At 63.2% G+C, this 56,333-nt stretch carries 53 protein-coding genes and 4 pseudogenes (1 of these 57 only partly in view); 26 read left to right on the top strand and 31 right to left on the bottom strand.

The genetic code is table 11. From position 1 onward, the window contains the following. Positions 1-474 precede the first annotated feature (474 nt). Positions 475-654, bottom strand: coding sequence for a hypothetical protein (locus tag AWB70_RS11040; RefSeq protein ID WP_053570260.1), 180 nt, complete (start codon positions 652-654; stop codon positions 475-477). 168 nt (positions 655-822) lie between these two features. Here AWB70_RS11040 and AWB70_RS11045 point away from each other — a divergent pair, with 168 nt between their 5' ends. The 6 genes from AWB70_RS11045 to AWB70_RS38995 all read left to right on the top strand — a co-directional run bounded on the left by AWB70_RS11045 (position 823) and on the right by AWB70_RS38995 (position 6,695). After that, positions 823-2,157 (top strand): LLM class flavin-dependent oxidoreductase, encoded by a 1,335-nt coding sequence (locus AWB70_RS11045; RefSeq protein WP_053570259.1) that lies wholly within the window; start codon positions 823-825, stop codon positions 2,155-2,157. Further along, positions 2,154-3,551 (top strand): LLM class flavin-dependent oxidoreductase, encoded by a 1,398-nt coding sequence (locus tag AWB70_RS11050; protein ID WP_053570258.1) that lies wholly within the window; start codon positions 2,154-2,156, stop codon positions 3,549-3,551. The genes AWB70_RS11045 and AWB70_RS11050 overlap by 4 nt, the downstream gene beginning before the upstream one ends. Before the next feature lie 54 nt (positions 3,552-3,605). Beyond that, the gene (locus AWB70_RS11055) at positions 3,606-4,418 is read left to right on the top strand and encodes a MetQ/NlpA family ABC transporter substrate-binding protein (RefSeq protein ID WP_053570257.1); all 813 of its coding nucleotides are present in this window, start codon (positions 3,606-3,608) and stop codon (positions 4,416-4,418) included. A gap of 29 nt (positions 4,419-4,447) precedes the next feature. Then, positions 4,448-5,227, top strand: coding sequence for a methionine ABC transporter ATP-binding protein (locus AWB70_RS11060; RefSeq protein ID WP_053570256.1), 780 nt, complete (start codon positions 4,448-4,450; stop codon positions 5,225-5,227). Next, positions 5,220-5,903, top strand: a complete 684-nt coding sequence (locus AWB70_RS11065) for a methionine ABC transporter permease (RefSeq protein ID WP_200826405.1) — start codon at positions 5,220-5,222, stop codon at positions 5,901-5,903. The genes AWB70_RS11060 and AWB70_RS11065 overlap by 8 nt, the downstream gene beginning before the upstream one ends. 477 nt (positions 5,904-6,380) lie before the next feature. Then, a complete protein-coding gene (locus AWB70_RS38995) occupies positions 6,381-6,695 on the top strand; it encodes a hypothetical protein (protein ID WP_200826406.1) in 315 nt (104 codons plus the stop codon). 96 nt (positions 6,696-6,791) lie between these two features. Here the strand turns inward: AWB70_RS38995 and AWB70_RS11080 are convergent, their stop codons facing one another. After that, complete coding sequence (locus AWB70_RS11080; protein WP_075644280.1) at positions 6,792-8,150, bottom strand: LLM class flavin-dependent oxidoreductase; 1,359 nt, start codon at positions 8,148-8,150, stop codon at positions 6,792-6,794. 194 nt (positions 8,151-8,344) lie between these two features. Then, on the bottom strand, positions 8,345-8,689 hold the full coding sequence (locus AWB70_RS11085; RefSeq protein WP_053570253.1) for a hypothetical protein: 345 nt from the start codon (positions 8,687-8,689) through the stop codon (positions 8,345-8,347). Between the two features lie 461 nt (positions 8,690-9,150). Here AWB70_RS11085 and AWB70_RS11090 point away from each other — a divergent pair, with 461 nt between their 5' ends. The 6 genes from AWB70_RS11090 to AWB70_RS11115 all read left to right on the top strand — a co-directional run bounded on the left by AWB70_RS11090 (position 9,151) and on the right by AWB70_RS11115 (position 14,668). Next, positions 9,151-10,107, top strand: a complete 957-nt coding sequence (locus AWB70_RS11090; protein WP_053570252.1) for an AraC family transcriptional regulator — start codon at positions 9,151-9,153, stop codon at positions 10,105-10,107. A gap of 111 nt (positions 10,108-10,218) precedes the next feature. Beyond that, positions 10,219-10,797: a carboxymuconolactone decarboxylase family protein gene (locus tag AWB70_RS11095; RefSeq protein ID WP_053570251.1), complete on the top strand. Its 579-nt coding sequence runs from the start codon at positions 10,219-10,221 to the stop codon at positions 10,795-10,797. Continuing rightward, entirely contained in the window at positions 10,794-11,873 is a 1,080-nt protein-coding gene (locus AWB70_RS11100; protein ID WP_053570250.1) for an acyl-CoA dehydrogenase family protein, read from the top strand. The genes AWB70_RS11095 and AWB70_RS11100 overlap by 4 nt, the downstream gene beginning before the upstream one ends. After that, positions 11,870-12,631: an ABC transporter ATP-binding protein gene (locus tag AWB70_RS11105; protein ID WP_053570249.1), complete on the top strand. Its 762-nt coding sequence runs from the start codon at positions 11,870-11,872 to the stop codon at positions 12,629-12,631. The genes AWB70_RS11100 and AWB70_RS11105 overlap by 4 nt, the downstream gene beginning before the upstream one ends. 26 nt (positions 12,632-12,657) lie before the next feature. Beyond that, entirely contained in the window at positions 12,658-13,848 is a 1,191-nt protein-coding gene (locus AWB70_RS11110) for an ABC transporter substrate-binding protein (protein ID WP_053570248.1), read from the top strand. Beyond that, entirely contained in the window at positions 13,841-14,668 is an 828-nt protein-coding gene (locus tag AWB70_RS11115; protein WP_053570247.1) for an ABC transporter permease, read from the top strand. Before AWB70_RS11110 ends, AWB70_RS11115 begins: the two co-directional genes overlap by 8 nt. A gap of 1 nt (position 14,669) precedes the next feature. Here AWB70_RS11115 and AWB70_RS11120 read toward each other — a convergent pair whose 3' ends face one another. Together AWB70_RS11120 and AWB70_RS11125 are read right to left on the bottom strand one after the other, a co-directional pair. Next, positions 14,670-15,512 carry a CmcJ/NvfI family oxidoreductase gene (locus AWB70_RS11120; RefSeq protein WP_053570246.1) on the bottom strand — a complete coding sequence of 281 codons (843 nt, stop codon included), beginning with the start codon at positions 15,510-15,512 and terminating at the stop codon, positions 14,670-14,672. A gap of 51 nt (positions 15,513-15,563) precedes the next feature. Beyond that, positions 15,564-15,800, bottom strand: coding sequence for a hypothetical protein (locus AWB70_RS11125; RefSeq protein WP_075644279.1), 237 nt, complete (start codon positions 15,798-15,800; stop codon positions 15,564-15,566). 213 nt (positions 15,801-16,013) lie between these two features. Here AWB70_RS11125 and AWB70_RS11130 point away from each other — a divergent pair. Further along, positions 16,014-16,277, top strand: a pseudogene (locus tag AWB70_RS11130) (MetQ/NlpA family ABC transporter substrate-binding protein); the annotation flags it as partial. 25 nt (positions 16,278-16,302) lie between these two features. After that, positions 16,303-16,785: pseudogene (locus tag AWB70_RS39700) on the top strand (peroxidase-related enzyme). Between the two features lie 47 nt (positions 16,786-16,832). Here AWB70_RS39700 and AWB70_RS11140 read toward each other — a convergent pair. The 5 genes from AWB70_RS11140 to AWB70_RS11160 form a co-directional block, all read right to left on the bottom strand. Further along, the gene (locus AWB70_RS11140) at positions 16,833-18,815 is read right to left on the bottom strand and encodes a family 2A encapsulin nanocompartment cargo protein cysteine desulfurase (protein WP_053570242.1); all 1,983 of its coding nucleotides are present in this window, start codon (positions 18,813-18,815) and stop codon (positions 16,833-16,835) included. After that, the gene (locus AWB70_RS11145; protein WP_053570241.1) at positions 18,790-19,722 is read right to left on the bottom strand and encodes a family 2A encapsulin nanocompartment shell protein; all 933 of its coding nucleotides are present in this window, start codon (positions 19,720-19,722) and stop codon (positions 18,790-18,792) included. Before AWB70_RS11145 ends, AWB70_RS11140 begins: the two co-directional genes overlap by 26 nt. Before the next feature lie 95 nt (positions 19,723-19,817). Then, positions 19,818-20,084 (bottom strand): helix-turn-helix domain-containing protein, encoded by a 267-nt coding sequence (locus AWB70_RS11150; protein WP_082378134.1) that lies wholly within the window; start codon positions 20,082-20,084, stop codon positions 19,818-19,820. Then, the gene (epsC, locus tag AWB70_RS11155) at positions 20,081-21,016 is read right to left on the bottom strand and encodes a serine O-acetyltransferase EpsC (protein WP_053570240.1); all 936 of its coding nucleotides are present in this window, start codon (positions 21,014-21,016) and stop codon (positions 20,081-20,083) included. The genes AWB70_RS11150 and epsC overlap by 4 nt, the downstream gene beginning before the upstream one ends. A gap of 35 nt (positions 21,017-21,051) precedes the next feature. Further along, entirely contained in the window at positions 21,052-21,519 is a 468-nt protein-coding gene (locus AWB70_RS11160) for a rhodanese-like domain-containing protein (RefSeq protein WP_053570239.1), read from the bottom strand. 329 nt (positions 21,520-21,848) lie between these two features. Between AWB70_RS11160 and AWB70_RS11165 the strand changes: the two genes are divergently transcribed. Both AWB70_RS11165 and groL read left to right on the top strand, forming a co-directional pair. Beyond that, the gene (locus AWB70_RS11165) at positions 21,849-22,142 is read left to right on the top strand and encodes a co-chaperone GroES (protein WP_053570238.1); all 294 of its coding nucleotides are present in this window, start codon (positions 21,849-21,851) and stop codon (positions 22,140-22,142) included. A 13-nt stretch (positions 22,143-22,155) separates the two neighbouring features. Then, positions 22,156-23,796, top strand: a complete 1,641-nt coding sequence (groL, locus tag AWB70_RS11170; protein WP_053570237.1) for a chaperonin GroEL — start codon at positions 22,156-22,158, stop codon at positions 23,794-23,796. A 158-nt stretch (positions 23,797-23,954) separates the two neighbouring features. Here the strand turns inward: groL and AWB70_RS11175 are convergent, their stop codons facing one another. From AWB70_RS11175 to AWB70_RS11195, 5 genes are all read right to left on the bottom strand, one after another. Then, positions 23,955-24,698, bottom strand: coding sequence for an ABC transporter ATP-binding protein (locus tag AWB70_RS11175; RefSeq protein ID WP_053570236.1), 744 nt, complete (start codon positions 24,696-24,698; stop codon positions 23,955-23,957). Next, complete coding sequence (locus AWB70_RS11180; RefSeq protein WP_053570235.1) at positions 24,695-25,453, bottom strand: GntR family transcriptional regulator; 759 nt, start codon at positions 25,451-25,453, stop codon at positions 24,695-24,697. The genes AWB70_RS11175 and AWB70_RS11180 overlap by 4 nt, the downstream gene beginning before the upstream one ends. Before the next feature lie 691 nt (positions 25,454-26,144). Beyond that, positions 26,145-26,885, bottom strand: a complete 741-nt coding sequence (locus AWB70_RS11185) for an SDR family NAD(P)-dependent oxidoreductase (protein ID WP_053570233.1) — start codon at positions 26,883-26,885, stop codon at positions 26,145-26,147. 281 nt (positions 26,886-27,166) lie between these two features. Further along, on the bottom strand, positions 27,167-27,847 hold the full coding sequence (locus AWB70_RS11190; RefSeq protein WP_053570232.1) for a redoxin domain-containing protein: 681 nt from the start codon (positions 27,845-27,847) through the stop codon (positions 27,167-27,169). Between the two features lie 100 nt (positions 27,848-27,947). Beyond that, a complete protein-coding gene (locus tag AWB70_RS11195) occupies positions 27,948-29,090 on the bottom strand; it encodes an alkene reductase (RefSeq protein ID WP_053570231.1) in 1,143 nt (380 codons plus the stop codon). A gap of 318 nt (positions 29,091-29,408) precedes the next feature. Here AWB70_RS11195 and AWB70_RS11200 point away from each other — a divergent pair, with 318 nt between their 5' ends. Beyond that, entirely contained in the window at positions 29,409-30,323 is a 915-nt protein-coding gene (locus AWB70_RS11200) for a LysR family transcriptional regulator (RefSeq protein ID WP_053570230.1), read from the top strand. Between the two features lie 112 nt (positions 30,324-30,435). Next, positions 30,436-30,600 (top strand): hypothetical protein, encoded by a 165-nt coding sequence (locus AWB70_RS38715; RefSeq protein WP_159680223.1) that lies wholly within the window; start codon positions 30,436-30,438, stop codon positions 30,598-30,600. A gap of 102 nt (positions 30,601-30,702) precedes the next feature. On the opposite strand, the gene pyk is transcribed toward AWB70_RS38715, so the two are convergent. The 6 genes from pyk to AWB70_RS11230 all read right to left on the bottom strand — a co-directional run bounded on the left by pyk (position 30,703) and on the right by AWB70_RS11230 (position 37,698). Further along, entirely contained in the window at positions 30,703-32,121 is a 1,419-nt protein-coding gene (gene pyk, locus AWB70_RS11205) for a pyruvate kinase (RefSeq protein ID WP_053570229.1), read from the bottom strand. Between the two features lie 2 nt (positions 32,122-32,123). After that, a complete protein-coding gene (locus tag AWB70_RS11210) occupies positions 32,124-33,452 on the bottom strand; it encodes a glycerate kinase type-2 family protein (RefSeq protein WP_053570228.1) in 1,329 nt (442 codons plus the stop codon). Positions 33,453-33,668: 216 nt separating this feature from the next. Next, positions 33,669-34,757 (bottom strand): tartrate dehydrogenase, encoded by a 1,089-nt coding sequence (locus AWB70_RS11215; RefSeq protein ID WP_053570227.1) that lies wholly within the window; start codon positions 34,755-34,757, stop codon positions 33,669-33,671. A gap of 89 nt (positions 34,758-34,846) precedes the next feature. Continuing rightward, positions 34,847-35,455: a L(+)-tartrate dehydratase subunit beta gene (gene ttdB / locus AWB70_RS11220; RefSeq protein WP_053570226.1), complete on the bottom strand. Its 609-nt coding sequence runs from the start codon at positions 35,453-35,455 to the stop codon at positions 34,847-34,849. Next, positions 35,452-36,351 carry a L(+)-tartrate dehydratase subunit alpha gene (gene ttdA / locus AWB70_RS11225; protein WP_053570225.1) on the bottom strand — a complete coding sequence of 300 codons (900 nt, stop codon included), beginning with the start codon at positions 36,349-36,351 and terminating at the stop codon, positions 35,452-35,454. The genes ttdB and ttdA overlap by 4 nt, the downstream gene beginning before the upstream one ends. A gap of 45 nt (positions 36,352-36,396) precedes the next feature. After that, positions 36,397-37,698, bottom strand: coding sequence for an MFS transporter (locus tag AWB70_RS11230; RefSeq protein WP_053570224.1), 1,302 nt, complete (start codon positions 37,696-37,698; stop codon positions 36,397-36,399). Positions 37,699-37,866: 168 nt separating this feature from the next. On the opposite strand from AWB70_RS11230, the gene AWB70_RS11235 reads away from it, so the two are divergent. Continuing rightward, positions 37,867-38,784: a LysR family transcriptional regulator gene (locus tag AWB70_RS11235; RefSeq protein WP_053570223.1), complete on the top strand. Its 918-nt coding sequence runs from the start codon at positions 37,867-37,869 to the stop codon at positions 38,782-38,784. Between the two features lie 122 nt (positions 38,785-38,906). Here AWB70_RS11235 and AWB70_RS11240 read toward each other — a convergent pair whose 3' ends face one another. The 3 genes and pseudogenes from AWB70_RS11240 to AWB70_RS11245 all read right to left on the bottom strand — a co-directional run bounded on the left by AWB70_RS11240 (position 38,907) and on the right by AWB70_RS11245 (position 41,588). Continuing rightward, positions 38,907-39,686, bottom strand: coding sequence for an LLM class flavin-dependent oxidoreductase (locus AWB70_RS11240; RefSeq protein WP_087086258.1), 780 nt, complete (start codon positions 39,684-39,686; stop codon positions 38,907-38,909). Beyond that, positions 39,592-40,224 (bottom strand): annotated as a pseudogene (locus AWB70_RS39705) (LLM class flavin-dependent oxidoreductase); the annotation flags it as partial. The pseudogene AWB70_RS39705 and the gene AWB70_RS11240, both read right to left, overlap by 95 nt. Beyond that, positions 40,221-41,588 (bottom strand): LLM class flavin-dependent oxidoreductase, encoded by a 1,368-nt coding sequence (locus AWB70_RS11245; RefSeq protein WP_053570222.1) that lies wholly within the window; start codon positions 41,586-41,588, stop codon positions 40,221-40,223. The pseudogene AWB70_RS39705 and the gene AWB70_RS11245, both read right to left, overlap by 4 nt. Before the next feature lie 295 nt (positions 41,589-41,883). Here AWB70_RS11245 and AWB70_RS11250 point away from each other — a divergent pair, with 295 nt between their 5' ends. From AWB70_RS11250 to AWB70_RS11260, 3 genes are read left to right on the top strand one after another with little or no spacing between them, the layout of a single operon-like run. Next, the gene (locus tag AWB70_RS11250) at positions 41,884-42,627 is read left to right on the top strand and encodes an SDR family NAD(P)-dependent oxidoreductase (RefSeq protein WP_053570221.1); all 744 of its coding nucleotides are present in this window, start codon (positions 41,884-41,886) and stop codon (positions 42,625-42,627) included. Between the two features lie 38 nt (positions 42,628-42,665). After that, positions 42,666-42,872: a hypothetical protein gene (locus AWB70_RS11255; RefSeq protein WP_053570220.1), complete on the top strand. Its 207-nt coding sequence runs from the start codon at positions 42,666-42,668 to the stop codon at positions 42,870-42,872. Beyond that, positions 42,869-44,101 (top strand): LLM class flavin-dependent oxidoreductase, encoded by a 1,233-nt coding sequence (locus tag AWB70_RS11260; RefSeq protein ID WP_053570219.1) that lies wholly within the window; start codon positions 42,869-42,871, stop codon positions 44,099-44,101. The genes AWB70_RS11255 and AWB70_RS11260 overlap by 4 nt, the downstream gene beginning before the upstream one ends. Before the next feature lie 160 nt (positions 44,102-44,261). On the opposite strand, the gene AWB70_RS11265 is transcribed toward AWB70_RS11260, so the two are convergent. Genes AWB70_RS11265 through AWB70_RS11295 form a run of 7 tightly spaced genes read right to left on the bottom strand, consistent with a single transcriptional unit; the run spans position 44,262 to position 52,137 of the window. Next, positions 44,262-45,884 (bottom strand): rhodanese-like domain-containing protein, encoded by a 1,623-nt coding sequence (locus AWB70_RS11265; RefSeq protein ID WP_053570218.1) that lies wholly within the window; start codon positions 45,882-45,884, stop codon positions 44,262-44,264. Between the two features lie 6 nt (positions 45,885-45,890). Continuing rightward, positions 45,891-47,339, bottom strand: coding sequence for a flavin-containing monooxygenase (locus tag AWB70_RS11270; protein ID WP_053570217.1), 1,449 nt, complete (start codon positions 47,337-47,339; stop codon positions 45,891-45,893). Positions 47,340-47,342: 3 nt separating this feature from the next. Further along, positions 47,343-48,206 (bottom strand): transporter substrate-binding domain-containing protein, encoded by an 864-nt coding sequence (locus tag AWB70_RS11275; RefSeq protein WP_053570216.1) that lies wholly within the window; start codon positions 48,204-48,206, stop codon positions 47,343-47,345. Positions 48,207-48,234: 28 nt separating this feature from the next. Continuing rightward, on the bottom strand, positions 48,235-49,425 hold the full coding sequence (metC, locus tag AWB70_RS11280; RefSeq protein ID WP_053570215.1) for a cystathionine beta-lyase: 1,191 nt from the start codon (positions 49,423-49,425) through the stop codon (positions 48,235-48,237). Then, entirely contained in the window at positions 49,425-50,039 is a 615-nt protein-coding gene (locus AWB70_RS11285; protein ID WP_053570214.1) for a cysteine dioxygenase family protein, read from the bottom strand. The genes metC and AWB70_RS11285 overlap by 1 nt, the downstream gene beginning before the upstream one ends. A 17-nt stretch (positions 50,040-50,056) precedes the next feature. Beyond that, complete coding sequence (locus AWB70_RS11290) at positions 50,057-50,893, bottom strand: amino acid ABC transporter ATP-binding protein (RefSeq protein WP_082378133.1); 837 nt, start codon at positions 50,891-50,893, stop codon at positions 50,057-50,059. Beyond that, positions 50,890-52,137: a pyridoxal phosphate-dependent aminotransferase gene (locus AWB70_RS11295; RefSeq protein ID WP_053570213.1), complete on the bottom strand. Its 1,248-nt coding sequence runs from the start codon at positions 52,135-52,137 to the stop codon at positions 50,890-50,892. The genes AWB70_RS11290 and AWB70_RS11295 overlap by 4 nt, the downstream gene beginning before the upstream one ends. 202 nt (positions 52,138-52,339) lie before the next feature. Between AWB70_RS11295 and AWB70_RS11300 the strand changes: the two genes are divergently transcribed. The 4 genes and pseudogenes from AWB70_RS11300 to AWB70_RS11315 all read left to right on the top strand — a co-directional run. Next, the gene (locus AWB70_RS11300; protein ID WP_053570329.1) at positions 52,340-53,167 is read left to right on the top strand and encodes a transporter substrate-binding domain-containing protein; all 828 of its coding nucleotides are present in this window, start codon (positions 52,340-52,342) and stop codon (positions 53,165-53,167) included. Further along, positions 53,167-53,910 (top strand): amino acid ABC transporter permease, encoded by a 744-nt coding sequence (locus tag AWB70_RS11305; protein ID WP_053570212.1) that lies wholly within the window; start codon positions 53,167-53,169, stop codon positions 53,908-53,910. Before AWB70_RS11300 ends, AWB70_RS11305 begins: the two co-directional genes overlap by 1 nt. Continuing rightward, entirely contained in the window at positions 53,900-54,733 is an 834-nt protein-coding gene (locus tag AWB70_RS11310; protein ID WP_053570211.1) for an amino acid ABC transporter permease, read from the top strand. Before AWB70_RS11305 ends, AWB70_RS11310 begins: the two co-directional genes overlap by 11 nt. 25 nt (positions 54,734-54,758) lie before the next feature. After that, positions 54,759-56,333, top strand: a pseudogene (locus tag AWB70_RS11315) (rhodanese-like domain-containing protein); it runs 34 nt beyond the window's last position.

The following is a 56,333-nucleotide window of genomic DNA, read 5'->3' on the forward strand; positions in this document are numbered from 1 at the left end:
CGACACGCGCCGCGTTGGGGAGCGCGTCGTTCCGCGCAGCGTCTTCAACTGCTCCTGAAGTGACTTGTGTGCCGCTTCAATCGCGGCGAGCTGTCGATTCACGCTTCCTTGGCCGACACTACGAGGCGTCTGCCTTCGTTGCCTCTATCGCGGTTTTTGGACGTCACCACTGCGGGCAGAGTTCATTGATGTCAAAGCGTGGCTCGAACAGGAAGAGTCGCTGATTCAGATGTCGCTCAGTGAACGCAACCGCCTGCACATCACATCTCTTGGCAACGTTGGGACGACGCATGTCGATGCGACTGAACTGCAATCAGCGTCATGCCGGGCACTTCGTTGAGATGCCAATTTCGCATACCCGTGGTTCCGCGCCACGCAAAGCAACCGCCCAGATTGAGCCATGGCGGCTTCGCGAAGGGGGCGCATCCCACGCCAGCGCCTGGGCGAGTCGCACCTCAAATTGAATCGCATCCCTCACTGGCCTAGGTCCAAGGAGTCCGCCAAACTATCCGCGATGAAAGGATACAGAATCTTCATGCTTGCGCTGTGCTCAACGCGTTGCAAGAAGGCATACAACTTTTCTTTAGAAAAGAAAGCGAAAAGCAAATCATCGTAAAACTGGATTGGTTTGTCGCACGGCAGATCTGGCGTCATTTGTCTCCTCTTGAAAAGCTAAGCGAAATTGCTTGGTTGGATCACATGCTTACCTTGCCTACGCTTTGAATCCGATCTTGCATCGATCCGCCTAACCACTCCATTTGCCTTAACTACGATCGGGATAGTCGCTTCCCTTGCGATCCTGCCGACCACGAGACCCGATCCATGACCGACGCACCGAATCGCCGCATGCATCTCGCGACGCTGCTCCAACCCAATGGCCATCATACGGCGGGCTGGCGTCATCCCGATGCGGAACTCGGCGGTGACTATGACTTCGAGGTCTACCGCAAGCTTGCGCAAACCGCGGAGCGAGGCAAGTTCGACGTGTTGTTTCTCGCGGATGCAGTCGGCTTGCGCGAACGCGAAACCACCGAGCAGCTGAGCCGCTCGCCGATCACCGCTAACCTCGAGCCGCTCGGTTTGCTATCCGCGCTGTCGGTCGTCACGTCGCGGATCGGATTGGCCGCGACCGCATCGACCACGTATAACGAGCCGTACCACGTCGCGCGCAAGTTCGCGACGCTCGATCACCTGAGTCACGGTCGCGCCGGCTGGAACGTAGTAACCTCATTCACCGATGGCGAGGCGCGGAACTTCAATCGCGAACATCATCCGGATCACAAGAGCCGATATAGCCGGGCCCGCGAATTCGTGTCGGTCGTGCAAGGACTCTGGGATAGCTGGGACGACGACGCGTTCGTGCGCGACAAGCACACGGGCCGCTACTTCGATCCCACGAAGATGAACGTGCTGAACCACCGTGGCGATCATTTCTCGGTGCGCGGTCCGCTGAATATTGCGCGTTCGCCTCAAGGGCATCCGGTCCTTTTTCAGGCAGGTTCGTCTGATGATGGGCTCGAACTCGCCGCGGCCACAGCCGACGCCGTATATGTCGCGGCACAAACGCTCGATGAAGCGAAGGCGTATTACACGCGCCTGAAAGGCAAGGTCGAAGGGCTGGGCCGCGCGCCGTCTGCCGTCAGGATCCTGCCAGGCATCCAGCCATTTATCGGACGCACAGAGCAAGAGGCCGCCGAGAAGCATCGCGCGTTGCTTGAACTGATTCATCCGGATGCCGGGCTCGGGATTCTGTCGACGCTGATTGGGGTCGATATGTCGGCGTATCCGCTTGATGGTCCCGTACCCGAGCTACCCGTCACCGAAAGCCATCGCAGCCGGCAAAAGCTGCTTCTGGACCTCGCGCGCAGAGACAATCTCACGGTCCGGCAACTGTACGGTCACGTGTGCAACGGCGCTGGACATCACACCGTCATCGGCACTGCGGCGCAGGTTGCAGACCGATTACAGCACTGGTTCGAAAGCGGCGCCGCAGATGGCTTCAACATCCTTCCGCCCTATCTGCCGGCCGGTCTCGACGACTTCGTCGATCACGTCATTCCCGAACTGCAGCGGCGCGGGCTGTTCCGTACCGAGTACGAAGGCGCGACGTTGCGCGAGCATCTCGGGCTCGATTCGCCAATGCGGAATCGTTCATGAGTGCCGCATCGTCGCAAGCCGCGAAGCCGCTGATCCGCATGAATGCCTTCGCGATGCAAAGTCCTGTGCATCAGTCACCCGGACTCTGGCGGCATCCGCACGATCGCTCGCTCGCATACAACACGCTCGATTACTGGATCGCACTTGCGAAAACGCTCGAACGCGGGCTCGTCGACGCGCTTTTCATCGCCGATAGCCTTGAGTTCAACGACATCTATGGCGGCAACACGGACGCCGCGCTCAGGCATGCAGCGCAAGTGCCCAAACATGATCCGTTGATGTCGATCTCCGCGATGGCCGCCGTCACCGAACATCTCGGATTCGGCGTGACGAGCAATGCCAATCACGAGCCGCCCTATCCGTTCGCGCGGCGCATGTCGACCCTCGACCATCTCACGGGCGGAAGAATTGGCTGGAATGTCGTGACCGGCTACAGCAAGAGCAGCGCCCGTGCGCTCGGTCAATCGGGCGTGATCGCGCACGACGATCGCTATGACATCGCCGATGAATACATGGAACTCGTCTACAAGTTATGGGAAGGCAGTTGGCAGGATGGCGCGGCGGTGCGCGACCGGTCCTCCGGCGTGTTCGCGCTGCCGGAAAAGGTGCGCCGGATCGTCCACGAAGGACGCCATTTCAAGGTTGACGCCATTCATCTCGCCGAGCCCTCGCCGCAACGCACGCCATTGCTGTTCCAGGCGGGATCGTCGTCGCGCGGCAAGGTGTTCGCCGGCAAGCATGCCGAGTGCGTGTACGTGAGCGGCCCGAGCACGGCGGTGATTGCGCCCGTCGTCGCGTCCACGCGCGCGCAAGCCGTGCGTGCAGGCAGACGCGCCGAAGACATTCTGTTCTTCGCGATGGCGACGATCATCGTCGGACACACCGCAGCCGAGGCACGCGCGAAGCTCGCCGATTACGAGCAATACGTCAGCACCGACGCCGCCCTTGCGCTCTTCTCGGGCTGGACCGGCATCGACTTTTCGAGGCTCGATCCGGACGAACCGATCCGGCATCTGAAGATCGAGGACGGTATCCGCTCGGCGCTCGAAAACTTCACGACATCGGACCCGGGCCGGATATGGACCGTGGGCGAACTCGCGCGGCATAACTCGATCGGCGGGCGCGGCCCCGTATTTGTGGGCTCGCCCGCGCAAGTCGCCGATGAGATGGAAGCGTGGGTCGACGCGACGGGCATCGACGGCTTCAATCTTAGTTATGCCATCACGCCGCAAGCTTACGAGGATTTTGCGGATCTCGTCGTGCCGGAACTGCAACGTCGCGGCCGCTACAAGCGCGAATATGCACCGGGCACGTTGCGAGAAAAATTGTTTCCACAGACCGGCGCTTTCTTGCCCGATCGGCATACGGGGGCGGCCTTTCGCTTTGCGGAATAAAGCTTCAACGAATCGACCATTCATCCATCCATCAAGACTCGACAGGACACACCCATGCTCCACCGGACCGTACTCAAATTCGCGCTCAGCGTACTCGTCAGCGGACTCCTCGCGACCGGCGCGAGCGCGCAGACCGCGAAGCCGCGCGTGCTGAAAGTCGCGACAGGCGGTGTCGCGCCCTATGCGGACATTCTCAAGTTCGCACTGGACCATTCCGATCTGAAGCAACAAGGCGTCGATGTTCAGGTCGTGCAGATGACGGACTTCGTGCAGATCAATCCGTTAACCGAACAGAAGCAGCTCGACGCAAGTTTCTTTCAGCATTTCCCGTATCTCGATCAGTCGAATCACGATCATCAGACGCATCTTGTGCCTGTCGTTCCCGTGTTCACATCGGTGTTCGGTGCCTTTTCGAAGCGCTATAAATCGATCAAGGATTTGCCCGACGGCAGCCTGATCGTGTTCCCGAACGATCCGGCCAACAGCGGCCGCTCACTCGCGCTTTTCGCGGACTATGGTTTGATCACCTTGCGTCCCGGTGCGGGCATCAAAGCGACGCAGGCGGATATTGCGAGCAATCCGCATCGCTTCAAGTTTCGTGAAGTCGATCAGTTGATGCTCACGCGCACACTCGACGACGCCGATCTCGTCGCGATCAATGCCGCGTATATCTTGCAGCTTGGCATGAGTCCGTCGAAGGATGCGCTGATCACGGAGAAGGTGGATCGTTTTCCGAGCGGTCTTGTTGCGCGCCCGGACAACAAGAACGACGAAGCGGTGCAGAAGCTCGCCAAAGCGCTGACAACGCCGGAAGTGCGCCAGTTCATGACGCAAAAATTCGGTGATTCCGTCAAGCCGCTGTTCTGATCGATCGACATTTCATTGGAGAGGCGCGCATGTTCGAATTAGACAAGGTTGGCAAGATATATGAAATGCGCAATGAGCGCGTCGAAGCCGTGATCGATGTTTCGCTGAAGGTAAGCGAGGGCGATATCTTCGGCATTATTGGTTTCTCGGGCGCGGGCAAATCGTCACTGATCCGCCTGATGAATCTGCTAGATCGTCCGACAAGCGGCAGCGTGCGCCTGAAGGGCCGCGATCTCACCGACATGCCCTCTGCCGAACTGCGCGCGACACGGCAATCCATCGCAATGATCTTTCAGCATTTCAATCTGATCAACAACAAGACGGTGTCCGCGAACGTGTCGTTTCCGCTGGAAATCGCGCGTTTTCCGCACGCCGAACGTGAAGCTCGTGTGCGCGAGTGTCTGTCCATCGTCGGTCTGCTCGATAAGCTTCATGCCTATCCAGCGACCCTTTCCGGCGGTCAGAAACAACGTGTGGCGATCGCACGCGCAATGGCCAATCGACCATCGGTCTTGCTGTGTGACGAACCGACTTCGGCGCTCGATCCGCACTCGTCGCAGGAGATTCTCGATTTCCTGCTGAAGGTGAATCGCGAACTCGGCGTGACGATCGTCATCGTGACCCATCAGATGTCGATCGTGAACGAGATATGCAACAAGGTTGGCGTGATGGAAGCGGGACGCCTCGTCGAAACCTTCTCGCTAGCCAATCGCGCGTATCAACCGGTGACCGATATCGGCCGTTTGCTCACGCGTCATCGAGACAGCAGTTTCAACACGCAAGTGGAATCGAGGCGCGCATATGCTTGAAGCGATCAATGCAGTCTTAGACAACGTCGCACATCGGATGCCCGAGTTGCTGGTGTCGCTCAGTGAAACATTCCTGATGGTGGGCATTGCGCTGGGCGCTGCGATTCTCGTCGGCATTCCGGTCGGAACGTTGCTGTATCTCACGCGCAAAGGCGGCCTGGTCGAGCGGCCGCGGCTCTTCGCGCTGTTCGACATTCTCGTCAACGTCGTACGCTCGTTTCCGTTCATGATCCTGATCGTCGCGCTGATTCCCGTAACGCGTTTTCTGCTCGGCACGTCGCTCGGTACAGTCGCAGCTTCGGTGCCGCTATCGATAGTTGCGATCGTCTATTACGGGCGTCTCGTCGAACAATCGCTGCTCGATGTAGATCGTGGCGTGATTACGGCAGCCGTTTCGATGGGCGCCACCTTGCCGGAGATCGTCTTCAAGGTGCTGCTCGTTGAAGCACGCTCGGGGATCGTCTACGGGCTGACGATTGCGACCATCAGTTTTCTTTCGTTCTCCACGCTGGCCGGTGCAGTGGGCGGCGGCGGAATCGGCGACTTCGCGATTCGCTATGGATACTTTCGCTTCGAGACAGACACCATGGTGTTCACGATCGTGGTGATCGTGTTGCTTGTGCAATTGATCCAGTTTTCGGGAAGCCGGCTCTCGCGAGTTATCGACAAGCGGTAACGCGCGCGGCCGGTTCGATTCAGCTTGGTCCGCGATGAAAACAATCGCATTCGCCCTGCCGAGCCACAGTCGGACCGCGTCGCTCCCCGCGCCGATCGCGAAAGCATCGCTCAACGCAATGCTGATGCCGCTCAAACGCAACTGCTCCGCAACGGCCGCATGCGTGCAAGACTCGGACAGTTGCAGCCAGAGATGGAAATCCCGCGGATCCCTCTCCGCTTGTGCGAATGACATAGGGGGCGCGGCGAGCGCCGCGAACAGGGCGCCCGCCGCGCTCAAAAAAGGCACGTCGATCGAGAAGGTTTTCTGACCTGAATGCGATGCTGGAATGAAACGGTTAAGCAGGATGCACGGCAGTCGAATCTTCGCCAATCTGCAATGCCTGATTGAAGCGGTTGAAGAATCCGCACAGCGCGATGCGCAGCGTCAGCTCCACGATCTGCGCTTCGCTGACATGCTCGCGCAAGCGCAGGAGACGTGATCGCGAATGCGCTGCGGCGCGTTCGTCACGACGATCGCATACTCGATCACCAGCTTGTCGAGCGCGTCGAGCTTGGGATGATCGGCTTAGTCGTGCAGCGTGCGTACGCAATCGTTGAGCAACGAGATCACGATCGCCATCTCGATGAAGCGGTACGGCACCGCATTGCGAGCTTTCAGCTCGAGCAGCATGCGGGGCAGATGCTGCACTGCTGGCGTCACGTGCGAGAGTACGGAGAATTGATCGGCGAAATGCGCGCCGTTGTCCGTGAAGGCATCAAACAGTTGACGCTTCTTCGCGGAGAAGCTTGAAGGACCGGGTTCGCTTACGAGAGGCATACGAAGTCCTGCGTTGTTGAAGAATGATCGAATGGACGGCGCCAGGTACGCGCCCCCACCCTGGTGAACTCAGCGGAAGCTCGCGCCCACGTGGGGCGCTTCCAGATACGGGCCGCGACCCAGTAGCTTCTCGCGCAGCGTGCCTTCGGCATACGCGGTCTTGTATGCCCCGCGCCGCTGAAGCTCCGGCACGAGATACCGGACGACATCATGAAAGGTGCGCGGCGACTCCACCCATGCAAGATTGAAGCCATCGATTCCAGTCTCTTCCATGAGCGACTGCAGTTCGTCCGCCACCTGCACGGCGTCACCCACCACGACAGCGCCGCGTCCTCCTATGGTCACGAACTCCACCGCGTCGCGCACAGTCCATTCGCGCTCGGGATCGAGCTTGCTGAAGGAGGCGAGCGCCGACTGGCCGGCGTTGGTATCCACGTAGCTCAGCGTGTCGTCCGGCTGATAACCCGACAGGTCGATTCCGGTCCAGCCCGAGAGCAGCGCGATCGCCCCCTCGTAGCTCCCGCGTTGCCGGTAGGCTTCGTAGCGCTCCTGAGCCCTCTGTGCCGTCTCGTCGACGATGACGGTGAGCATCCCAAAGAGCTGCGCGCTGTCGGGCGCGCGTCCCGCCTGTTCCAGCGCCGCGCGAATGGCGAGGGCCGAAGTGCGCAGCCCGTTGCGCGTCGGCGCGCCGAGGAAGATGCATTCCGCGTGGCGCGCAGCGAAACGCGCGCCGCGTGCCGAACCGCCGGCCTGAAACAGCAGTGGCGTGCGTTGCGGCGACGGTTCGCACTGGAAGATCCCCTCGCTCTCGAAGTAGCGGCCCTTGTGCACGATCGGACGGACCCGGTCGGGATCGGCATATACACCGCGTTGCGGATCGCGCCTGACCGCGCCCTCCTGCCAGCTTCCTTCCCAGAGCTGGTAGCAGACCTCCAGGAATTCGTCGGCGCGATCGTAACGCTCATCGTGGGCGCGCAGTTCCGTCTGACCGAGACTGCGCGCGCCGCTTTGCAGGTAGGAAGTCACCACGTTCCAGGCGACCCTGCCGCGAGTCAGATGATCGAGCGTCGTGAAGCGCCGCGCGAGCAGATAGGGCGCCTCGTAGGCAACGGAAACCGTTACGCCGAAGCCCAGATGTCGCGTCGCATGCGCCATCAGCGGAATCAGGGGAACCGGATCGTTCATCGGCACTTGCGCGGCCGTGCGCAGCGCCGCCGCGGGGCTGGCGCCGAACACGTCATAGATGCCGGTGACATCGCCAAGAAACAGACCGTCGAACAGTCCCCGCTCGAGCACCTGCGCGAGTTCGACCCAGTAGTCGGTGTCGAGATAGCCGACCGAGCGGTCGTCGGGCGCCGTCCACTGACCAGGCGCGAGATGCCCGACGCAATTCATCATGAAAGCATTAAGGCGGATGTGGCGAGGCATGTTGGAGCGGGTGGCCGTACGTGAAAACCTGCGATTCTAGTGTTCACCACGGCCGCTCAAAACCGCGAATTTGTCACACGCTTTTCAGCTCACGCATGGGAAGGAACGCACGATTGAGGATATGGCCTGACCGCGCGCGACGGGCCGGGCCTTCATGCCGGTGACCTGTCCGTCTGCTCACCCGCTCGCGAGCGCTATCGACGTGTCAGCATCGCGAGCCTGGAATGGGCATGCAGGTCATAGTTCGACAGGGTGCCGGTCACGATGCGCGTGACCGGAAAAGTGGCTACCGATGTGGCGACCGGCTCCGAAGCATCATGTGACTTCCCGGCCGGCGCGCGGGCCACTCCATTTGCGCGCTGAAAACGTGTGACGCGAGATGACTGCGCACAAATTTCCACGGCACCCTCGTCCACGAGCGCCATCAGCAACAAACGCACCACTTCGGTCGACCTGCCGAACGCCTGCGCAAGCTTCGTCGCGGAATAGCGCTCGCCGCTGTTCATGGCGTCCAGCAATATTGCGTGAGTCAGCTTCATGGCAAAGAAAGTCTCAATAGTGAGCGTGAATGCACGCTGGCATCCTGTACACCCGCGTCGATGAGTCGGGTTGGCGAACAGTGTCAGGCGCGCCTTGGCTGAACCCAACCAATTATATTTGCTATGTAAATCGACACCGATCGATCAGCCCGCCCCGCTCCGTTCTATGGTGGACGCGCGTTTCGCACCGGTGCGTTGCGAGTTCGGCGTGTATGTCAGCACTCATGCGCGCTTACTGCGCATCGCGTCCCCTGCATGAAGCGCGGCCGTCCGGCAGAGGCGACACGACTAGCATGATTCCCGTCGCTCAGCGATGCTTAGCAATTGCGCGAGAAAGATTCGCGCCCATATGAAGTCCAGGCATATCGATCCCATGATTGCTTCTTTGGCGTGCGGCGCTACGGGCGGCTACTCTCGACTCTTTCGCCTCGCACATCGCGGCTTCATCCGCTTTATCCATCATGCCGACTTCCGCCGACATCGCCGCAGACTGGCTGCTCTCCGGACTCGAACTGCGCAGCACGCTCTTCCACGTGGGGCGGTATTGCGGCGCGTATCGGGCATCGACGGCGGGCCATCAGCGCGCGAGTTTCCACTTGATTCTGGAGGGTGCGTGCTGGCTTCATCTGCCGGAGCGGCCGGGCCGGCCGCAGCGGAGCGTACGGCTCGGCGCCGGCGATGCAGTCTTTCTGCTGCACGACATGCCGCACTGCCTCACGCCCGAGCCGAATGCGCCCGCCGCCGCCGAGTACGCAACGCGCATCGGTACGATGAGTCCGCTCAATGCCGAACCGACCGACGGAGACGGCCTGGCTCTCGCCTGCGGATTCTTCGAATTCCGCTCGGATCTGGGCGATGCATTGAATGCGCTTTTGCCCGATTACATCGTCGTTCGTCACGATGATGTCCGGTTTGCGGGAGCGCGCACGCTGTTCGACCTGATTCGCGCCGAGACGGCGCGCAACGGCGACTCGCCCTCGCCGCTCATCAACCGTCTGACCGATGTGCTGTTCTTCTACGCGCTGCGCGCCGTCGCGAGCGCAGACGACTTTGCGCCCGGCCTCTGGTCGGTCATGCAACGCGCGGAGTTCGCCCCGCTCGTCAACGCGATCATCGAGCGCCCCGGCGATGACTGGAGCACGCATGCGATGGCGGCGTTCTGCCATATGTCACGCGCGCGCTTCTGCAAGCAGTTCGCCGAGTCGTGCGGACAGCCGCCCGCGCAATTTCTGGCGATTCTGCGCATGAAGGTGGCGGCGGAGATGTTGAGACGCGGCGCCTCCATGCTGAACGCGGCGGAACACGTGGGCTATCAGTCCGAATCCGCATTCGCACAGGCGTTCAAGCGGGTCACGGGACTGCTACCCGGCGCATGCCGCCGCGCGCATCCTCGTCATCCTTCGGCGGCCGTGCACTGACGAAAGGCGGGCGGCAACCCTGCAAGACGAATCCGCATGATTCCTGGACGGCCGAGCATTGCGGCCGCATCCGTGCGTCGGACACACTAAGGCTTTCCGATCGAGGATGCCATGAGCCGTCTGCCTTTGAACACCATCGAGACCGCACCCGAGGCGAGTCGCCCCTTCCTGCAGAAAGCACTCGCAGCCAACGGTTTCCTGCCGAATCTCGTCGCGTCTCTCGCGAACGCGCCGGTGGCGCTCGAAACCTATCTGACCGTCGCCGAAATCAACGCAAGAAGCGGGCTCACGCTCGCAGAGCGGGAAGTCGTGCAGATCACCGCCGCGGCCGTTCACGGCTGCGGGTTTTGCGTCGCCGGGCATACGGCGGTCGCGCTGAAAAAAGCCCAACTGCCCGCGGCGCTGGTTGAGCAGGTCCGTGCACAAGGTGCACTCTCCGACGCGCGGCTCGACGCGGTCGCGGTGTTCACGCGCGCCGTGATCGCCAGCCGCGGCGCAGTCTCCGACGACGCGCTGGCGACGTTCAGGCGCGCGGGCTTCAGCGATGCCAATGCGCTCGAAGTGGTGCTCGGCGTGAGCCTCGCCACGCTATGCAATTTCGCCAACAATCTCGCGCGTAACGAACTCAATCCGCAACTCGAGGCGTATCGCTGGGACCGCCAGGCAGCATCGGACACACGCGCCGCATGAACGCGCCACGACCAGACCAGGCGCTCGACGCCTGGCTCGACCTGCACGCCGAAGCGCTCGACTCGGACCCGTCGCGGGCTGCCGAAGTGTTGCCGCAACTCGTGCTCGCGGGCGCGGCGGCGGCAGGCGTACCCAAGGCTGCGGGCGGCGCCGGCGGAACGATAGCGGATGCCATCGACATGGTGGCCGCCGTGGCCCGGCGTTCGCTGACGGCGGCGTTCGTGCTGTGGGGTCACCGCACGTTCATCGAGTATCTCCTGCAGAGCGACAACCCGACGCTGCGCGAAGAAACGCTTCCGCCGTTGCTGGCGGGCGAAATCGCCGGCGCAACCGGACTGTCCAATGCGATGAAGTTTCTGTCCGGTATCGAAGGCCTGCAGATGCATGCCACGCGGCGCGGCAACGGCTACGCGCTCGAGGGCGGCCTGCCGTGGATTACCAATTTACGGCGCGAAGCCTTCATCGCCGCGGCCGCGTTCGATCACGACGACGGCGCGCCGCCTGCGATCTTCGCGATACCGCACGATACGCCGGGCGTCGAGCGCAGCGACGATCTCGACCTCGTCGGCCTGCGCGCCAGCAATACCGCCGCCCTGCGCGTGAAGGGCACGGTGCTCGACGAAACCTGGCGCATCGCCGCCGATGCGCGCAACTGGCTCCTGCGTGTGCGTCCCGCTTTCCTGGGCCTGCAATGCGGCATGTCGGTCGGACTTGCGCGCGGGGCGCTCGAAGCGACGTCGGAAGCCGCGGCGTCGTCGCGCGATTCGATCCGGGCGGAAACCGGCGCGCTGCAAGCGACGCTCGACGAGCAGGCCATGCAGCTGCGGCATGGCGTGCTCGACGGCACGTACCTCGAGCGGCCCGCCGCGCTTTTCGCGCTGCGCATTGCGCTTGCCGATACCGTGACCCGCGCGGTCTCGCTCGAGGTGCAGGCGAGCGGCGGACGCGGCTTTCTGCGAAATCAGGGCGGCACGGCGCGCCGCGTGCGCGAAGCCTCTTTCATTCCGATCGTCACGCCGAGCCTCGTGCAGCTGAAAGCGCAGCTCGAACAACACCGGCGGACGGCCACCTTATGACGGGCGCGCACATTGTCGCGAGCGACGTCGCTCTGCGTTATGCGACACGCAGCGTGCTGCACGGTGTGGATCTCTCGGTCGCACCGGGGGAACTCGTCGCGCTGCTCGGGCCGAGCGGCTGTGGCAAGTCGTCATTGTTGCGCACGGTCGCCGGACTGACGAAGCCCACTGGCGGAAGCGTTCGCATCGACGGGAACGTGGTCGAGGGGCCGCGCCCGGATGTCGTGTTCGCCTTCCAGGATCCTTGCCTTTTGCCCTGGCTCACGGTCGAGCACAATGTCGCGTTCGGACTCACGTTCAGGCGCCAGCCGCAACTGTCCCGTGCGGATCGCAAGCGGCGCGTGAAAGATGCGCTCGCGGCCGTCGGCCTGTCCCATGCGCGCACGTGGCTGCCCTCGCAGCTCTCGGGCGGCATGGCGCAACGCGCGGCGCTGGCGCGCTGTCTTGCCCGCGAACCGCGTGCGCTGCTGCTCGACGAACCGTTTGGCGCGCTCGACGAAGTCACACGCGCCGGCATGCAGCAGCTTCTGCTTGAAACGGTCCGGCGTACCGGCGCCGCGGCGCTGTTCGTGACGCACGACATCGACGAAGCGCTCATCGTCGCCGACCGCATCGCCCTGCTCGGCAACCGTGGAACGCTGGCCGGACAGTGGGCAATCGACCTGCCGCATCCTCGCACGACGCAGATCCAGTCGCTGGGCGAACTCCGCATTTCAATCCTTCAGGCGCTGCACAACTCGATCACCGAAGCGGCGTGAATCTCACAGCAGGGGAAATCATCTCGATGTGCCAGTTACCGATGTCGCGCCGCGAGTGGCTCAAGCTCGCATCGCTTTTCAGCGTCGCGGGCGCGGCTCCGCTGCTCGGGGCGCTCCAGGCACGCGCCGCCAGCGAGCCCGACGCGCCCGTGCGCATCGGCTACCTGCCGATCACCGACGCAACACCACTGCTCGTCGCACACAACAACGGATACTTCGAGGCTGCGGGTGTCCGCGCCGAAAAGCCGACGCTTCTGCGCAGCTGGGCACAGCTCGTCGAAGCTTTCCTGTCCGGCCAGGTGAACGTGGTTCATCTGCTGTCCCCGATGACCGTCTGGGCGCGCTACGGCAGCAAGGCGCCCGCGAAGGTGGTCGCGTGGAATCACGTGAACGGCTCCGCGCTGACCGTTGCCCCGGACATCGGGTCGATCGGTGATCTTGCAGGCAAGACGGTTGCCGTGCCGTTCTGGTATTCGATCCACAACGTTGTCCTGCAGGACATGCTGCGTGCACAGGGGCTGCGGCCCGTGCTCAAGAGTACGGCGCCGCCCGGTCCCAAAGAAGTCAACCTGATCGTGATGCCGCCGTCCGACATGCCGCCCGCGCTCGCCTCGAAACAGATCGCGGGCTACATTGTTGCCGAGCCCTTCAATGCCGCCGCGGAACAACTGAATGTCGGACGGGTGCTCCGCTTCACGGGCGATGTCTGGCGCAATCACGCGTGCTGCGTGATCTTCATGCACGAGCAGGACCTGACGCAGCGCCCCGACTGGTCGCAGAAAGTCGTCGACGCGATCGTCAAGGCGCAGTCATGGACCCGCACGCATCCGGAAGACGCGGCGAAGCTGCTCTCCAAGGAAGGCCCGAATCACTACACCCCGCATAACTCACAGTTGCTCGCCCGGGTACTCGCGCCCTCTGCCGCCGAACAGGGGCGCTACCTCGGCGACAAGGCGATTCAGCACGCGGACTGGCACTCGAAGCGCATCGATTTTCAGCCCTATCCGTATCCGAGCTATACCGAGGAACTCGTGCGCCGGCTCAAGACGACGCAGGTGGATGGCGCGAGCCAGTTCCTCGCTTCGCTCGAGCCGTCCCAGGTCGCGAAGGATCTGGTGGACGACCGCTTCGTGAAGAAGAGCATCGAGGCGGCAGGCGGGATGACGGCCTTTGGCCAGGGTGCGGGCTACGTGCGTCAGGAGACGATCCTTGTCTAGCGTGCTCGTACCGGAAGCGCCACTCGCGGCACAAGCGCAACGGCGCGTCTGGGCGCGCTGGCGCGGCGTGTTGCTCGGGATCGCCGGGCTGACGGCGACGATCGCGCTCTGGTGGCTTGCCGTGACGCTGCTTGCCGGACACAACCCGATGGCCGCGCAGTTCGCACCGCAGCGCGCCCTGGAGGCCCTGCCCGCGCTCGCCTCGGAGGACCGGCTCTTCGAGCACATCGCAACGAGCCTCAAGCGCATCGCGGTTGGACTTGCCTGGGCACTGATCGTGGGCGTACCGGTGGGCTTCGCCCTCGGCCGTCTGCGCTGGCTCGAACAAGCGCTCTCACCGACGCTGCAGTTCATGCGCATGGTCTCGCCGCTGTCATGGATGCCGGTTGCGGTGATGTCGCTCGGTGTCGGCGACCGCGCCGTGTACTTCCTGCTCGCCTTCGCCTCCGTCTGGCCGCTGGTTATGAGCACCGCGGCGGGCGTCGGCCATCTCGACCGGCGCTGGATCCGGCTCGGCGAGAGCCTCGCCGCCACGCGCACCGAAATGCTCTTGCACATCTACGTGCCCGGAATCGCCGCGCACGTACTGACGGGCGTGCGGCTTGCCATCGGCATCCTGTGGATCGTGCTGGTGCCTGCCGAAATGCTCGGCGTGAGCGCCGGCCTCGGTTATCTGATCCTCGACACGCGTGACCGCCTCGCGTATTCCGAGCTGACCGCCGTGATTCTCGTGATCGGCGCGCTCGGCTTCCTGCTCGATCTCGCCGCGCGCGCTTTGGCGGCGCGCCTGCGCGGCGGTACGGCGGACGGAGAGCGCTGAATCAGAAGAACAACAGCGTTCGCAGTTCGATGCTGCGACGCGGCTTCGCATCGGGCGGCGCAGAGGAATCCTCGAATGCGGTGTGCGCGGTAAATCGCGCAATGCCGTCGCCCGCGGAATCGTAGATCTTGATGAGCAGCGCCTCGTCCGGCGTCATATCCGGGAAGTAATACCAGCGGTGCTGCAGGTTGTGCACGAACGCATAGGTTTCGCCGGTCATCGTCGGATAGACCAGGTCCTGCGCCACGGCATCTCGCAAATCGATGCTGCGCGAGTCGCACAGCGCAAGCGGGGACGATTCCACCGGCTCGCCGACCGGGCGCCAGAGGTTGACGATCGCAAAACGCCCTCTCAGCAACCGATCGGCCTCTTCAAGCGGAAGATGATCCCGGACCCGACGCGGCCCGGAGACGAACGTCTGATCGTTGTGGATGCGCAGTACCGGCTCCCTGACGCCCTGCGCCCGATCCGCATGGCCATCGCGCAGCGTGTGATCGAAGATGACGACGCGCTTCGCGCCGGTCCACGTCTTGAGCAGCCGCTCGGATTGCGCATAGTAGACCGAGCGAATCGCGGCCTCGTCGGAGAAATCGGTTAGAGCCGGCGTTGAACGATGCAGTTCGAAGCCGTTCCGGTCAAGCGACAGTCCTCCGGGCGGCGGCCGTAGGCGCGCGTTCGAAATCCTGACCGCGTGCGCGCGATATTCACCCGTGCTGCGCGGTACGCCCGCAGGCGGCTCGTACGCATAGGAGACCGGCCGTACGCCCGTCGGCACGAGGTAGTTCAGCTTGGCCTCGACCTCGGATTGCCGGGTAGCTTCTCTTTCGACGACAACATCGCTCATGATGTGCTCCGCGATCGGTGATCCTGTCCGGGTAGTCCGGTTGCGACCGTCTCAGTGCAACGGCGCTTCGGTGTGCAACTGAAGCGCGTCGGCGGTGTGGCTCATGTCGAAGTAGCCGGCGCGCGCATAGAGCGCAATGCATTCGAGCCGATCCGCGCGCGTTGCCGCATCCACCACGGGGCGTTCGCCTGCCTCGTCCACGCCGGCGGAACGCGCGCGAAAGCGCCCCTGCAGCCGCATTGGCGAGCCCGTTAGAGCGTGCCAGTACAGCGCCAGGAAGTGCGACATGACTCACATCCAAAATAGCTCGGTGTCACCAATCTAGGCCGATGAGAACGGTTCCACAAACAAGCTTTTCTGCAAAGCATTGCATTTCCAAACGCCTTCCGCGGCGTCGGAGACAGTGGCCTGTCCAACGAAACCGTCACGAACTCGAAGTTATTGGTAGCTCTGCGCGGCGCAACAGGATCACGTCTTTTCGAACTGACACAGCCCTTATCGATGAAGACCACCACGCCGTTGACGTCCGCACTGCTTTCCATTCTCCTTGCCTGGTGCGTGGCCTGTGTGCAGCCGGTTCAGGCAGCGGGCCAGACGGTTCGAGTCGGCATCATGTCGGGCGAGGACGAGGACGTCTGGCACACGGTGGCGGCCAATGCAGCGAACCAAGGCATCACGGTGAATATCACAACTTTCGCCGACTACACGCAGCCCAACGAGGCGCTCGCCCAACACGACCTCGACGCTAATTCGTCCCAGCACAAGCTGTTGCGGGCGTCGCAGCACGCGCATGCCTTCTTGCACCTCGGCAGCCCGCTCGGGCGCATCACCTTCGCAGGTGATGCACTCGTCGTCCACACACCGAAGGGGCGTTAACCAGTCGATTTTCCTGATCTTCGCGACAGGCTTTCATTCGAATATCGACGCGCGCGCGGCATCGCTGCCATGCCGTTCGCGGCGGATCGCGAGCATCATTTCGCGGCCCTGCAGGCACGCGCAGCGGTTTGCGCAACTCGCAAAACACGACGATGTCATCCAGCAGATATTCGCCGATCCACACACGGCCGGCACGACCGAGCGCGAGCGCGCCATCGTCCGCTACGCGATCGATATCACACTGGCGCCCGAATCGATCGATGCGAACGCGCTGGCGCCGCTGATTGCAGCGGGCCTGTCGAAAGGCGAAATCCTCGACTTGTCCTAGGCGGTAGCGATGTTCGCTTGGGCCAACCTGCTCAAGCTCATGCTCGGCGAGCCGTCGTTTCCGTCATAGTTCACGGCGAAGCCTGACGCGAGCGCTCCGCTCGCGTCATGCCGTGCTTAGCGGCGCCCCGCCAGACGACGCACGACCGAGATGAAGCGATCCACCTCGTCGCACGTGTTGTAGAACGCGAGCGATGGCCGCACCGTCGCTTCGACGCCGAAACGACGCAGGATCGGCTGTGCGCAGTGATGCCCCGAACGCACCGCAATACCTTCCTCGTTCAGCGCGCGGCCGACCTCTTCCGGCTGATAGCCCTTCAGCACGAACGACAGCACACTTGCCTTGTCGTCCGCCGTGCCGATGAGCCGCACGCCCGGGACCGGACGCAGAAGATGCGTCGCATAGGCCAGCAGATCATGCTCGTAGCGCCCGATGTTCTCGATGCCGATGCGCATCACATAATCGAGCGCCGCGCCGAGACCCACCGCATCCGCGATATTGCCGGTGCCCGCCTCGAAACGGCTCGGCGGACCCTGAAATACCGTGCGCTCGAAGGTAACGTCCTGGATCATGTTGCCGCCCCCTTCCCACGGCGGCATGTCCTCTAGCACTTCCCGCTTGCCGTATACGGCGCCGATGCCGGTCGGCCCGAAGATCTTGTGTCCGGAGAACACGAAGAAGTCCGCATCGACGCTCTGCACGTCCACGCGCATGTGCGACACCGACTGCGCACCATCGACGAGCGCTCGCGCGCCCGCACGATGCGCCATCGCGACAATCTCCTGCACCGGCACGACGGTGCCCAGCGCGTTCGACACCTGGGTCACTGAAACGATCTTCGTGCGTCCGTTGAGCATGCGCTGATATTCGTCGAGCTTCACCTGCCCTGAATCGTCGACGGGAATCACGCGCAGTGTCGCGCCCTTCTCCGCGACAAGCTGTTGCCACGGCACGATGTTCGCATGGTGCTCCAGATGCGACACGATGATCTCGTCGCCCTCGCCGACGTTTTTTGCACCCCACGACTTCGCGACCAGATTGATGCCTTCGGTCGTGCCGCGCACGAAGATGATCTCTTCCGTCGACGATGCATTGAGGAAGCGTCGCACCGTCTCGCGCGCCCCTTCGTAGGCATCGGTCGCGCGGCCCGCGATGGCATGCGCGGCGCGATGGATGTTCGAGTTCTCGTGCGCGTAGAAATACGCGAGCCGGTCGATGACCGCTTGCGGCTTCTGGGTCGTTGCCGCGTTGTCGAACCAGACGAGCTGTCTGCCGTTGACGCGCTCCTGAAGGATCGGGAAGTCGCGTCGGATCGCGTTGATGTCGAACGGCGGATGGGCGGACCTGGCGTAGGACGCATGGTTGCGTTCGTCCTCCGCGAAGTAATAGGCACCGGTTCGATCGGATCCGCCCTGCGCCGCAGTGCCGCGCCTTTCTTCCGACAGCGAACGCAGAAAGTCATCGCCGGGCAAGCCGAACGATTCGGGGGAGACGCCTTGTCCGGGACTAAGTGTCTCGCGATGCACATGCGCGGGCTGACTGCCCTCGTTCAGAAAGTAATAACCGGACGTGAACGCGCCGGGTGCCGATGGACGCTCGACCTGCACCGGCTCGGTTCCCAGCGCCGCACTGCCGAAGCGTGGCTCCAGCGCGGGCAACACAGCTTGCGCGGAATCCGGCACGGTGTCGTGAGCGATCGCATGCGGGGCAAGCGCAGGCACGCGATTGCCGAGCGAAAGTACATGGAGCGGCGAGGACGGCACGAGATTCGCTCCGGGAACGTGCCCTTGCGGAAGGGTCGCGCCCGGCACGCCGGTGCCTGTTCCGCCTGGGCCTGCGAGCGGCGAACCAGGCGGCGCGGGATTGCTAGCCACGCTCGTAACCGGCGCCGTGAAGGGCAATGCCGCCGAGACCGACTGCCCTGCGCCGCTGCCGACGCTAGCCGCTGCCGGCGTGGCGCTGCCCGGAATGCTCGAGAAAAATTCATTCGCGAGACGCGCGAGCGTCGCGACATCAGGCAATCCTGCCGGAGCCTCCGATTGCGGCGCCGACGGCACGCGATCGCTCAGCGGGTTATCGATAGGTGTCGGGATACTCATGGTACTTGGCGATCTCCACGTCGTCGAGGACTGCCAGTGCATCCGGAGAATGCACGGCGAGCGAGCAATACAGCGAGATCAGATACGACGCGATCGCGTGATTGTTGATGCCCATGAAACGCACGGACAACCCCGGACCCTGCTCGCCTGCCACGCCCGGCTGATACAGCCCGACCACGCCCTGGCGTTTCTCGCCCACGCGCAGCAGCAGGATCTTGGTCTTGCCGTCCGCCACCGGCACCTTGTCGGACGGAATCAACGGAATACCGCGCCACGTGAGAAATTGCGAGCCGAACAGGCTCACTGTCGGCGGCGGCACGCCCCGACGCGTGCATTCACGGCCGAATGCCGCGATCGCCAGCGGATGAGTCAGGAAGAACGCGGGTTCCTTCCAAACCTTCGTGAGGAGTTCATCGAGGTCGTCGGGTGTCGGCGCGCCCATCAGCGGGAAGACGCGCTGGTCCTCCGCGACGTTGGCCAGCAGTCCGTAGTCAGGGTTGTTGATGAGCTGGCTCTCCTGCACCTCCTTGATCGTCTCGATCGTCAGGCGCAATTGCTCTTTCGTCTGATCGTGCGGGCTGCTATAGAGATCGGCGACTCGGGTCTGCACGTCGAGCACGGTGCTCACCGCGTTCAGGAAGTACTCGCGAGGATGCTCTTCGTACGGGACGAAGGTGCGCGGCAGCATGCTCTCGTCTTCGCGCTGCGTGCACAGCGCGCGCACTGCCTCGGGGTTCTTGACTTGGTTCAGACGATAGATGCCGGCCTCGACCGGTACCCACTGCAACACATGCGTGAGCCAGCGAGGCGTGATGGTGGAGAGTTGCGGGACGGTCTTGGTGGCATTGGCTAGTTGCCGTGCTGCATTATCGCCGAGCGCGGTCGCGCCGCCGACTGTCGCGGTCATGAGAAGCTCCGGGGTCTATATGATCTGAACGGGAATACTTATGAACGAGCGTCATTATCAGAAGCCGCAAATTCCCGATCAACCTGCTATAGACGTCATTTCTCCACGTTTTCCGCATCGCCGTCGGTCAGCGATGCCGATCTCTGCTCCAACTGAGTCGTCAGTAACCGCGCGATCGGCACTTCCAGAGCCTGCGCGAGCTTCTCTACCGTCACGATCGATGCAATGCAGGACCCGCGTTCGATTTCCCCGACATAAGTTCGATTGAGACCCGCGTGCGCCGCGAGCTGCTCCTGCGTCCAGCCACGAGACTCGCGCCATTGCCGCACGGCGAAGCCGAGATGTTGCACGAGCCCGCTCATGATTGTTGCTGCCGCACTTGCGCGTTCGCTGCAGCTTCTGCACTTTGTGTCAGCGCCTGCGTAATGGAAGCGCCTGGGGCAACATCGTGCGTGAGCCACACGTTGCCACCGATCACCGCGCCGCGCCCGAGCGTCACCCGGCCGAGGATCGTCGCGCCGGCGTATATGACGACGTCGTCCTCCACGATGGGATGACGTGCCAGCCCCTTCTCGAGATGTCCGTCCGCGTCGCGCGGAAAACGCTTGGCGCCGAGCGTCACCGCCTGATAGATGCGCACGTGATTGCCGATGATGGTGGTCTCGCCGATCACCACACCGGTGCCATGATCGATGAAGAAGCCCGAGCCGATACGCGCACCCGGGTGAATGTCGATGCCGGTTTCCCCGTGCGCGAGCTCGGCGATGATGCGCGCGAGCAGCGGCAGCTTGAGCCGGTAGAGTTCGTGCGCGATGCGGTGATGAATCATCACCAGAATGCCCGGATAGCACAGCAGCACTTCGTCGACGCTGCCTGCTGCCGGGTCGCCCTGATACGCCGCGAGGATGTCGCTGTCGAGCAAGGCACGAATGCGCGGCAGTGCGCCGGCGAACGCGCGGACCGTTTCGCTCGCGCGCGTGTCGATTGCTTGATCGTCGCGCGGCAGATGACGGGCCTTGTACTGCAGTTCGAGCTTCGCCTGCGCGAGCAGACCCTGCAGCGCAAAATCCAGCGCGTGACCAATGTAGAAGTTCTCACTCTCCTGACGCAGGTCACGCGGACCGAGGCGCATCGGGAAGAGCACCCCTTTCAGCGCTCCGACGATGTCCGCAAGCGCCTCGCGCGCGGGCAACTCGCGCCCGCCCGGTTCGAGCGAGCGCTTCTGCACTTCCCGCCACTGCTGGCGGACCGTCTGCAGCGATTGAACAATGTCGGCAATATCGAATGCGGCCACAGTACAGTCCTTTCGATGATATTTTCGGCGAACTTCTAGTCCTGAACCCAGGGCAGGCCGAGGTAGCGCCAACCGTTCTGCGTGCCTCGCCGCTGTTGCTCGTCGAGATCGCCCTCGAAGCCCTCGCTCACGTTGAAGGCATTCACAAAGCCCGCTTTCGTCGCAGCCTCGGCGGCGGCCGCCGAACGTTTCCCGCTGCGGCACAGAAGGAGCACGACGGCATCCTTGCCCGTCTTTGCTTCGAGTTCGCGCGCGAAACGCGGATTGCGCGTCAGGCTGGTGCCCGTCGCCCATGCAACGTGAACACTCTCGGGCACGAGACCTACGAACTTGCGCTCCTCGGCTGTGCGCACGTCGACCAGCACGGCATCCCCCGTCTGGACCAGATCCCATGCGTCGCGTGGAGACACGCTGCCCGCAAAAGGCAATTGCCCTGCTGTCGCGGCCTCGCGCGCCGCTTCCAGCACCGGATGTGTTACGCGTTCCTGCACTTCGTCAGTCATGACGTCTCCGTTATCTAACTTCGCCACAGATGCCGACGGCGCCGACAGTCGTCTGAGGAAATCAACCGTCTATAGCCACCAGACCGAACTATGCGAGCAATCCCGCCGAAGCTGAACGAAGCATTCTTCATTTGCAAATGAGGACTCGCCTTTCAGCGTCGATGCGTCGGCTGGACGTGCCGCGCGCGCATTAGCACATACGCAGCAACACGCTATCCATTTGCAGAACGCTTATTTAGGCTGCGCAGACCCGCTCCCTATACTCGCTCTTCGGTAGCACTCCGTTGGGAGGAGTGCCAGTTCTCGACACATGCTGGAGGAGTAATCGAATGAGTCTGCGTCCCTTGCACGATCGTGTGATCGTCAAACGTCTGGATCAGGAAACCCGCACCGCATCGGGCATCGTGATTCCCGAGAGCGCCGCAGAGAAGCCCGATCAGGGTGAGATCCTCGCGGTCGGGCCGGGTCGCCGCGACGCCGATGGAAAACGGGTCGAGCCCGACGTCAAGGTCGGCGACCGCGTTCTGTTCGGAAAATATTCAGGCCAGGCCGTCAAGGTCGATGGCAACGAGCTGCTCGTGCTGCGCGAAGAAGACATCGTGGCAGTCGTGAACGCAAAATAAGGAGCGCATGAAAATGGCAGCAAAGGATATCGTTTTCTCGGACAACGCCCGCACGAAGCTCATCGAGGGCGTCAATATTCTCGCCAATGCAGTCAAGGTCACGCTCGGTCCGAAGGGCCGCAATGTCGTGCTTGAACGCAGCTTCGGCGCGCCCGTCGTCACCAAGGACGGCGTGTCCGTCGCCAAGGAAGTGGAGCTCGCGGACAAGCTGCAGAATATCGGCGCGCAACTCGTCAAGGAAGTCGCCTCGAAGACCAGCGACCTCGCCGGCGACGGCACGACCACCGCCACCGTTCTGGCGCAGGCGATCGTCCGCGAGGGCAACAAGTACGTCGCGGCCGGATTGAATCCGCTCGACCTGAAGCGCGGCATCGACCGCGCGGTGAGCGCCGCCGTCGAGGAACTGAAGAAGATCAGCAAGCCGACCACGACCAGCAAGGAGATTGCCCAGGTCGCGACCATTTCCGCCAACGGCGAAGAGTCTATCGGACAGCGTATTGCGGAAGCCATCGATCGCGTCGGCAAGGAAGGGGTGATCACGGTGGAAGACGGCAAGTCGCTCGCCGACGAACTCGACGTGGTCGAAGGCCTGCAGTTCGACCGGGGATATCTCTCGCCGTACTTCATCAACAATCAGGATCGCCAGGTCGCCGCGCTCGACGAGCCCTATATCCTGCTGCACGACAAGAAGGTATCGAACATCCGCGATCTGCTGCCGGTGCTCGAACAGGTGGCGAAAGCCGGGCGGCCGCTGCTCATCATCGCGGAGGACGTCGAGGGCGAGGCACTCGCCACGCTCGTCGTCAACAACATTCGCGGCATCCTCAAGACCGTGGCTGTCAAGGCGCCGGGCTTTGGCGACCGCCGCAAGGCGCTGCTCGAAGACATCGCCATTCTCACGGGCGGCCAAGTCATCTCCGAAGAGACCGGACTCACGCTCGAGAAGGCGACGCTCGCCGAACTGGGTCAGGCCAAGCGCGTGGAAGTGGGCAAGGAGAACACCACCGTCATCGACGGCGCAGGCGATTCGAAGAACATCGAGGCGCGCGTGAAGCAGATTCGCGCCCAGATCGAAGAAGCTACCTCCGACTACGACCGCGAGAAGCTCCAGGAGCGGGTCGCCAAGCTCGCCGGCGGCGTCGCCGTGATCAAGGTGGGCGGTGCGACCGAGATCGAGGTGAAGGAAAAGAAGGACCGCGTGGACGACGCGCTGCATGCGACGCGCGCGGCGGTCGAGGAAGGCATCGTGCCGGGCGGCGGTGTCGCGCTGATCCGCGTAAAGCAGGCGATCGCCGGTGTCAGGGGCGCGACGCCGGATCAGGACGCGGGCGTCAAGATCGTGCTGCGCGCACTCGAAGAGCCGCTGCGTCAGATCGTGTCGAACGCAGGTGAAGAGGCGAGCGTGGTCGTCGCGAAGGTGTCGGAGGGCAGCGGCAACTTCGGCTATAACGCGGCGACGGGCGAGTACGGCGATCTGGTCGAGTCGGGCGTGCTCGATCCGACCAAGGTCACGCGCACGGCGCTGCAGAATGCGGCGTCGGTGGCGGGCCTGCTGCTCACGACCGATGCCACGGTACACGAAGCGCCGAAGGATGCGGCAGCGGCCGCCGCGCCGGCCGGGGCGGGCGCGGGCGGCCCAGGATTCGACTTCTGATCCACACGCTCATCGAGCGTCGAGCCTGAAAACCCCCACGCTGGCGCGCGACGTGGGGGTTTTTGCATGCTGACCACGAGCAGCGCGCGCTGCGCCACGAGCGACGGCAGGGAACGAGTTTCAACGGTGGACATCGATCGATAGGAACCAGGTTGATTTCAGAGCAGCAGGCGCAGCCGGCGCACGGCTTCGGCCACATCGCGATCGGTGGCGTCGCGCGGACGCGGCAGATCGATGCGCACGATGTCGCGCACGCGCCCGGGACGCGGCGCCAGTACCACAACACGATCGGCCAATACGACAGCTTCCTCGACGTCGTGGGTGACGAACAGCACCGTCGTATTGCGCAGCGCGCGGATGCGCAGCAACTCGCCATGCATCTGCGAGCGCGTCTGCGGATCGAGCTTCGAGAACGGTTCGTCCATCAGCAGGATGCGCGGCTCGCCCACCAGGCTGCGCGCCAGCGCGACGCGGCTGCGCATGCCGCCGGACAACTGGTGCGGATGGCTTTCCGCGAACCCGTCCAGCCCCACGATCTCCAGTGCGGCCAGCGCGCGCGTCCGCCGTTCTTTGGCGGACAATGCCGGGCGCGCGGCTTCGAGACCGAACTCCGCGTTCGCACGCACCGAACGCCACGGCAAAAGCCGGTCTTCCTGGAACATGTAGGCGAGCGCGCGACGGTCTTCCTGCCGCGTGGCGCGCGCATCGCCGAGCCAGAGCTCACCGGCGTCCGGATCGATCAGCCCCGCAACAATGTTGAGCAGCGTGCTCTTGCCGCAACCCGAGGTGCCGAGCAATGCGACCGTCTCGCCATCGGCGACCTCGAACGCGATGTCGTCTAGCACCGCCAGATCGCCGAAGCGCTTGCTGACGCCTCTTACCGATATGGCTCCGCTCGTCATCGGCGCGGCTCCAGGGTCGTGAACACAGGCAACGACGCGCCCGCGCTCGACAGGCTCGCGTAGACCTTCTCCATCGTCATGTCGCGGAACGTCTCGATATGCCGCCGTGCGATGGTTTCGGCGCGGCGACCGTCGTTGGCGTCGAATGCGTCGATCATCGCGTTGTGATCGTGCTTGATTTCGGGCTTGGTCTTCTGCACACCGAAGCCCAGCGCGACCAGCCGCGACATCTCATCCACCAGATTCGCCAGCATGCGATGCAGTCTTTCATTGCCGCTTGCCTTCGCAATGGCCAGATGAAACTCGCGGTTAGCGTCCATGAACACGTCGATCTGGTCATTGAGCGCGCGCTCGGGATACGGCACGCGGCACGCCGCCTCCAGCCGCCGCAGCAAGGCGGTATCGACCCGGCCGCAGGCAAGGCGGGCCGCCAGCGGTTCGAGCTGCACCCGCAATGCGAACACCTCTTCGACGTCGCGCAAGGTGACGGCGGCGATCCGATAGCCCTGCCGGGGCATCGCGCGCACATAGCCCTCATGAGCGAGACGCACGAGCGCAATGCGGCAACTGCTCTTGCCGAATCCGTACTGCTCCATCAGCTGATGCTCGGTGAGCACCGATCCCGGCATGAAGCGGCAGGTCAGCACATCGTGCCGGATGCGCTCGTAGGCGTCTTCGCCGCGCGGCGTCGGATTCGGTGAATGCGCTTCGTTTGAATCGTGCGGCGCAAGTAAAAGGTCTTGTGAGCTGCTCACGACACTCTCTTGAATGACTCAAGAGAACATCCTAAAACGGTCTCGTTTGCCTGATAACGAAGAAAATCGCAGATTGATGTGAGTAGATACGATAGCGTGAGCCGCTCAGGCAAAACGTCGAGCGATGTGCACGCGTGAAGGTTTTGCGCAGGAACGAGTCGAGCGAGTGGCGGACCGGCTCTGCCGAATGCCGACGCACACGAAGATCTGGGCGGGTTTCTGGCTCGCGCAGAACGCGGATGATGCTCGGATGTTGAAAGTTTTCAGCGACGCATTTTCCCGTATTGAAACCCCTGCGCAGCGAAAGCTGCTAGGCGGATCCAACGGTCGGACTCGAGCTAACCGCGGTCGAGTTCTCGAAGAGTCGATGACGACGGCCCACATTTGAAGACGAACATGAAATACTGCCTGATTCGGGCGGCCGTTCTTAATTTGCATGGACGATCTGGTTGATGCGTCGTACTCCGTTAGCGTCGCTATCGACCCATTTCGGCCAGTCCGCGACTGCGAGATAAACGGCCGTCCTCAAAATCTCAACGGCCGTTGGTTACTTCAATAAAGATGCAAATGGCGATGTGTCAGTCAACGATGGTGCGTTGCGCCAAAGTGATCCGACATCTGCGTGCGTGATTACCCGATACGTAACAAGCACGGCAAGTTCACTGCGCGACGAGAGTCAGTTGACTCTCACCTAAGCATTCGTTCCGCCATCGACCGTTAGATTCGCTCCCGTGATATACGCCGCCTCGTCACTAGCAACAAAAGCAACGATCGCTGCAATTTCGTCGACGTGCCCGTACCGCTTAAGGGCAGTCATCTCTAACTGCGGGGTCGCCCAATCACCCCCTGCTGGGTTGAGATCCGTGTCAATCGGACCGGGTTGAATATTGTTGACGGTGATAGCGCGTTCGCCCACCTCGCGGGACAGGCCTTGCGTGAACATGCGTATGGCAGCCTTCGTCGCAGAATACGAGACAAGGCCCGGCGTCATCATTCGCTCTCCCACGCACGAGCCGATATTTATGATGCGCCCCCCTGTCCTCAGGTGCTTAAGAGCTGCTTGTGTTGCTAGGAACACGCCTCGGATATTCAGGTTGATCACGTGGTCCAATTCCTCCAGCGTCGTCTCTTCAAACCGTTTCGGAATGGCTGTCCCTGCATTGTTGACGAGGATGTCAAGGCCGCCATACGCGGTAATCGTCTGCTGTACCGCACTATTGATTGCCTCTGCACGTGCGGCATCGGCTTGGATTGCAATCGCTTCTCCTCCGGCGGCTTCAATTGCTTTCACCACGGTTGCCGCGGCTTCACTGCCTTTAGAGAAAGTGATCACCACGCGTGCGCCATCCGCGGCCAATCTTCTGGCAATGGCAGCACCGATGCCCCGGGACCCGCCTGTCACGATCGCAACCTTATTACCTAGCTTAGCCATAAGAACTCCATTTCCTCGTTTAGTGGAAAGATCCACCTCGCCGCCGCAGACGAAGCAACGCAACAAGCGGCGACGAAGTGGTGAAACACGTTGCTTTCAAGGGACTGTCAATAAGGCAGGACCTCCGGAATTTCCGGGACAATGCCCAGCATGGTGAAGGAATCGCTTGCATCTCCGCACGTCCATACGACGAGGCGATTCGCGCGGCAACTGGCAGTAGTCTCCGAAAGCGGATGCGAAGACGGATGCTGATTTAGTGCTGGCGCATTTACCGCTCGCCACTAGTGCTCGAAATCGTTGGCTTTCGTCACGACCGTCAAGGCTCGAAGACCTCCACGCGGGCGATCTCGATCGCGAACTTCGCGTCTCACTCGAAGCGCGTCAAGCCCCTTCAGCAAGGACTCGCTATCCAATCCGTTTCGGTAGTCGAAGTCGACATGGGCAAACACGACCACGCCGTCCTCGTCAAGAATGTAGGTCGCTGGGACCGGGACGAGAAACACGCCCGACTTGCGTATCCTAGGCGGTACATAGCCCAGATCGATATAGCGACTACGCAGTTCCTCCGGAAGATCAAAGGTTAAGCCGAACGCTCGCGCAAGGCATAGGTCGGTGTCGACGAGTTTGGGAATCGGTAACCGGTCAGCGCGATCGTCCGATCCGCCGGGCGGAGCAACGGCGAGCGCCGTTGCTCCCGCGGCAGCGATACGCTCATGCACGGCCGAGAATCGCACGAGGTTTTCTTCACCGAATGCACACCACGAACCACGCTGGAAATAGAGCACGACCGGACCCGCGCGCAGCAGTTGATCCAGCGCGACGCGGCGGCCGAGCGTGTCATGCAAGGCAAACGTCGGCGCCCGGGATCCCGCATGCAGCGCGTTCGTTGCTGCAGCCGCCTTCGAGACCATCGTGATTTCCGCCGCGGCATCCGTGTCCACTACCACTTGTGCTTGACTCATGATCGATGTCTCCATCGAAGCCGGCCGGGCATCGCAATGGCCTGCGCACGGCCGGCTTTCTTGCTGTCACGCTGCATCCCGCGAACGCCCGAACTAGCCGTTACACCGCCTCGGCACTTTCTTCGTCCTGGACAGTGCGGCTTGCTGCCTGCTGCACCTCATACATTGGAAAGTCCGAGTAGTTCTCTTCGTTACCTCCCCAGAACGCCGCGCGGACATAAGGCGTGAGCGGCAGATCACGCGCCAGGCGAGCGGGAAGATCCGGGTTCGACGAGAAGTGACGTCCGAATGCAACCAAGTCGGCCACGCCCGACTCGACGACCGCGATCGCACTTTCGCGATCGAACCCGCCCGCCGCGATGATCGGACCCGAGAAGTGTGGACGCAGATACGCCGCCGCCACGACAGGATGGCCATGATGCAATGTATCGTCCCCCTTGATACGCGGCTCGATGACGTGAAGATAGGCAATCCCGTACGAGTCGAGCACCTTGGCGACATGGCTGAACGTCGCCTCAGGGTCGCTGTCGGATACGCCGCCCCATTCGCCCGACGGCGAGATCCGCACCCCGACGCGATCCGCGCCGAACACGGAAATCAGCGCTTCGAGTGCCTCGCGCATGAAACGCACACGGTTCTCGACCGGGCCACCGTATTCATCGGTACGCCGGTTCGTGCCGTCCTGGATAAACTGGTCGACGAGATAGCCGTTGGCCCCGTGCAATTCGACACCGTCGAAGCCGGCCTTCTTCGCGCGTTCCGCAGCCTGACGGAAATCTTCGACAATCCCCGCAATCTCGTGGGTTTCCAGCGCACGGTGCGGCGACACCGGAACGAACCCGTCCGTGGTGAGCGCAACGCCTTCGAATGGCACCACCGAGGGCGCGACGGGCGAGCCGCCGTCGTTGACTTCGACGTGGCTCTGACGTCCACCGTGGATCAGTTGCAGGAACGCGCGACCACCCTTCGCGTGCACCGCGTCGGCGATCGCCTTCCAGCCCGCGTCCTGACCGTCGTGGAAGATGCTCGCCGCGCCTAGATACGAGCGCGCCTGCCGTGAAATGCTCGCCGCTTCGATGATGACGAGGCCCCCTTCCGAAGCACGCTGAGCATAGAAGCTCGCCATCATCGGGCTGGGAATATCATCGGGCTGAATGGTGCGCAGACGGGTCATAGGCGCAAGGACGACACGATGAGCGAGGTCATAGGTGCCGACTTTGCTGGAACTAAACAGCCTGGTCATGATGTTTCCTTTGAGAGTATGGTTGCGCACCCCAGGGACGGGTGCGTCACGCGATGCGTTGAGATCAAATGTAGAGAACCGGCGGGGCCGGATATAGCCCTCTATCAGGATGAGGTCTATTCCAGATCGGGATAAATCGGCGACGCGAATGGCTGTGCGTTGCGGGCTGCCACCGCCACGCGGGCATGAGGCCTCCACATCGAATGCGTCTTGCCAGGTGAGGTACGCTATCGGCACGGCAGACGCCGCACCTTGCTGGTGCTTCGAACCCTGCGCACGCGGCGCCTCATCCATTCTGCGCAGCTCAGGAGAATTCCGATGGACCGCCTTGCCGCATTCGAGATTTATATCCGCGTCGTCGATACAGGCTCGTTCTCCGCAGCCGCGCGCCATTTCGACATCGGGCAGCCGGCCGTGTCGAAGGCCGTGGCGCAACTGGAGGAATGGCTCGGCGTCAAATTGCTACTGCGCTCGACCCGCGCGTTGACGCCAACCGAGGCGGGGCAAAATTTCTACATACGTGCGAGGCGTGCCGTCGAGGAATCGGGCGCGGCCGTGCTTGCCGCACGGGGCACGGCTGCGGGATTGACAGGAAAGCTTCGCGTGTCCGCCGCAGTCTGCTTTGCAAGGCTGCATATCGTTCCAAAGTTGCCAGGCTTTCTGAGCAAGCATCCCGACCTGGAAGTCGAACTGCTCCTTGACGACCGCAATATCGATCTTGTCGAAGAAGGCGTCGATCTGGCATTGCGAATGGGTGACCTGCGCGATTCAAACATGACCGCCCGACGCATCGGCGAGGCTCGCCGGCGCGTACTCGCGACACCCGCGTACTTTGATCGCTGCGGCATTCCGACGAAGCCTGCAGATCTGCTCGAGCATCACGCGGTGGTCTACACGCGCGACATTAACAGCGGCGAGGACTGGACATTCCGCAGGGACTCCGTCGAGCAGTCCATCAGACTACAGAGTCGCGTGAAGATATCCGCGACCGAGGGATTGCGCGCCGCCGTCTTCTCGGACATCGGCCTTGCCGTCGCGTCCGAATGGGCGTTTTCTCCCGAACTAAAATCGGGAGCGGTCGTCGCTGTCATGGATGACTGGAAGCTGCCGGGTATAGCTCTCTCCGCGCTGTATCCGACGGGGCGTATGGCGAGCGGTAAAGCGCGTCAGTTCGCTGCTTTCGTTGAAGAATGTCTGTCGGCCGAATTTGCGCCGACGCTCCTTTCTGCGTGAAAGATCCAGGGTAGTCGACAGGCGGCGATAACAACAGCCGCGCACCTTCTTGCGTAGCGAACCACTTGAGATTCGAACTCGAATGGCTGGTTAAGGCGAGTAGGCGGCCGACTTGCGCCTGCACTACGAGCGTCGCCTCCTGGCCGAGCCCGGCCTGACGGTGAATTCTGACGCCTCGGCCTTTGCCGACGTTCGGCGTTCAGCCGTAGTAGAAATGCAGCGCGCCGCACTGCTGACATTCGCGATCTCGGACAAGCCCACTTTTGCCAGCCATTGAGACGGCTGTCGATACTTCTGTGAACGCGCCAATCCGATGGGCATGATCAACATGGACGTAGCAATATTGTCCTCAAATCCCTCCGCGAGATCATTCCGTGCCCTACTGAATTTGCGCAATGCGCAGAAGATTAGTGGTACCAGGCGTGCCGAACGGCATGCCCGCAGAAATGACGACGGTTTGACCTGATTCGCCAAATCCTTCGGCACGAACCGTCTCGCATGCCAGCTCACTTACTTCAGCCGCATCGACCAGTTCCTTACACAAGACGGAATGGACGCCCCAGGCCAGCGCGAGACGGCGGGCCGTTCCCATCTGCGGTGTCATGCCGACGATCGGCGCGCAGGGCCGTTCGCGTGCCATGCAGAGGGCTGAGTAACCGGAACTGGTGTAGGCAACGGTGGCGACTGCGTCGAGCAGGCCCGTTACGTGCCGCATCGCATACCCGATGGCATCCGACGGCGTCGCGCGCGGCTCGGCATGAGACGCCGCCATCACCTCGCGGTAGTAAGGATCATGCTCGGTCTGTGAGATGATCAGATCCATCATCCGCACGGCTTCGACGGGATATTTCCCACTTGCCGACTCGGCCGATAGCATTACCGCATCCGCGCCGTCGTACACGGCGGTGGCGACGTCGGACGCCTCCGCTCGAGTCGGTACGGGCGCGGTGACCATCGACTCAAGCATTTGAGTCGCAACGATCACCGGTTTGCCGGCCTTTCGACAGGCGCGCACGATACGTTTCTGAATCGCTGGCACTTGTTCCGCAGGCATTTCGACGCCGAGGTCGCCGCGCGCAACCATTACGGCGTCCGCCTCGTCGACGATCGCATCAAGGCTGCCGATTGCCGCCGGTTTTTCCAGCTTGGCCACGATGCCAACTCGGTCGCCGACGATCTTCCTGACCGCCTGGATATCTTCGACCCGCTGTACGAAAGACAATGCGAGCCAGTCGATGCCGAGGGTAAGACCGAACTCGAGATCGCGACGATCCTTTTCAGTCATTGCGGAGAGAGGCAAGACCACATCAGGAACGTTGACGCCCTTGCGCTCCGATAGCGGCCCACCAACGATCACAGTAGTTTCTGCAAAGTCGGGTCCGCACCGTTCGACTCGCAACTGAACCCGGCCATCGTCCAGCAAGAGGTTAGTCTGCTCTTTCAGCGCAGCGAAAATCTCAGGGTGGGGAAGCGCGACGCGCGTCGCGTCGCCCGGCGTTGCATTGTCGAGATCCAGCCGAAACGACGCGCCCTTCGCAAGGGATATCGGACCGCTCGCGAACGTGCCAATCCGGAGCTTCGGCCCTTGGAGATCAAGAAGCACACCGATCGGCCGGCGCAGGTCCTTCTCGATCGACCGGATGACTTCGAGTCGACGTTGGTGATCTTCATGAGACCCATGGCTGAAGTTCAGCCGGAAAACATCCGCACCCGCCTTAAACAGGGCTTCGATGGTGTCTCGGCTGGTGCTAGCCGGTCCCAATGTTGCAACAATCTTCGCGTTGCGAGTTCGGCGCATCGTTATAGACTCCTTGAAAGGTCGCCACGCTGAGCGGCGATGTAGATGGCACGAAAATCGTTCACGTTGGTCAGCGTCGGGCCGGTCGTGACCGAGTCCCCCAGTGCCTGGAAAAAGCCGTGCGCGTCGTTGTTCTGCAGGCTATCGGTCGGGCGCATACCGCGCTCCCTTGCGCGCTGCAGCGTGTTGGGCCGGAGAATGGCGCCTGCGATTTCTTCCACCCCATCGACCCCGTCCGTATCGCCCGCGAGCGCGTAGATGCCCGCCTCGCCGTTCAGTGCAACGCCAAGCGAAAGAAGGAACTCGACGTTACGCCCGCCACGGCCATCGCCTCGAATGGTTACGGTCGTTTCCCCGCCCGACAGCAATATGCACGGCGCCTGAAATGGCTGGCCGCGCCGAGTGACTTGCATGGCGATTGCCGCCATGACAGAGCCTACGTCGCGAGCTTCACCTTCGATTGCGTCGCTGAGGATGTGTACGTCGATACCCGCGTCGCGCGATTTGAGCGCAGCCGCTTCAAGCGCCAGTTGCGGTGTGGCGATCAAATGTGTTTCTATCTGAGCCAGGCGCGGGTCGCCAGGCTTCACGCTCTCGGATAGACCCTCTTCGAGAAGCGCAATTGCTACAGAAGACGCACATATCTCGTAACGGCGCAGGATGGCCAATGCATCTGCGCACGTTGTCGTATCGGGAACCGTCGGGCCCGACGCGATATCCGCGGCGGCATCTGCGGGAACGTCCGAGATAATGAGGTTGACGACACGCGCCGGATAGCAGGCAGCCGCAAGACGGCCGCCCTTGACGCGCGACAGGTGCCTGCGCACACAATTCATCTCGGATATCGTGGCCCCACTGTCGAGCAGCGCCTGATTCATTTCCTGCTTGTCCTGCAGCGTGAGTCCCTCCGCGGGGAGAGGAAGTAACGAAGAGCCACCCCCCGAGATAAGGCAGATGACGAGGTCATCCGCGGTAAGCCCCGAGACGAGCCGCATCATGCGCTCGGCGGCTTCCAGACCTCGGGCATCGGGCACGGGATGCGCGGCCTCGACGATCTTAATTCGCTCGCACGCGACTGCGTAACCGTAGCGTGTGACGACGAGACCTTCGAGAGGAGCGGTCCAGTGGTCTTCCACGGCTTTTGCCATGGCAGCCGAGGCTTTTCCTGCGCCGATCACAATCGTGCGTCCACGCGGAGGCTGTGGAAGAAAGTGAGGAACTCGCAGAGCCGGCTGTGCTGTCGTAATCGCGGCATCGAACATGTCTTTCAGTAGACGGTCCACGTCCACGCCATTGATCTCGGCCAGACCTTTGGATTGGGAGGGTTTCATTACTGCTCTCACAGGTTGGCCGTTGGCCGAGATTGAAGCGAAATGCGCCACGGTCCGTCGACACGCATTACGCACTCTCGATCGCTTGGAGAAAGTCAGGACGAGTCGCACACGTCCCGGATACGTTGCCGGGCCAATGGTTCGTGTTGATTGGGTGCGCGAGTTCCGTACGCGCCCGCCTTCATCCGGCGAGCGCGGAACTCAAACCGCCTTTCCTTAAGCAGCTTGGCTGGCGGCTGCCTTTTGGAGTTGCGCGCAGACCGCTTCGGTGACTTGCGCCGTCGTTGCGCTACCGCCAAGGTCTCGCGTATGGAGCGATTTATCAGCAGTCACCTTTTCGACTGCCTGCATCACACGCGTGGCAGCATCGAATTCGCCGAGGTGTTCGAGCAGCATCACGACCGACCAGAACGTGCCGACCGGATTGGCGAGGCCTTTGCCCATGATGTCGAATGCGGACCCGTGAATCGGTTCGAACATCGACGGATAGCGGTGCTCGGGATCGATGTTGCCGGTCGGGGCGATGCCGAGACTACCCGCAAGCGCGGCAGCCAGGTCACTCAGAATATCCGCGTGCAGGTTGGTTGCGACAATCGTGTCGAGCGTCTCAGGGCGGTTGACCATGCGCGCGGTCGACGCGTCGACGAGTTCCTTGTCCCATTTGACGTCAGGGAACTCCTTCGAGATTTCCAGCGCGATCTCATCCCACATAACCATTGCGTGGCGTTGCGCGTTGCTCTTCGTAATAACGGTAAGCAGCTTGCGCGGACGCGATTGCGCCAACTTGAATGCGAAGCGCATGATGCGTTCAACACCGGCGCGAGTGAGGATCGACACGTCCGTTGCGGCCTCGATCGGATGACCTTGGTGCACGCGGCCGCCGACGCCCGAGTATTCGCCTTCCGAGTTCTCGCGGACGATTACCCAGTTCAAATCTTCCGGCTTACAGCGCTTGAGCGGTGCATCGATGCCCGGGAGGATGCGCGTCGGGCGCACGTTCGCGTACTGATCCAGACCTTGGCAGATCTTCAGACGAAGACCCCAGAGCGTGATGTGATCGGGAATATCCGGGTCGCCTGCCGAGCCGAACAAAATGGCGTCCTTGTCACGGATCGCATCAAGACCGTCCTCGGGCATCATTACGCCGTGCTTGCGGTAATAGTCGCCGCCCCAATCGAAATTTTCAAACTCGAAGGCAAACGACTTGTCGGACTTGGCAAGCGCTTCGAGTACTTGCTGGCCAGCGGGAACAACTTCTTTGCCAATGCCGTCACCGGGGATGGTTGCGATGCGATACGTTTTCATGTCTGTCTCCGTCCTTCATGAGTTGGGTGTATGCAGTGCCCTCGTTCAAGCGAACCAGGAAAAATGTCCATGGCCGCCTAAGCCTGGCACTACTTGATGAATCTGAGTTGGGCGCTGATCTTTTCGAGAATCGGCTTTTTCTTTTCGTTGAACGCGGCCTTGTTTTTCGCCATGAGATTGTTGCCCTTGGTGTCGATGGAGATAATAAGGGGGCCGAACTCTTTAACCCGATTGATCCACAACGTTTCGGGCATGCCGAGATCCTGCCATTCCGCGCCCTCGATCTCCTCAACGAGCGTCGCAGCCAGCACCGCGCATCCGCCCGGGAAAATGGCATGTACGGCTTTGTGCTCTTCGCAGCCGGCCGCCGTCTCGGGGCCCATGCCGCCCTTTCCCACAATCAGCTTCACGCCAGTCTGCTCGATGAACTCGCGTTCGAACTTCTCCATGCGCATGCTGGTCGTCGGGCCGATCGAAACCATTTCGAAGCTGCCGTCTTCTTTCTTTCGAACGATCGGGCCAGCATGAAAGATTGCACCGCCTGCGAGATCCACGGGAAGATGTCTGCCTTGTTCGATGAGTCTTCGATGCGCCACGTCACGACAGGTCACAAGACGACCAGTCAAATAAACGACGTCGCCGACATTGAGGTCTTCGAGGTCTTCGCTCTTGATGGGGGTGGTCAGGACTTTTTTCACAGAACCACTCCTTCATGCGACAGGATTTCATAGGTCGAGTCGGCATTGATGCGAATCTTGCCGCGCCGATGCGCCCAGCACCCCGTATTGATCGCAACGCCGATGGTCGACGGATGACGTGCCGACGATTCGATGTTCACGCCCATCACGCTGTTGTTACCCGTCAGCCCCTGCGGCCCGATTCCAATCTCGTTGAGCCCTTCCTCAAGCAGCTCCTCCATCAGCGCCGCCCGCGGATTTGCACTTTTAGAGTTGACCGGCCGCAGGATTGCCAGCTTGGAAAGACGCGCTGCGGTTTCCACCGACGTCGAAACACCGATGCCAACCAACAGCGGCGGGCACGCGTTGACGCCGCGTTCGGTGATGACGTCCATCACGAACTCCGCCACACCTTCGTAGCCCTGCCCCGGCATCAATACTTTTGCCGCTCCCGGCAGAGTGCAGCCGCCACCGGCCATATACACGTCGATCGTGCAGCTATCGCTTTCCGGAACAATGCGCCAATCAAGCCATGGAATTTGCGTGCCGGTATTCGTGCCTGTGTTTTTCTCTTCGAACGTCTCGACTGCGTTGTGGCGCAGCGGTCCCATCTCCGTCGCGCCTGAAGTGGCTTCGCGCAGAATCTCTTCCAACTCCCCCAGCAACGGAAAGTTGGCTCCGGCCTCCACAAAGTACTGGATGACTCCAGTATCCTGACAACTCGGACGGTCCAATTTATCGGCGGCTTTCTGATTGCCGTCCATTGAATCGTAGATTGATTTCGCGAGCGGGTTCGTTTCCAGAGTGCGCAGTTCGGCCAGCTTCGCCTTAACGTCCGTCGGTAGACGTTTTCCGATATAAGCGGTGAATTTGGCCATGGTGTCCGTCACGGACTGAACGGCTGCTTCCTTGTCCATCTTGAATTCCTCTAACAACTAGTGATCGGGGACGCGCTTTAGTTTTCAGTGCGCCGCGGCATTGCCGGGCGTGACAGGCGCTTTCTGAGTACGGGCGAGCAGCAGCGTAAGGACCGCGGAGAGTACGAGCAGGCATGCAACGAAATAGAGTCCTCCTGCATAACTACCAGTCTGATCCTTGACCCAACCGATCATCGCCGGTCCAGCGAAGCCGCCCAGATTCCCGATCGAATTGATCGTCGCGATACCGGTGGCGGCTGCAGCGCCTGACAGAAACATCGTCGGCATGGTCCAGAGCGGCGGCTTGGCGCAGCTAATGCCGATATTGACGAGCGTCAGGGCAGCAATCAGTCCTACGACGCTATTGGCGACCGCCGCAATAGCCAGGCCGACGGCAGCCGCCACACACGCCAGCGCAACGTGCCATGTGCGCTCGCCGGTGCGGTCAGAGTGGCGTGACCAGAAGATCATGGCAACGACCGAGACCACTGGGGGGATGGCGTTGAGTACGCCAACGGTCATGGAGGAGACGCCGAGCTGCTTGATGATCTGCGGAGCCCAGATGCCGAGCGTATAGAGCCCTGCAGAAGTCCCGAAGTAGATGAGCGACAAGGCCAATACGCGGGGATTAGCAAGGCCGCTGATGATGCCGTGCTTGGCGGTAGTGGATCTTTTGGAAGCTTCGTCGTTCATGACGTTGACGAGCCAAGTGCGTTCGTCGTCCTTCAGCCATTTCGCCTTTTCGGGTTTGTCGGTCATATAGAAGAACACGACAACACCCAGAATGAGCGCCGGAATTGCTTCCAGAATGAACATCCACTGCCAGCCGTGCAGACCCATGACGCCATTCATTTCGAGCAAGGCGGCAGAGAGCGGCGATCCCAAAGCGGTGGAGAGCGGTGCAGCGGCCATGAAGAAAGCGACCACACCCGCACGGTGCCGCGCCGGGAACCAGTAACTGAGGTACAAGATGATTCCCGGGAAGAAGCCCGCCTCAGCGGCGCCCAGCAGGAATCGGATGATGTAAAAACTCGTCGGCCCTTTAACGAAGGCCATCGCGGCGGAAATGATGCCCCAGGTGACCATGACCCGAGCGATCCACATCCGCGCGCCGACCTTGTGCAAGATGATGTTGGAAGGCACCTCAAACAGGAAATATCCCCAGAAGAAGATGCCGGCACCAAAGCCGAGGATCGAGGCAGTGAAGCCCAGATCGGTTCGCATGGTAAGCGACGCAAAGCCGATATTGACGCGGTCAATGTAGGCGACGAAGTACAGCAGCATGATGAACGGCACGATGCGCCATGTGATCTTGCGCAGGGTTCGTTTTTCCAGATCCATTTCCATGGATGTCTCCTGTTCCGATTAACTGTGTCGCCGTCTTGCGCGGCTCTGATTGCCTACCTCCGAGGACGGAGTGGCTGTTTGGCAGTTGCCAGAACAAAGACTAAAACCAATGACGACACGTATGAATCGAGCTAGACTTAAAACATCATTGCAAAAAACTCACGAATCATGGACTCGGACCTCGGTTTCTTCTGCCTGCTGGTCAAGCGAGGGAGTCTGGTGGCAACGGCGCAAGAGTTGAATCTGACTCCACCAGCAGTGTCGCGGCGCCTGTCAGCGCTGGAAGACCGATTGGGGGTCCGTCTGCTTAACCGGACCACTAGACGTATTAATCTGACCAATGAAGGTGAAGTCTATTTCGCCCATGCGCAGCGCATCCTGAGCGACATCGACGACATGGAGCGTCTGGTTTCGAGCAGCCGTGCGGCCCCCAAGGGGCTGTTGCGCGTGAATGCGCCTCTGGGCTTTGGCAGGTCTTATATCGGACCCGCGATTTCAGCTTTTAGTCACGACTTCCCCGAGGTGGAAGTACAGTTGCATCTCACGGACCGGCCCGTCAGCTTGCCCGACGAAAGCATCGACGTCTCGGTACGATTCGGGGAAATGCCGGATTCGCGGCTCATTGCGAAAAGGATCGCGCTTAATCGCCGCCTTTTGGTCGCTTCGCCCAGTTACTTGCGTGCCGCCGGCGAACCAATCTACCCGCATGACCTGACGCAGCATCAATGCATCGTGTTGCGGCAAAATGAAGCGGCCTACGGCAACTGGCGTCTAAGTCGTAGTGGGCGCACCGAGACCATCAAAGTACACGGCAAGTTGAGCACTAACGACGGAGAAGTTGCGCTTAATTGGGCGCTCGAGGGGCAGGGAATCCTCATGCGTGCCGAATGGGATATCGCGAAGTATCTTCGCAGCGGACGGCTGGCGCAGGTTTTAGCGGACTACCAAACTCCGACTGCGGATATCTACGCTGTCTATCCAGAGCGGCTGAACCTGTCAGCGAAAGTCGCTTGCTTCGTTGAGCATCTACGCAACTATCTGGGCCAACACGCCGACGGTCCTTCGCCAACCGGCTCGCCCTGGTAGCGAGGGGAAATTCTTCCAAGCATGAGATGGTAGCGTATGGTCAGCCTGCAAACTCCATAGACATGACCGAGGCCTTTTTGTGCTTCTGATTCACGTCATGCGTGCTGGCGTGCGGGGCGGGATCAGCCCGCCCGCACGCGTTCGCGCAAGGTCGCGTGTTCGTATGTATCGGGGCGCACGCCGCGCCGCTTCAATTCCGGCACGACGAGATCCACGAACTCGTCCATGCACGCAGGCAACGCATGCGTGATGCAGATGAAACCGTCGCCGCCGCCTTCGTTCAGCAGCCGCTGCAACTGATCGGCCACTTCGGCGGGATTGCCGACGACATGCGGACCTTGCCCCGCCGCGAAATGCCGCGCAATCTCGCCTAATGGCATATCCGGCGCGAAATCTTCGGTAATCGCCGCGAGATGCCCGCGTATGCCGCTCGTCTCGCCGATGTCGGGAAACGGCGCGTCTTCGTCGAAGCGGGAAAGATCGGTGTTGAGAAACGCCGAGAGCATCGTGAGCCCCGCCTCGACCGTCACGTTGTCGCGGATGGCGCGCTGCTTCTGCAGCGCTTCCTCGCGGGTATGGCCGACGATCGGCACGATGCCCCACAAAATGCGCACGTCGTCCGCGCAGCGTCCTGCCCGCAGCGCTTCCCCCTTTACCTTGTCGACGAACTCGCGCATGCCCGGTGCGGAATGCCTGAGTCCGAATACGAGGTCCGCGTGACGCCCGGCAAACGCCGCACCCGCGCTCGACGACCCGGCCTGCGCGATCAGCGGCCTTCCCTGCGGCGAGCGCGGCACGGTGAAGCGGCCCTCGCTTGAAAAGAAATCGCCTCTTAAGTCGATCTTCGCGCCTTTTCGACGGATCGGCGAACACGCCCGATACGCGGTCCGCGACGATCGCATCCGGCTGCCAGCTATCCCACAGCGTGTGGCATAGCCGCAGGTATTCGTCGGCGCGGCGGTAGCGCGTGTCGTGCTCGTCCAGCGTCTGCCCGAACTGGCGCGCTTCCGGTTCGCCCGCCGTCGTGACCAAATTCCACCCGACGCGTCCCTCTGTCAGATGATCGAGCGTCGCGAACTGACGTGCCACCCAGTATGGCGGCAGGAACGCGGTACTCAATGTCGTGACGAGACCGACGCGCTGCGTGACGCGCGCCATGATGGAAATGAGCGGCAAGTGATCGTGACGCGGACACTGCACGGCCCAGCGCAGCGTATCGTCGCTGTCGCCGCGATAGGTCTCGTAGATCGAATACGAATCCGACAAAAAGATCGTGTCGATGCCGCCGCGCTCCGCCGTGCGCGCGACATGCTCCCAGTACGGCGCGCGATCGTAACGGAAGCCCTGGAACGAGCGCGGCAGCCGCCATTGCCCGACCGTATGCGGCGACGCCGAGTGCGATAAAAAGAAAGCCAGCAGCACGATAGGCCTCCCCGTCATACCGCGCGATATCGCGCACCGGGATGCGTGGCGCGCAAGTGCGGACCGCTACCCGCGAAGAGCTTTTCGCGCAGCGTTCCCGGCGCATAGCCACTGCGATAGCGCCCGCGGTTCTGCAACTCGGGCACCACGAGGTCGACGAACGCATGCAGACTTTCGGGCATCACGGTGCGCCGCAGATTGAAGCCGTCCACGCCGGTCGCGTCCGCCCAGTCGATCAGTTGCCTGGCCACTTCTCCTGGATCGCCCACGATAAACGGCCCGCGCCCGCCGATGTGATCGAAGCGTGTCATGTCGCGTGGCGAGATGGGACGGCCCGCCCGTTTGGTCAGATTCTCGACGGTCGATTGCAGCGCGTTGCTCTTCACATAGCGAAGCGGCTCGTCCAGATCGAGTGTCGCGAAATCGATGCCGGTCCATCCCGACACCAGCGTGAGCTGCCCGAGCGTATCGACATACTCCGCATATTCGGCGTGCAGTTCGCGCGCTTCGGCGGACGTGCGCGCCACCACCACCGTCGCGCCCAGATACAGCAGTAGATCCTCGGCGGCGCGGCCCGCGTCCACCGCATGCGAGCGAATATCCCGCGCTGCCTGCGCGACGATGGCCGGCGTCTGCCCTTCGAGAAACACGCACTCCGCATGTGCGCCCGCGAACGCCTTGCCCCGTCCCGACGCACCCGCCTGATACAGCACCGGCGTGCGCTGCGGCGACGGCTCGACCAGATTGAAGCCGTCCACGCGGTAATACGGGCCGTCGTGCAGCACGCGGCGGATCTTCGACGGATCGGTATAGGGCTTGCCCGCGCGCTTGTCCCGCACCACCGCCCCCTCCGTCCAGCTTCCTTCCCACAGCTTGTAGGCCGCTTCGAGAAAATCCTCGCCCGCTGCGTAGCGTTCGTCGTGTTCGCGCGCGCGATAGAGGCCCATGCCGCGCGCCGCGCTTTCGAGGTAGCCCGTGACCACGTTCCAGCCGGCGCGTCCGCTCGTCAGGTGATCGAGCGTCGAAAAGCGCCGCGTGAACTGATACGGATGCTCGTAGGTCAGGTTCACCGTCACGCCGAAACCCAGATGCTTCGTCGCGTGCGCCATCGCGGGCACGGTCAGCATCGGATCGTGCGATGGCGATTGCGCCGCCGCGAAGAGCGCGGCATCCACACCGCCGCCGTAGACATCATAGATGCCGAACACATCGGCGAGAAACACGCCGTCGAACAGGCCACGCTCGGCGGTCTGCGCGAGTTCAATCCAGTAATCGAGCGTGTTGTGCGCCAGGGACCGGTCGCGCGGATGACGCCAGAAGCCCGCCCACGAGTGCGCGGGCGCGTTCATGTGGAAGGCGTTGAAACGAAGTTGTCTATTCATAGGGGTGCGCGAAACACAGAGGACGCGCGTGATGCGCCCGCGATTGAGCGATTGAGCGATTGAGCGATTGAGCGATTGAGCGATTGAGCGATTGAGCGCCTCACAGCTTAGGAGACCGCCCGCGCGCGGAAAACCAAGTTTGTCTGCTAAGGAATGCGACCGGACCGTGCATTGCTGATAGCAGCGCCGCTGGAAAACTTTGCAGCATCGCGCTCGAAAGCATCGGCGAATTAATCCGTTTGTTGTGGACGTCCGACGCCCGAACATGAAGGGCTTCCAACTACGGTCCCGGTCCATGTCCCGTCACGAATCCTTTGCCGAGCGCGTCTACTGGGTCACCGGCGCGTTCGGCGCGCTCGGTTCGGCGACCGCCCGGCGGCTCGCCTTGGCGGGCGCGCATGTCGTCGCCTCCTCGCGCACTATCGATATGCGCCTCTTCGAAGACCTGCCGCGCGTCGTGCCGCTCGCCGTCGATGTCTCCGATGACGCGAGCGTGCGCGCCGCTCACGCGCAGATCCAAGCCCGCTTCGGGCGCCTCGACGGCCTCGTGCTCAGCACGAACGTCGGCGCGTTCGGCGATTTTCTAGATCTCACCGACGACGACTGGCATCGCGTGATCGACGCGAAACTGCTCGGCTCCGTGCGACCCATTCGCGTCGCGCTGCCCGGCTTCATCGCGCAGGGCAAGGGCGCGATCGTCGCGATCTCGGGACGCGGCGGCATTGCGCCGCCGCCGAACCACTTTCCGGGCTCGAGCGTCAATGCAGCGCTCGATCTGCTCGTGCAGGGCCTCGGCCGCAAGTACGGACCGCACGGCGTGCGTGTCAACGCCGTCGCGCCCGGTCCGATCCGCTCGCCGCGCTTCGACGCCATGGCAAGCGGTCAGGACGATGCGGAACCCACACGTCTCACCGCGTTGGACGGCCCCGGCACGCCCGACGACGTCGCGGCGGCGGTCGCCTATCTGCTCTCCGACGATGCGCGCTTCGTCACCGGCACGCGTCTCTACGTCGACGGAGGCGGCCCGCCCTACGCCTGATTGTTCATTCCAACGCTTATACGAAGGACTTCTCGCTCATGCCCCGTTTCGTATCCGCCGCGCAGTTGCGCACGCTCATCGCCCAACGTTCGGAACTCGCCGTGCTCGACGTGCGCGAGGAAGGCGAACTCGTCGAACAGGTGGAACGCGATGCCATCGCCTCCATCGACGTGATCGACTTCGGCACCGCCACTGCGCGGCGCAGCCGTGAACGGCTCGCCGCATCCTCCGGACCACGCGCATGAGCAGCATCGCGACGGCCGCGTTCGACGGCGCGTCGAGCCCAGCGGACATCCCCGGCAGCCCGTTGCACGCCGCGTTTGCGCAACCGCTTATGCTCGGCCTGTTTTTGCCAATTCAGAACGGCGGCTGGTCCATTTCGACCTTGCCGCGCGGCACCGACTGGCGCTTCGATTACAACGCGCGTCTCACGAAACAGGCCGAAGCGCTGGGATTCGATCTCGTCTTCGGTCTGGCGCAATGGCTCGGTAAGAACGGGCATGGCGGGACGCTGAAATACCGCGAGCAATCGCTCGACGCATTCATCGCGACGAGCGCGCTCGCGGCGATCACCGAGCGCATTCTGCTGATCTCGACAGTGCACGCGCTGTACGGCCCGTGGCATCCGCTGCATCTGGCGAAGTTCGGAGCGACGCTCGATCACATCTCGAACGCGCGCTGGGGCATCAATCTCGTCACCGGTCATGTCGCCACGGAATGGGCCATGTTCGGCCAGCCGATGATCGAACACGACGAACGCTACGTGCGAGCTGCCGAGTTCGTCGGCGTGCTCGATACACTCTGGCGCAGCGATGCAAACCTCGATATACGCACGCCGCACTGGCAACTGAACGACGCCTTCGTCAGCCCGCGTCCGCGCTACGGACGGCCGGTGCTCGTCAATGCGACGGGCTCCGACGCGGGCATCGACTATGCGGTGCGTCATTCGGACCTGATCTTCATTACCAGTCCCGCAGGCGCGGATTTCGACGATGCCATCGGCGCGCTGCCCGCGCACACCGCGAAAATCCGCGCGGCCGCCGCCCGCGTGCAGCGCCGCGTGCGCACGCTCATCAATCCGACCATTGTCTGCCGTCCGAGCGAACGCGAAGCGCATGCCTATCGCGATGCGATCGTCGCCCATGCGGACGAAGGCGCGCTCGATGGCTTCGTCGGACAAGCGCGCCACAGCGATGCGAAAGCGTGGGCCAGGCATAGGCGCGAACAACGCATCGTCGGCGGCAATCTTCATCTGATCGGCTCGCCCGAGCAGATCGTCGACAAGCTGCTGGCGCTCAAGCGCGCCGGCTGCGACGGCGTGCAACTCACCTTTTTCGATTTTGAGCCCGATCTCGCGTACTTCGGCGAAGCCGTGCTGCCCCTGCTCGTCGAAGCGGGCCTGCGCCACGACCTCGGTCATCGATCCACTTCCTTGCCAACGACCTTAAGACTCCCAAGCGGCAACTGCACCTGAACACCAACATTACCGGTGTCGGACGTCACCCGGCGGGCTGGCGCACGCTGGACAATCCGCGCGCCATCATCGACCTGAACTCCGCCCGGTTCAAGCGAATCGATCCCGCGATGTTATGCGGCATGCTGCAGATATGCTTATCAACGGCCTCGCGGGCCGTTCACTGGCTAAGGACTGCGTCCGCGCGCAGACGATAACCGGCGCGCGCCGCATCGCCGATCTGCGCGGGCAACTGCTCTTCCCATTGCAGGTACTTCGTGATCGCCGCGACGTTGCCTTCATGACGGTCATGCGCCCAGAACAGATAGTCGATGCGCGCATCGTCGGCGGGATGCTGCGGCGTCGATTCGACTGGCAGTTGCGCCGCACGCCACGCAGCGAGCCCGCCGCGCACGCATTCGACCCGCGCATGCGGCAGATGCTCGCGCAGATCGATCGCGAGGAGCGCCGCGAGTGTATCGTCGTCGCCAAACACGACGATGGCCTGCAGGTCGCGCAAAGCATCGACGACAGCATCGACACGCGCGCGGTTGATCCATTCCGCTCCCGCCGGATGCGCCGTCCGATACGCCGCGCTTGATCCCGCGACGACGCCCGCCGCGCCCTCGCTCAACCGTTGCGCGGCCGCGAGCGGATCGATCCAGTGCTGCCCCGCCCACGACAGTTCGAAGTCCGCGCCGCGGCGTTCGCACACCAGCGTGACGCCTTCGAACGGAGCGCGCAGCACGTACACATCGATGCCTAGCTGCGCAAGCCAGTGCGCCGTGACGATCGCGCGAGTCCGATGCTCGTCGACGAGCACCGCGCGCGCATGCCGGGTTCCGATCCAGCGGTCGGTCGTCTGAACGAGCTGGCCGCCGGGCGCATGCACCGATCCCGCGACGTGACCTGCATCGAATTCCGCGGCAGTACGGACATCGAAAAGATACGTGGTGCGCGATGCATCGCCTTGCCAATCGCGCAACTGCGCATGATCGATCCAGCGCACGTCGAAACGCGCGGCGATCGAAGCAGCGCGCGCCTGCGCGGCCTCGCCCGGCGCCGCATGCGCAAGCGCAGCCGGCGACGCGCCCGATTCCAGTTCGAAGCCCGCGCGGCGCCACGCCTGCGTGCCGCCGCGCAGCGCAAACACCGGATTGCGCACGCCCGCGTTGATGAGCGCCTGCGCGCCGATGATCCCGCGCGTGCGCCCCGCGCACGACACGACGATGGTGCGCTCAGGATCGTCGAGATACGCATCGACGAGATGCAGCAATTCCGCGCCCGGCGCGCTGATCGCGCCCGGCACGTGGAAGCGTTCGAATTCCTCGGCGGTGCGGCAGTCGAGCACGACGACCCCCGAATCTTTCGCGCGCCGCGCCTGCAGTTCCCGCGGATCGAGCTGCGGCGTGTGATACGCGAGCTCGACGCATTCCGCGAACGCCTTGCTCGGCACGTTGACGCCTTCGAACAGCGTCTGCCCCGCGTCGCGCCATGCGGCGACGCCGCCTTCGAGCACTGCGACAGCGCCGTAACCGAGCTCGGCGAGCCGGCGCGCGGCGTCAATCGCGACACGCTGTACGCCATCGTCGATCAGCACGATGCGCGTCGACAGGCGGGGCAACGGCGTCGCAATGTCGCGCTCCAGCGTGCTGTACGGCACGTTTATCGCGTGCAACGGATGACTCCAGCCGAACTCGCCCTCCTCGCGAACATCGACGAGGGCGAGTTCGCGTTCATCGCCGAGCCAGTCGAGCAGCGTGCCGATTCCGATATGGTTGACGTCGTATGCCGAAGCGGTCATGAAAGGTCAGTCCTGTATAAGCGGCTGTTGCTGTTCCTGCGGGTTCCAGACACTCGCCGCGTAGAGCGGCTCATCGAAATCGGCGGGGATGTCGGCATTGAGGCGTGCAGCGTGTGCGTCGAGATCAGCGTGAAACAGATCACGGCTGATGCGCCGAACGACCGCCGGAATGTCGCGCTTCATGCTTGGCACGTCGCCGACCGGCACGCCCGCGCTGACGAAGCCCGCCGGGTTGTAGACGTGAATATCGCGCAGCCAGGGCGCCGCGCCCGGTGTCTTCTCGAGATATTCGAGTGCTTCGCCGAGATATGGATGCGCACCGAGCACCGCATCGGCTTCGGCGGTGGGCGGCGTGTACTGGTCGCGCCACAGACGTACATGCGGCGCGATATCCACGAGTTCCGGCCGGGCGGGCACGTCGATGACATAGCCCGTCCCAGCGATCACGAGGTCGGCGAAGAAAGCGGTGCCGCGCACGTTCACGGCAATGCGATTCGCCTCGACGCGCGCCGCGCCGATGGTCGCGCCGAGATGCAGATGGAAGTTCGCGAAGCGCGTCACGCGCTCGATCGAATCGCGCGGGGCAGTCGAACCCTCGCGACGGAAACGCCGCGCCTGCGACCAGCGCAGGGCATCGGGAAGGCTATGATAGTTGTCGTAGGCGCCGGGATAGCCGCGCGTGCGCGAGACCGGCTTCGAAGCGAGCGCATCGCGGCGCGCGAACAGATGCACGTCGGCGGCGCCGGCTTCAAGCGCAGTGGCGGCGGCATCGAATGCTGACGCAGCCGCACCGATCACCGCGACAGACTTGCCGCGCAGCGCTGCGAAGTCGATGGCTTGCGACGTATGTCGTAACAGCGCGGGCGGAAGATGTGCCAACGTATCCGGCAGATGCGCGCGTCCGTTTCCCGCGATGCCATTGCACAGCACAATCTTGCGCGCCGTTTCGACGCGTGCTTCGCCGTTCGCATCGAGATGCAGCCGGAAGTGATCGCCCGCCGGCTCGATGCGCGCGAGCCGCACGCCATAACGCACGGGAATGTCGAGAAACGCGCGATACCACGCGAGATACGCGGCCCATTGTTTGCGCGGCGCGCGCTCGATCGACCTGTACGCGTCACGGCCGAAGCGTGCTTCGTACCACGCGCGAAAACCGACGCCCGCAACGTCGATCTCCGGCCCGACGAGCGTCTTCGGCGTACGCAGCGTGTTCATGCGCGCGCGATTGAGCCACACGCCGGCGCCGTCCGCGTCCCTGGCCGCGTCGATGACGCTCACGCGCCCGATGCCCGCGCGACGCAGCGCAAAGGCGAACGCGCAGCCCGTCTGCCCGCCGCCGACCACGAACACGTCGTGATCGATGCCCGCACGCGCGAGCACCCAGTTCTCGGGCGCGGGGCCGAGCAGATCGAGCGCGCGGCGCGCTTCGCCATCGACATCGAAGAATTCGCTCATGCGTCAGTCCTTCGTTGCGTTGTTCGCGACATTCGCGTTGCTCGAATACTGCCGATGCCATGCGAGCAGTTGCTGCGACGGCGGCATGTGCCACTTGTTGCCTTCATCGATCAGAAAGCCCGTGCGGTGCCAGTCCTTGACGATGCCGTCGAATGCGGCGACCGTATCGCTCTGCCCCTTGCGCGCCCAGATCACGGACGGCGACGGGATAAGCTGCGTTTTCATCGGCGATTCATAGTCCTTCCATTCGCCCGATTCGCTCAGGAGCCGCGCCTGAATGCCCGGTGTCACATGCACGGACGCGACGCACGCGCCGCCGCGCAGCGCGAGCAGCGCCTCCGGCATGCCCTTGAACGCCTTGATCTGTGCGCCGTATTGCTCGATCAGCGGCTTCGTGTAGTTGCTGCCCTGCGACACGCACACCGCCTTGCCGCGCAGATCGCCCCAGTCGTGGATGCCCGCGCTCTTGCGCACCATCGCGGAGCCGCCGATCTCCTCGAACGGCGTCGGCGCATAGCTCAGGATTTCGTCGCGCTCTTTCGTGTACTGCATGCTGGCGATGAGCGCATCGACCTTTCCTTGCTGAAGAAATTGAACGCGGTTCGGCGGCGTCACTTCGACGGCCTCGAACTTCACGCCGAGATGCTGCGCAAGGCTCTGCCCGAGCTCGACGTTGTAGCCGACCGGCTGGCGGGTCACGGGATCGAGCGAGCCATACGTGCCGTCGAGCACCACGCCGACGACCAGCACGCCGCGCGACTTGATGCGATCGAGTGTGGCGTCGGCATGCGCCGACCCGGCGACGGCGGCAAGCACGAATGTGAGAAACGCGTTGAGACGCGCGCGGCTGCGTGAGCGATGCATCATTCGAATCTTCCGTTTGTGAGGTATGCGTTCAGCGCGCGATACGCCGGAAGGCCTGCGCGAGATCGTCGATGAGATCGCGTGGATCTTCGAGGCCGACATGCAGCCGCACCACCGGTGCGCCGCCGCGCCAGGCGCTGTGCGTCTCGAGCCGCGAGGCGGGCGCGATCAGGGCGAGGCTTTCGTAACCGCCCCACGACGCGCCAATGCCGAAGAGCCGCAACGCATCGACGAACGCGACGGCATCGGCGAGCGTCGCATCGCGCAAGGCGAACGACACGAGCCCGTTCGCACCGTGGAAATCGCGCTGCCAGAGCGCGTGGCCAGGATCGCCCGGCAGCGCGGGATAGAACACGCGCTCGACGACGCCGGTGGCTTCCGCGAGATAGCGCGCGACATCGAGCGCGTGCCGCTCATGCTGCGCGAGCCGCACGGCCAGCGTGCGCACGCCGCGCAGCGCGAGCCATGCATCGTCGGCGCCGACGGACAAGCCGAGCGCTTCGTGCGTATCGCGAAGACGCCGCGCGACGTCGCGGTCCTTCACTGCCACCGCGCCCTGCATCAAGTCCGAATGGCCGCCGGCATACTTCGTGATCGCCTGTATCGAAATATCGGCGCCGAGTTCGATGGGCCGGTACAGCACGCCCGCTCCCCAGGTGTTGTCGGCGGCGAGCAACGCGTCGTGCTGTCGCGCGAACGCGGCGAGCGCGGGAAGATCGACCACTTCGTACAGAAACGACGATGGCGATTCCGCATAGATCAGCCGCGTGTTCGCTCTGACGTCGTTCGCCGGCAAGCCGGCGCCCGCGCTGAAGTACGAGAACGACACGCCCAGCCGCGCAAGCAACGGTTCGATACGCTCGCGCACCGGTCCGTAGACGCTGTCCTGCACCAGCACGTGATCGCCCGGCGACAACAGCGCGATGAAGGTCAGCGAGATGGCCGCGAGACCCGACGGCGCGAGCAGCACATGCTCCGCGCCTTCCAGCTCGCCGAGCGCCGATTCGAGCGCGCGATGCGTCGTGGTGCCGTGACGCCCGTAAGTCGCGACGGCCTCGCCCGCCTCGCGCCGATGATGCAGCCCCGCGCGCGCGGCATCGTTCTCGAAGCGCACCGTGCTCGTACGCACGAGCGGCGCGTTGACGGGCGCGGCGCCGTCGTCGAACGCGGGTGCGCCTGCGCGCAGCACGCGTGTGTTGAGACGATCGCGTTGTCCCGGCATCAGCCGACCGCCTGCGTCGCGCGCTGCATATGTGTCGCGTTGTAACGCACGACGCGGCCCGTATCCGGCTCGAAACCGAGGCGGCCCGTCAGCGTTTCGAGCGGACGGCCATAGAGATGGAAATGCAGCGTCGGCGTCTCGCCGCTCACGTGGATGCTGTGGATGTCGTCCGGCAGGAACGCGATCGGCGTGCCGGGGCGCACAAGCACTTCCCGATCCACTTCGAGTTGCGCGTGGTCCGGATCGGCGCCATCGTCGGTGCGGCGATACACGCGGTTCAGCTCGTCGCCATCGACCGCGACGATCACCGCCCACGTATCGTGGTTATGCGGAATCGTCGTCTTTCCCGGCAGCAGCGAGTTGAGATAGAGCGCAAAGCCGTCCTCGCCGGGATTGAGCCGATAACGCACCGACGTGTCACCGCTTTGCGCTTGCGGCGGCGGGAAATCGTCGACATCGAAAAGATCGGAACGTGTGGCGAGTTCGGCGAGACGTTCGCTCAGGCGACCAAGCGCGTCGCGCGTCAGGCCGTCTTCGCCGACGATGCGCCGCGCATCGGCCAGCAGCGCCTGCACGGCTTCGTTGCGTCGTTGTTCTTTATGCGTCGTAGTCATGCTTAGAGGGGGCTAGGTTAAACGGCTCGCAGCGGCAGATGATTTCTGTCGTCGCCGCGCGCGCGTTGCAGAAAGAGGCGCGTGCGCTCGTTGCGCGGATGACCGAACAGTTGCGCGGCCGGCCCGTGCTCGACGATCACGCCGCGTTCAGTGAAGAAGACCTCGTCGCTGATGTCGGCGGCAAAACGCATTTCGTGGGTGACGAGCACGCAGGTCTGCCCCTCGTCCGCCAGCTCGCCGATGACGTTCAGTACTTCACCGACGGTTTCGGGATCGAGCGCCGATGTCACTTCGTCGAACAGAATCAGGTCGGGCCGCATCGCGAGCGTCCGCGCAATCGCCACACGCTGCTGCTGCCCGCCCGAGAGCGCACCCGGATACGCATGCGCCTTGTCGGCGAGACGCACCTTCGCGAGCAGCGCGTGCGCGTCGTGCTCGGCTTCCGCGCGGCTCTTGCCGAGCACGCGGCGCGGCGCGATTGTCAGGTTGTCGAGCACGCTCAAATGCGGAAACAGGTAGTACTGCTGGAACACGAAGCCCACGCGCTTACGCAGCGCAATGCGCTCGGCGTCGCTTTGCTGCGCGCGCACGTCGATGCCGTCGATGTGAATCGAGCCGCGATGCGGCGTCGCGAGGCCGTTGATGCAGCGCAGGATCGTCGATTTTCCCGAGCCCGACGGTCCGATGATCGACACCGCCTGACCGCGCGCAACTGTCAGGTCGATGCCGTTGAGCACCGGCGCGCCATCGTAGGCGAGATGCAGGTCGCGGATCGATAGCAGCGCGTCCCGCGTGCGCGGTTCGCTGACGGGCGGTTCGTCGAAGGTCGAAGAAGCGAGCGCGATGCGGTTCATGCGGCCTCCTGCTGCAGACGTGCCGGCGCTTGGGCGCGCTTCAGCGCCGCGACGGCGGCGGCGAGCCGCGCGGCGCCTTCGACGAGCTTCGCGCTGTCCGCGACCATCGACAGGCGAATGTGGTCCGGCGTGCCGAACGACGTGCCGTCCACGACGGCGAGACCGTGTTCGTGCAACAGGTATGCGACGAAATCGACGTCGCTCGCGATCGTCTCGCCCTTCGGCGTCGTCGAGCCGATCAGCGCGTTCACATCGACGAACGCGAAGAACGCGCCTTGCGGCGGCACGCAGCGCACGCCGTCAATCTTCGCGAGGGCGTCGAGCAGCAAGCCGCGCCGCTCGCGATACGCCGCCACCGACATCGCGACGAACGCCTGATCGCCGCGCAACGCGGCCGCGAGCGCCGCCTGCCCGATCGACGACGGAGACGACGTCGATTGCGACTGCACGACGACCATCGCGCGAATCAGTTCGACGGGGCCCGCGCCGTAGCCGACGCGCCAGCCGGTCATCGCATAGGGCTTCGATGCGCCGTTGACGATCAACGTGCGGGCCGCGAGATCGGGCGCGAGCGTCAGAAAGTGATCGCGCGCGCCTCCATCGAAACGAATGTGTTCGTAGATTTCGTCGAGCAGCACCCAGACGTGCGGATGCCGGCGCAGCACGGCGGCGAGCGCGCTCAGTTCGTCGATGTCGTACACCGCGCCGCCCGGATTCGACGGCGTGTTCAGGATCAGCCAGCGCGTGCGCGGCGTGATGGCCGCTTCGAGCCGCGCGGGCGTGAGCTTGTAGCCGTCCTCGGGGCGCGACGCGACCGTGACTGGCACGCCATCGTTGATAGACACCATCGCTGGAAACGACTGCCAGAACGGCGCGGGCACGATCACTTCGTCGCCTTCGTCGAGCGTCGCGGCGAACGCGTTGTAGATGACATGCTTGCCGCCGCTCGACACGATGATCTGGTCCGTCGCGTAGTCGAGACGATTTTCGCGCGCGAGCTTGTCCCGGATCGCGGCGCGCAGATCGGCGGTGCCGGCTGGTGGCGTGTACTTCGTATCGCCTGCGGCGAGCGCCTCGATCGCGGCCTGCTTGACCGGCACCGGCGTGTCGAAGTCGGGCTCGCCCGCGGTCAGCTCGACGACCGAACGTCCGCTGGCCGCCAACGCCTGCGCGCGCGCCTTCGCGGCGGCATTGGGTGCGAGGCCGATTCGCGAAGCGCGGCGGGAAAGAATCAGTTGGGTCATCGCGGGTTCCGTGCAAGTCAGCCAATGATTCTATGGATCGCCGACGCGCGCGCTAACCAACGATTGCGTGAATGAATATCGCATGAATCGCGATGCGCATCTGCCGCAGTTCGCCATTTGCTTAGCAGATTCGCTTCGTTTTCCGGCGACCTGGATGCGGCTATCGTCGAGTGCTGCCCTCGCCGACCTTCACACCTTCCGCATGATTACAACGACCTTATTCCGGCGCGTCAGCGCGACCGTCGTCCTCGCCTCGCTCAGTTTCTCCGCCTGCGCCGACGCCACGCTCGAGCGCATCGCGTCGCGCCACGAGATCGACGTCGGCGTGATGATCGCGGGCAGTCCCTTCGGCTCACTCGATCCGCAAACGCAGCAGCCGCGTGGCATCAACGTCGATCTCGCGAACGACATCGGCAAGAGACTCGGCGTGAAGGTCAATCTCGTGTCCGTGCAGCCGTCGACGCGCGTGCAGTTCCTTCAGCAAGGCAAGGTCGACATTCTGATCGCCAATATGGAATACACGCCGCAGCGCGCCGAAATGCTCGACTACGTGCCGACGCCCTATTACCGCGTCGGCGGCACGGCGATCACGCCGAACAACAGCGGCATCGCGCGATGGGAGGACCTGCGCGGCAAGCCCGTCTGCATCTCGCAGGGCAGCAGTTATATCCGGCCGGTCGTGGAGCGCTACGGCGCGGTGCCGCGCGCGTTTCCGGGCGCGTCGCAGTCGCTGCTCGCGCTGCGCGGCGGCAGTTGCGTCGCGGCCGTGCACGACGCCGCGCCGCTGCTGTATCCGCTGCAACAGCACGATCCCGAATGGCGCGACTACCGCACGTTGCAGCCCGAGCTGATCCCGGCGTCGTCGGTGATCTGGGTGCGTCAGGGCGAGAAGGACACGGCCGCGAAACTCAACGTGATCGTCGAGGACTGGCATCGCAGCGGCTTTCTGATCGCGTCCGAAGCGAAGGCCGGCTTGCCGCCGTCTCAGGCGCTCGTCGAATGGCACGCCAGTCTGCCGAAGGGGCCGTGATGAGCGCATCGCTGCACACGCTTCTCGCTGCCGCTGCGCGCGCGGGCTTCGACTTCCGCTTCCTGCTCGATGCCTACGAGCGCGATCCGTTTCTGCAGGGCATCGTGGTGAGCATCGAGATCATCGTCGCGACGATGATCGGCAGCGCGATCGCGGGGCTAGCGCTGCTTGTCGCGGTGCGCGGCAGGCGCGCCTGGCTCGCGAATGCGGCGCGCGCGTTCATCGAACTGACGCGCAGCACGCCGACGCTCGTGCAGCTGTATTGTGCGTTTCTCGTCGTGAACATGCTGATCACGCAATGGTTGCAGATGCATCACGCGGACAATCCGTTCAAGCCGTTCTTCTGGATCGTGCTCGTGCTGTCGCTGCACAAAGGCGCGTTTCACGCGGAAGCGCTGCGCGCGGGCTTCGACGCGCTGCCGGCACAAACGATTGAAGGCGCTGCGTCGCTCGGGCTCGATCGACGCAGCCGCTTCTGGCGCATCGAGTTGCCGCTCGCGCTGCGCACCGCCTTGCCGACGCTCGTCAACAACGCGGTCGAGCTAGTGAAGGCGTCGGCGCTGGCATCGGCGATCGCGGTCGGCGACATCACGTATCAGTCGATCATGATCTGGACGCAGCGCGACAACGTGCTCGCGCTGATGGTGCTCATTCTGTCGTTCTACGGCGCGCTGACGTGGCTCGTGAGCCGCGCGGGGCGCTGGCTCGAACGACGTCTCTGGATACCCGGCTATGGCGCATGACACACTCGCTTCTTCCCCGGCGATCGCCGCGCCGCGCGGCAGGACGCGGCCACTGTCGGGCTTCGCGTCGGGCACGGCCGCGATCGTCGGCGTGCTCGCGTTCGGCGCGCTGCTATGGGCGATCGCGCCTGAATCGGGATCGCGCATCGACACGCTCAAGCAACTCGTCGAATGGACTCCCGCGCTCGCGCACGGCTTTTCGCTGAACATCCTGATCAGCCTGGGCGCCGTGGCGATCGGCACCGTCGCGGGCGTCGTCGCAGGCGCGATCGCGTTGTCGCGCTCGTTCGCGGGACGCGTCGCGCGGTGGCTCATTCAGGCGTTTCGCAATGCGCCGTGGCTCGTGCTGATCTACTTCACGACCTACGTGTTTCCCTTCGAGTTCAACGTGTTCGGCAAGACGCTGCCCTTTCCGGACTGGCTGAAGGTGACGCTCGCGCTAGCGTTGCCCGCAGCCGCGAACATCGCGGAAATCTTTCGCGGCGCGGTCGCCTCGACGCCAACGACGCAATGGGAAGCCGCGCAATCGCTCGCGTTTTCGCGGCTTCAAGTGCTCGTGCACATCGTGCTGCCGCAATGTGCGCGCCGCATGCTCCCGCCGTGGACGAACGTATACTCGATCATCACGATGGGCACGGCGCTGTCGTCGCTGGTGGGCATTCACGATCTGATCGACACCGCACAGATCGCGAGCAGCACGGTCGCGCGTTCGAGTTTCACGGTGCTCACGTATGTCGCCACGCTCGTCGTTTTCTTCGCCTACTGCTATCCGATTTCGCGCTTCACGCGCTGGCTTGAACGCCGCGTAACCTCGTCCGCATGACACCCATCACATCGAATCCGCACGAATGACCTCTCATCCGCTGCGCACGTATGAAGACGTGCGCGAAACGCTGCTCGCGAAACGCGAAGTCGCCCTGCTCGACGTGCGCGAGGAAGATCCGCATGCGCAGTGTCATCCGCTGTTCGCGGCGAACTTTCCGCTCGCGCGCATCGAACTCGATACGTGGACGCGCCTGCCCCGCCGCGACGTGCCGATCGTGTTGCTTGACGATGGCGAAGGACTCGCCGCACGCGCCTTCGACAAGTTCGTCGCGCTGGGCTACACGCGGGTCGCGCTGCTCGCGCGCGGCCTGGACGGCTGGATCCGCGCAGGGGGCGAAGTGTTTCGCGACGTCAACGTGCCGAGCAAGGCGTTCGGCGAGTTCGTCGAAGCGCAGCGCCACACGCCGTCGCTGTCGGCCGAAGCGCTCGATGCGTTGCAGAAAAGCGGTGAGAAGCTCGTCGTGCTCGATGCGCGCCGCTTCGACGAATATCGCACGATGAACATCCCCGGCAGCGTCAGCGTGCCCGGCGCGGAACTGGCGCTGCGCGTGCGTGCGCTTGCCCCCGATCCGGCGACCCGCATCGTGGTGAATTGCGCGGGCAGGACGCGCAGCATCATCGGCGCGCAGTCGCTCGTCAACGCGGGGCTGCCAAACCCGGTCGCCGCGCTTCGCAACGGCACGATCGGCTGGACGCTCGCGGGGCAAACGCTGGAACACGGCAGCGAGCGGCGCTTCGATGCCGATGCGGGACGCGAGCCGCCTATCCTTGAAACATCACGACAATCCGCACTGGCGCTTGCGACGCGCGCGGGCGTGCGCCGCACATCGATCAACGAAGCGGCGCGCTGGGCTGGCGAGACATCGCGCACGACATATCGCTTCGACGTGCGCACGCCCGAAGAGTATGAAAGCGCCCATGCGCCCGGTTTCCAGGGCGCGCCGGGCGGCCAGCTCGTGCAGGAGACGGAGATGTTCGTGCCGGTGCGCGGCGCGCGCGTCGTGCTCTTCGACGACGATGGTGTGCGCGCGAACATGACGGCGTCGTGGCTCGCGCAGATGAACATCGACACCTATGTCGTCGATGGCGCGCATCGTGGCGATCTGACGGAAGCTGGCGCCTATCGCCCTGAACGGCCGCATCCCGCGCCTTCGCCGAAAATCTCGCCGCGGGAACTGGCCGCGCTGCTCGACGGTGCATCGGCCGGCAGCCGTGCTGCTCGATGTCGCGCCGAGCGCGAATTACGTCAGGTCGCACATCCCCGGCGCGCACTGGATTCTGCGCTCGCATCTCGCATCCGCTTACGATGATGTGCGCAATCTCCCAGACGCCCGGCATTACGTGCTGACGTGCGGCTCGGGCGCGCTGGCCGCGTTCGCCGCCGCTGATCTCGCAGCGCTGACCGGCAAGCCCGTCTCCGTGCTCGACGGCGGCAATGCCGCCTGGACGCGCGTCGGCCTGCCGGCCGAAGGCGGCGAAGCGAAGCTCGCGTCGCCGCGCATCGATCGTTACCGGCGGCCGTACGAGGGCGTCGGCAATGCGCGCGAAGCGATGCAGGCGTACCTCGACTGGGAATACGGGCTTGTCGCGCAACTGGA

Origin of the sequence: Caballeronia cordobensis, assembly GCF_001544575.2 — a bacterium.
Classification (GTDB): Bacteria; Pseudomonadota; Gammaproteobacteria; order Burkholderiales; family Burkholderiaceae; genus Caballeronia; species Caballeronia cordobensis.

Bases quoted from the DNA above. Each gene is read 5' to 3' on its own strand.
- metC (WP_053570215.1), bottom strand. From the start codon at position 49,425: ATGCCGGGACAACGCGATCGTCTCAACACACGCGTGCTGCGCGCAGGC.
- AWB70_RS11125 (WP_075644279.1), bottom strand. From the start codon at position 15,800: ATGTCGCACTTCCTGGCGCTGTACTGGCACGCTCTAACGGGCTCGCCA.
- AWB70_RS11090 (WP_053570252.1), top strand. From the start codon at position 9,151: ATGCCGACTTCCGCCGACATCGCCGCAGACTGGCTGCTCTCCGGACTC.
- AWB70_RS11235 (WP_053570223.1), top strand. From the start codon at position 37,867: ATGGACTCGGACCTCGGTTTCTTCTGCCTGCTGGTCAAGCGAGGGAGT.
- AWB70_RS11120 (WP_053570246.1), bottom strand. From the start codon at position 15,512: ATGAGCGATGTTGTCGTCGAAAGAGAAGCTACCCGGCAATCCGAGGTC.
- AWB70_RS11250 (WP_053570221.1), top strand. From the start codon at position 41,884: ATGTCCCGTCACGAATCCTTTGCCGAGCGCGTCTACTGGGTCACCGGC.
- AWB70_RS11285 (WP_053570214.1), bottom strand. From the start codon at position 50,039: ATGACTACGACGCATAAAGAACAACGACGCAACGAAGCCGTGCAGGCG.
- AWB70_RS11100 (WP_053570250.1), top strand. From the start codon at position 10,794: ATGAACGCGCCACGACCAGACCAGGCGCTCGACGCCTGGCTCGACCTG.
- AWB70_RS11210 (WP_053570228.1), bottom strand. From the start codon at position 33,452: ATGAAACCCTCCCAATCCAAAGGTCTGGCCGAGATCAATGGCGTGGAC.
- ttdA (WP_053570225.1), bottom strand. From the start codon at position 36,351: ATGGACAAGGAAGCAGCCGTTCAGTCCGTGACGGACACCATGGCCAAA.
- AWB70_RS11185 (WP_053570233.1), bottom strand. From the start codon at position 26,885: ATGGCTAAGCTAGGTAATAAGGTTGCGATCGTGACAGGCGGGTCCCGG.
- AWB70_RS11040 (WP_053570260.1), bottom strand. From the start codon at position 654: ATGACGCCAGATCTGCCGTGCGACAAACCAATCCAGTTTTACGATGAT.
- AWB70_RS11175 (WP_053570236.1), bottom strand. From the start codon at position 24,698: ATGACGAGCGGAGCCATATCGGTAAGAGGCGTCAGCAAGCGCTTCGGC.
- AWB70_RS11110 (WP_053570248.1), top strand. From the start codon at position 12,658: ATGTGCCAGTTACCGATGTCGCGCCGCGAGTGGCTCAAGCTCGCATCG.
- AWB70_RS11190 (WP_053570232.1), bottom strand. From the start codon at position 27,847: ATGAGTCAAGCACAAGTGGTAGTGGACACGGATGCCGCGGCGGAAATC.
- AWB70_RS11300 (WP_053570329.1), top strand. From the start codon at position 52,340: ATGATTACAACGACCTTATTCCGGCGCGTCAGCGCGACCGTCGTCCTC.
- AWB70_RS11140 (WP_053570242.1), bottom strand. From the start codon at position 18,815: ATGAGTATCCCGACACCTATCGATAACCCGCTGAGCGATCGCGTGCCG.
- AWB70_RS11275 (WP_053570216.1), bottom strand. From the start codon at position 48,206: ATGATGCATCGCTCACGCAGCCGCGCGCGTCTCAACGCGTTTCTCACA.
- AWB70_RS11200 (WP_053570230.1), top strand. From the start codon at position 29,409: ATGGACCGCCTTGCCGCATTCGAGATTTATATCCGCGTCGTCGATACA.
- AWB70_RS11050 (WP_053570258.1), top strand. From the start codon at position 2,154: ATGAGTGCCGCATCGTCGCAAGCCGCGAAGCCGCTGATCCGCATGAAT.
- groL (WP_053570237.1), top strand. From the start codon at position 22,156: ATGGCAGCAAAGGATATCGTTTTCTCGGACAACGCCCGCACGAAGCTC.
- AWB70_RS11305 (WP_053570212.1), top strand. From the start codon at position 53,167: ATGAGCGCATCGCTGCACACGCTTCTCGCTGCCGCTGCGCGCGCGGGC.
- pyk (WP_053570229.1), bottom strand. From the start codon at position 32,121: ATGCGCCGAACTCGCAACGCGAAGATTGTTGCAACATTGGGACCGGCT.
- AWB70_RS11245 (WP_053570222.1), bottom strand. From the start codon at position 41,588: ATGAATAGACAACTTCGTTTCAACGCCTTCCACATGAACGCGCCCGCG.
- AWB70_RS11080 (WP_075644280.1), bottom strand. From the start codon at position 8,150: ATGCCTCGCCACATCCGCCTTAATGCTTTCATGATGAATTGCGTCGGG.
- AWB70_RS11260 (WP_053570219.1), top strand. From the start codon at position 42,869: ATGAGCAGCATCGCGACGGCCGCGTTCGACGGCGCGTCGAGCCCAGCG.
- AWB70_RS11295 (WP_053570213.1), bottom strand. From the start codon at position 52,137: ATGACCCAACTGATTCTTTCCCGCCGCGCTTCGCGAATCGGCCTCGCA.
- AWB70_RS11240 (WP_087086258.1), bottom strand. From the start codon at position 39,686: ATGCGATCGTCGCGGACCGCGTATCGGGCGTGTTCGCCGATCCGTCGA.
- AWB70_RS11265 (WP_053570218.1), bottom strand. From the start codon at position 45,884: ATGACCGCTTCGGCATACGACGTCAACCATATCGGAATCGGCACGCTG.
- AWB70_RS11160 (WP_053570239.1), bottom strand. From the start codon at position 21,519: ATGACTGACGAAGTGCAGGAACGCGTAACACATCCGGTGCTGGAAGCG.
- AWB70_RS11060 (WP_053570256.1), top strand. From the start codon at position 4,448: ATGTTCGAATTAGACAAGGTTGGCAAGATATATGAAATGCGCAATGAG.
- AWB70_RS11255 (WP_053570220.1), top strand. From the start codon at position 42,666: ATGCCCCGTTTCGTATCCGCCGCGCAGTTGCGCACGCTCATCGCCCAA.
- AWB70_RS11195 (WP_053570231.1), bottom strand. From the start codon at position 29,090: ATGACCAGGCTGTTTAGTTCCAGCAAAGTCGGCACCTATGACCTCGCT.
- AWB70_RS11230 (WP_053570224.1), bottom strand. From the start codon at position 37,698: ATGGAAATGGATCTGGAAAAACGAACCCTGCGCAAGATCACATGGCGC.
- AWB70_RS11095 (WP_053570251.1), top strand. From the start codon at position 10,219: ATGAGCCGTCTGCCTTTGAACACCATCGAGACCGCACCCGAGGCGAGT.
- AWB70_RS11270 (WP_053570217.1), bottom strand. From the start codon at position 47,339: ATGAGCGAATTCTTCGATGTCGATGGCGAAGCGCGCCGCGCGCTCGAT.
- AWB70_RS11310 (WP_053570211.1), top strand. From the start codon at position 53,900: ATGGCGCATGACACACTCGCTTCTTCCCCGGCGATCGCCGCGCCGCGC.
- AWB70_RS11045 (WP_053570259.1), top strand. From the start codon at position 823: ATGACCGACGCACCGAATCGCCGCATGCATCTCGCGACGCTGCTCCAA.
- AWB70_RS11065 (WP_200826405.1), top strand. From the start codon at position 5,220: ATGCTTGAAGCGATCAATGCAGTCTTAGACAACGTCGCACATCGGATG.
- AWB70_RS11165 (WP_053570238.1), top strand. From the start codon at position 21,849: ATGAGTCTGCGTCCCTTGCACGATCGTGTGATCGTCAAACGTCTGGAT.
- AWB70_RS11105 (WP_053570249.1), top strand. From the start codon at position 11,870: ATGACGGGCGCGCACATTGTCGCGAGCGACGTCGCTCTGCGTTATGCG.
- AWB70_RS11215 (WP_053570227.1), bottom strand. From the start codon at position 34,757: ATGAAAACGTATCGCATCGCAACCATCCCCGGTGACGGCATTGGCAAA.
- AWB70_RS11055 (WP_053570257.1), top strand. From the start codon at position 3,606: ATGCTCCACCGGACCGTACTCAAATTCGCGCTCAGCGTACTCGTCAGC.
- AWB70_RS11085 (WP_053570253.1), bottom strand. From the start codon at position 8,689: ATGAAGCTGACTCACGCAATATTGCTGGACGCCATGAACAGCGGCGAG.
- AWB70_RS11145 (WP_053570241.1), bottom strand. From the start codon at position 19,722: ATGACCGCGACAGTCGGCGGCGCGACCGCGCTCGGCGATAATGCAGCA.
- AWB70_RS11150 (WP_082378134.1), bottom strand. From the start codon at position 20,084: ATGAGCGGGCTCGTGCAACATCTCGGCTTCGCCGTGCGGCAATGGCGC.
- AWB70_RS11290 (WP_082378133.1), bottom strand. From the start codon at position 50,893: ATGAACCGCATCGCGCTCGCTTCTTCGACCTTCGACGAACCGCCCGTC.